The following is a 57,671-nucleotide window of genomic DNA, read 5'->3' on the forward strand; positions in this document are numbered from 1 at the left end:
GCAGCGCAAACAGCGCCCCGGAAAACAGAAGCACTATGCCGACGGTGACGAAAATGTCATTGCCGCCACCAACCAGCCGCATCTGCTCGTCAACCGAGAGATCGGCAGAGGGATCCGGCGAAGCTTCGGAAAGCTCCCGACCCGCCAGTGCCACGAGCGCTTCGCGTTGCCGGGCGTCGAGAATGCCTTCGGTCACCGCGCGATCAAGTGTCGCCTTGTTAATCATCAAGTGGTCTCTCTGTCGGTGCGCGCGCCGGGGGATGCCAGCTTCATGATGAGTGTCGCCGGGCTCTCGTCATCGGGTGATTCACGTGAAACAAGCAGCCGTTCGAAGCCTGCCTTCTCATAGGCCCGGATGGCCCTGTGGTTGGTGAGGGCCGGATCGATCAGGATTGTCTGGTGGCCTTCGGCCCGGAGCCGCTCGGCAAAAAGCCGCACCACTGTCGAGCCGAGACCCCGTGACAATTGCGTGGTCGCGCCGATGCTGATGTCGACGCCGACACTGTCGGCCGGAACCTCGGACATCCACGGGGCCTCGCTCAGCCACGGCTCCACGAGATGATCGGCGATGAACCAGACCTGGATATAGCCCGCGGGCAGGCCGTCGAGCGTGAACACGAATGGCCGGGTCGTGTCTCTGCCCACGACCATGTCGCGGATATAGCCGAGTTCCGTTGCGGGCTCGCCCCACCATTCTTGCCAATGCGGCGTATTCAGCCAGCGTTCCAGCAGCGGATAGTCATCGGCGCTGACCGGCCTGAAGCCGATGCGGCCGGCGTCAATCAAGCTCAAGGGTTTCGATCACGATGTTGCCATTGGTGTAGACGCAGATGTCGCCGGCGATTTCCATCGCCCGCCGGGCAACCTCTTCCGCCGTCTTGTCGGTGTCCATCAGCGCCCGGGCCGCCGCATAGGCATAATTGCCGCCCGAGCCGATCGCCATGGTGCCGTGTTCGGGTTCCAGCACATCGCCATTGCCGGTGATCGCCAGCGTCACGGTCTTGTCGGCCACCAGCATCATCGCTTCCAGCCGTCTGAGATAGCGGTCGGTGCGCCAGTCCTTGGCAAGCTCCACCGCGGCGCGGGTGAGCTGATCGGGATATTGCTCGAGCTTGGCTTCCAGCCGTTCGAGCAGCGTGAACGCATCGGCCGTGGCGCCGGCGAACCCGGCAATCACCGAATTGTCCTTGCCGATGCGGCGCACCTTGCGCGCATTGGCCTTCATCACCGTCTGCCCGAGGCTGACCTGACCGTCGCCGGCCATCACCACCTGGTTGCCCTTGCGCACCGTGATGATGGTGGTTGCATGCATTGCACCAAAGGGATTGTGCTCGCCCATGGGGCATCCTTTCCTTCAAGCGGCATCGGCCGCGTTGCGTCCTGTTCGCTCTATGTAAGCGCAGCGTCGGCGATTGCAAATCCGCAGGCACTCTCGCTCAACCGGGACTGGGCTCGCGCGGCCAGGCGGAAGCCACAACAACGCGGTCCGGGCAAAGCCGTTCTGGATATTTGCTTTGCGGCCTGATATTGAGCGCCAAAGCACAGTTCGGAGACCTCTGATGGCCACCCCTGAAAATGCGCGCGCAGCCTCTGTCGCCCGCAAGACCAATGAAACCGATATATCCGTGGCCCTGTCGGTCGACGGCACCGGCAGCGGATCGATCTCGACCGGCGTCGGCTTTTTCGACCACATGCTGGAACAGCTGGCGCGGCACTCGCTGATCGACATGGACATCAAGGCTAAGGGCGACCTGCATATCGACGACCACCATACGGTCGAAGACACCGGCATCGCCATCGGCCAGGCTCTGGCCAAGGCGCTGGGCGACCGCCGCGGCATTTGCCGCTATGCCTCGCTCGATCTCGCCATGGACGAGACCCTGACAAAGGCGGCCATCGACATTTCCGGACGCCCCTTCCTGGTCTGGAATGTGGATTTCACAGCGCCTAAGATCGGAACCTTCGACACCGAACTCGTGCGCGAGTTCTTTCAGGCTCTGGCACAGCATGCCGGCATCACCCTGCATGTGACCAATATCTATGGCGCCAACAACCACCATATCGCCGAGACCTGTTTCAAGGCGGTCGCGCGGGTGATGCGCGCGGCCTGCGAAGTCGATCCACGGCAAAAGGACCGGATTCCCTCCACCAAAGGATCGCTCGCCTGAGACTGTTCCCGGGCAAGGGTTGATCGGAGACCATCGTCATGACTGCCTATCTTGTTTTGGCCAGCCCCGGGGCGGAGGCACCTGATGAGCGTTCCGAGGTGATCGCCGACAGCTTTGCCCCCTGGGCTTTCCTGGCGCCGGTGATCTGGCTGCTGTTCAACCGGCTCTGGCTCGAAGCCGTCGCGGCTTTTCTCGTGGTGGCGCTGGCAACCGTGCTGGCTGTCGATTACGGCCAGGTCCTCGTTGCCATGGCGATCAGCCTCGCCCTGTCTCTGATCACCGCGCTGGAAGGCCGCAACTGGCGCGCCTCTGCCCTGCAACGCCGGGGCTGGCGGCTGGTGGACGTGATCGGAACCGATGATCCCGGCACCGCGTTTGAGATCCATGCGGCCCGTGCCCTGTCGCGCGGGAATCCACCCGCAGCCATGCAGGGCGCACAGGCCTTGCGTCCACTCAAGCCTGGCCGTCCGGGCAGCACCGAGGCGGGCTCCATCGGCATGGTGCCGGTTGAAAGGAACTAGATCGCATGCGGGTTGTCATTGTTGATTATGGATCGGGCAATCTTCGCTCGGCGTTGAAGGCCTTCGAACGCGCTGCGCGGGAATCGGGCGTGTCCGCCGACATCGCCCTGAGCGCTGACGCCGATCATGTCGCCAGCGCTGATCGCGTGGTGCTGCCCGGTGTCGGCGCCTATGCCGATTGCCGCGCCGGGCTGGACGCCATCGACGGCATGGACGCGGCATTGCGCCACGCGGTCGAGGACAAGGCGCGGCCCTTTCTCGGCATCTGCGTCGGCATGCAGCTGATGTCGACGCGCGGGCTGGAAAAGACGGTGACCGAAGGCTTTGGCTGGATCCCCGGCGACGTGGTCGAGATCAGGCCATCGAATCCGGCTTTGAAAATTCCCCAGATCGGCTGGAACACGCTCGATGATGTCGCCGACCACCCGCTGTTTGACGGCATTCCCACCGGTTCTGACGGGCTGCACGCCTATTTCGTCCATTCCTATCATTTGGCGGCAAACAATCCCGCTGATGTGATTGCACGGACCGATTATGGCGGGCCGGTCACCGCTGCCGTTGCCCATGGCAACAAGGCAGGCACCCAGTTTCACCCGGAAAAGAGCCAGACCCTGGGTCTGGCGCTGATCGCCAATTTCCTCAAATGGAAGCCCTGACATGATCCTGTTTCCCGCCATCGATCTCAAGGACGGCCAGTGCGTCCGGCTCAAGCTGGGCGAAATGGACTCCGCCACGGTCTACAATAAAGACCCGGCGGCCCAGGCCCGCGCCTTCGAGGAACAGGGCTTCGAGTGGTTGCATGTGGTTGATCTCAACGGAGCATTCGAGGGCCAGTCGGTCAATGGCGCCGCGGTCGAGAAGATCCTCAAGGCGACGAAGAACCCGGTGCAGCTCGGCGGTGGCATCCGCACGCTCGCCCATATCGAAGCCTGGCTCGACAAGGGGCTGGCCCGGGTGATTCTCGGCACCGTCGCCGTGCGCGATCCCGACCTGGTGCGCGAGGCCTGCAAGCTGTTTCCCGGCCGCGTCGCCGTCGGCATCGACGCCAAGGGCGGCAAGGTGGCGGTCGAGGGCTGGGCCGAGGCCTCCGAGCTCGGCGTTATCGAACTGGCGCAGCGTTTCGAAGGCGCCGGCGTTGCCGCCATCATCTACACCGACATCGACCGCGACGGCGTGCTGACCGGCATCAACTGGGACTCGACCATCGAACTGGCCGAAGCCGTTTCGATCCCGGTGATCGCCTCGGGCGGGCTTGCCTCGCTTGCCGATATCGTGCGGATGAAAATGCCGGATGCGGCCCGTCTCGAGGGCGCCATTTCCGGCCGGGCGCTTTATGACGGCCGCATCGATCCGGCCGAAGCGCTGGCCGTGCTGAACGATACGTTCACGATCGAGGCCGCCAAATTCGAAGAGGCGGATCGCTCGTGACCCTCAAATCCCGTGTCATTTCCTGTCTGGACGTCAAGGACTGCCCGCGCGCCCCGCAGCGGTTTCGCCGCGAGGACGTGCAAACCAAGAAAGCGGCCGGCCGATGCTGAAATCCCGCGTCATCCCATGTCTCGACGTCAAGGACGGCCGCGTCGTCAAGGGCGTCAATTTTGTCGATCTGATCGATGCCGGTGATCCGGTGGAGGCCGCCAAGGCCTATGATGCGGCAGGCGCCGACGAGCTCTGCTTTCTCGACATCACCGCATCTTCCGACAACCGCGACACCATTTTCGATGTCGTCGCCCAGACCGCCGAACATTGTTTCATGCCGCTGACGGTCGGCGGCGGCGTGCGTACGGTGGCGGACATTCGCAAGCTGCTGCTCTCGGGCGCAGACAAGGTGTCGATCAATTCCGCGGCGGTCAACAATCCCGACTTCGTCGCCGAAGCCGCGGACAAGTTCGGCAACCAGTGCATCGTCGTCTCGATCGATTCCAAGAAGGTCTCGGCACCGGGCGAAGCCGATCGCTGGGAAATCTTCACCCATGGCGGCCGCACCCCCACCGGCATTGATGCGGTGCCCTTTGCCGTCCAGATGGTGGAGCGCGGCGCCGGCGAATTGTTGCTGACCTCGATGGACAAGGATGGCACCAAATCCGGCTATGACATTGCGCTGACCCGGACCATCGCCGATGCGGTGCGGGTGCCGGTGATCGCCTCGGGCGGGGTCGGCACGCTCGACCATCTGGTCGAGGGGATCCGCGACGGGCATGCCACCGCCGTGCTCGCAGCCTCGATTTTCCATTTCGGAACCTATACGATCCATGAAGCCAAGCAGTATATGGCCAGCGCCGGGCTCGACATGCGCATGGTTTGAGCCACCTATCCGAGCAAATGTCCCGAAGGGAAACGCGCCTCATGACCAGCTTTGATCTTGCCGATCTTGAACGGATCGTCGCCGACCGCGCCCTGGCGGATCCGGGACAATCCTGGACGGCCAAGCTTGTTGCCGCCGGCATGCCCAAGGCAGCCAAGAAACTCGGCGAGGAGTCGGTCGAAACGGTGATCGCCGCGATCTCGCAAAGCCGCGGCGAGCTGGTCGGGGAATCGGCCGATCTGCTCTATCACCTGCTGGTGGTGCTCAGGATCGCGGATATTCCGTTGTCGGACGTGATGGCAGAACTGGAAGGCCGCACAATCCAATCGGGCCTTTCCGAAAAGGCCGGGCGCGCGGCGGAGTGACGATGGACCAGACGGATATCCAGCCCCGCGCCCTTGATCATTTCACCGGCGACGAGTTTTCTCCCTACCGGTTCTTCACGGCCGACAAATGGGCGGAGTTCCGCGCCGACACGCCGCTGACCCTGACCGAGGACGAGGTTCGCCGGCTGCGGTCGCTCAATGACCCGGTCAATCTCGACGAAGTGCGCCGGATCTACCTGTCGCTGTCGCGGCTGTTGTCGGCCCATGTCGAATCCTCGCAAATGCTGTTCGAACAGCGCAAGCGTTTCCTCAATCTGTCCAATGTCACCAAGACGCCGTTCATCATCGGCATTGCCGGATCGGTGGCGGTGGGCAAGTCGACCACGGCCCGCGTACTGGCCGAACTGCTTGCGCGCTGGCCCTCCAGCCCCAAGGTCGATCTGGTGACCACGGACGGATTTCTCTATCCGAACGAGGTTCTGCGGCGCAACAATCTGATGGACCGCAAGGGTTTTCCCGACAGCTATGATGTGGGGGCCGTGTTGCGGTTTCTGTCCGAAATCAAGGCCGGCCAGCACAATGTCCGGGCGCCATGCTATTCGCACCTGACCTATGACGTTCTGCCGGGCGAATACACCTATATCGACCGGCCCGACATCCTGATCTTCGAGGGCATCAATGTGCTGCAGGTCCGCGATCTGCCCGAGGACGGCAAGATCGTGCCCTTCGTCTCCGACTTCTTCGATTTCTCGATCTATATCGACGCCGAAGAGGTGGACATTCACCGCTGGTATGTCGACCGCTTCATGAACCTGAGGCAAACCGCCTTCCGCAATCCCGAATCCTTCTTTCACCGCTATGCCGCGATCAAGGAGGAGGCCGCCCGCGCCATTGCCGAGAATCTCTGGGAAAACATCAACCTGAAGAACCTGAAGGAAAATATCCTGCCGACCCGCCCGCGTGCCGACCTGATCCTGCGCAAGGCGCCCAACCACCTGATCGAACAGGTGGCGCTTCGGAAGCTGTAGGTTCTGCCGGCGTAATGGCGTCAGCTGGCCTTGCCGGACAGCGCCGGGGATGTAACCCGGCGGAGGGTGAGGTTGATGCGGCCGCCATCTTTGAGCAGTGTCGAGGTGGTCGGATAGATCCGGTCAACTCCGTGGAAGGCCAGGCGGCCTTCGCCTCCCAGAATCACGATATCACCGCTTTCCAGCCGGAATGACTTTGTCGGCTGGCCGCGTTCGGTGCCGCCGATGCGGAACAGGCAGGCGTCACCCAGCGACACCGACAGCACCGGCGCGCCAAGATCCTGCTCGTCACGGTCCTGGTGCAGGCCCATGCGCGCGTCGGGAGCATAGAAATTGATCAGGCAGGCCTGGGGCGGCGCGGTTTCGCCGGTGAGCTCCGCCCAGAGCCTGAGCAGGCGGTCGGGAATCGGCGGCCAGGGCGTGCCGCTGACCGGATGCTGCTCCTGGTAACGATAGCCCTGTCTGTCGGCGACCCATCCAAGCTCGCCGCAATTGGTCATCCGCACGCTGAACGGTTTGCCGGTTCGCGGCATCTCGGGGCGGTAAAGCGGTGCCTGGCGCACCACCTCGCGGATCTCTGCGAGCAGCGTTTCCTGCTCGGCGCGATCAAGATGGCCGGGGATGTGGCGCACCCCCTTGGGCATGACAAACATCGCCGGCCTTCTGGGTTTCTTGCCGTCTCAGGCGGTTTCGATATCGGGAATCCGCAGCACCTGGCCCGGATAGATCTTGTCGGGGTCCGACAGCATCGGTTTGTTGGCCTCGAAGATCACGGTGTATTTGGACCCCTTGCCCTTGCCATAGGCGGCTTCGGCGATCTTCCAGAGATTGTCGCCCTTTTCAACCGTGTGAAAACGCGGGGTCTTGGCCGGCGTCGAGGCCTTGACCAGGGCGGTCATGTCGGTGGATCCCAGCGACAGGCCGGAATCGCGCGCAATCACCTTGAGTTCGCCGGCTTCGACCTTGGAAATGCCCAGCGTGTTGCCCACCGCGACAATGGCTTTCTCGAAAATCGACTGATCCTCGACCACACCGGATAGGACGATCTTGTCGCCGTCGACCTTGACCTCGACCTTGTCGGTGCCCAGACCGTGCGAATCGAGTTCCTTCTTGACCGCATCGGCCTCCGGCGCGTCGTCATCTCCGCCGATGCCGAGCTTCTTTCCAGCCGACTTGATGAAATCAAAAATGCCCATAAGTACTCGTCTCCCTGACTTTATGTGGCTCCACATAAGCATGCAGTTGCGCTGGTGCCAACAAAAAGCTGACCCGATTAATCGTCGGTGACTTTGCCGCGGGCCTTCTTGATCACCCCGCGGCCGGTCTTGGCCGCCAGCCGGCGCTCCACCGAACCCCGTGTCGGGCGTGTCTTGCGCCGCGGCGGCGGCGGCGGTTCCGAGGCCTGGTCGATCAGCTCGACCAGCCGGGCGCGGGCATCGGCGCGGTTGCGCTCCTGGGTCCGGAACCGGTTGGCCTCGATGATGATGACCCCGTCCTTGGACACCCGGCTGCCGCCGAGCTTGATGGCATTTTTCTTGACCCGGTCGACCAGCGAGGGGGAATTGCGGATGTCGAAGCGCAGCTGCACCGCGGTGGCAACCTTGTTGACATTCTGTCCGCCGGGGCCGGAGGCGCGAATGAAGCTTTCGCTGAGCTCCCAGCCGGCAATGACGATGCCGCGCGCCGCATGCAGCGGAAGCCCGCTCATGGCGAAGTCTTCCAGTACAGCACGTCCTGCTCGGGTTTGCGGCTGATTGCCGGCACCCTTGCGCCTTCAGCCGGATGCCCGACGACCAGCAGCACCAGCGGCTTTTCATTCTCCGGCCGGCCGCAGATCTGGTTGAGAAATCCCATCGGTGACGGCGTGTGCGTCAGCGTTGCCAGCCCGGCGCTGTGCAGGCTGGTGATCAGGATTCCGATGGCGATCGAGACAGATTCGGTCACATAATAATGCTTGATCTTGCGGCCTTCGGCGTCCGTCCCCCAGCGTTGCGCGAAGATGGCGATCAGCCAGGGGGCCGTCTCCAGGAACGGTTTTTCCGAATCGGTGCCCAGATGGGACAAGGCGTCCAGCCATTGCGGGCCGGCGCGGCCGGCATAAAAGGCGCGCTCTTCTTCCTCCGCTGCCAGGCGGATGGCGCGTTTGGTGTCGGGATCGCCGATGGCGACGAAACTCCAGGGCTGCTGATTGGCGCCCGAGGGTGCGGTTGCCGCGGCGCGAACCGCAAGCCGGATGATCTCCGGGTCGACCGGCTCGGGCGAGAAATCCCGCACGGTCCGGCGCTTCTGCATCAGCTCGAGGAATTCTTCCGACCTTGCCTGCATCTCGGGCCCGGAAACCCGCAAGGGCGAAAGTTCGATTGTCTCGGCCGTTTTGGCCATGGCGCCTGTCTCCTGCAGCGGACCTGATCGGGCAGAAAATGCGCGACCGGCCCCGTCGGGTCAACGGGGCCGGTCAAAATCAGCGCTCGAAAGCGGCGGGACTACTCTGCCGCGGTCTTGAACCCGGGCGCGGCATCGAGCACCGAGCCGTCGACATGGGTTTCGAACTTGGCGAAGTTGTCGATGAACATGTTCACCAGACGGTCGGCCGAAGCGTCGTAGCCGGTCTTGTCGGCCCAGGTCGAGCGCGGGTCGAGGATCGCGGTATCGACACCGTCGACCGCAACCGGCACGGCGAAGCCGAAATTGGCGTCGGTGCGAAAATCGGCCTTTTCAAGCGAGCCGTCCAGCGCTGCCGACAGCAGCGCCCGGGTTGCCTTGATCGGCATGCGCTGGCCGGTGCCATAGGCGCCGCCGGTCCAGCCAGTGTTGACCAGCCAGCAGGTGACATTGTGGTCATGGATTAGCCGGCGCAGCAGATTTCCGTATTCGGACGGGTGGCGCGGCATGAACGGGGCGCCGAAACAGGTCGAAAACGTCGCTTCGGGTTCGGTCACGCCCTTTTCGGTGCCGGCCACCTTGGCGGTGTAGCCCGACAGGAAGTGATACATCGCCTGTTCCGGCGTCAGCCTGGCAATCGGCGGCATCACGCCGAAGGCATCCGCAGTCAGCATGATGATGTTGCGCGGATGGCCGGAACGGCCGCTCTCGCTGGCATTGGGGATGAAATGCAGCGGATAGGCACAGCGGGTGTTTTCGGTCAGCGAGCCGTCATGAAAATCCGGGACCCGGTTCTCGTCCAGAACCACATTTTCCAGAACCGTGCCGAAACGCTCGGTGGTGCCGAAGATTTCAGGCTCGGCCTCGCGCGACAACCGAATGGTTTTGGCGTAGCAGCCGCCTTCGAAATTGAACACGCCATGCTCGCCCCAGCCATGCTCGTCGTCGCCGATCAGGGTGCGCTTCGGGTCGGCCGACAGCGTCGTCTTGCCGGTGCCGGACAGGCCGAAAAACACCGCGGTGTCCTGCTCGGGGCCGACATTTGCCGAACAATGCATCGGCATCACATTTTGTGCCGGCAGCAGGTAGTTGAGCACGGTGAAGACCGATTTCTTCATCTCGCCGGCATAGGAGGTGCCGCCGATCAGAACGAGGCCCTTGTCGAGATTGACCGCAATCACCGTTTCGGAACGGCAGCCGTGGCGCGCCGGATCGGCCTGGAAGGACGGCAGGTTGATGATGGTCAGCTGTGGCGCGAAATTCTTGAGCTTCTCGCGATCCGGGCGGATCAGCAGATTGCGGATGAACAGGGCGTGCCAGGCATATTCGGTGATGATCCGGGAATTGAGCGCATAGTCCTCGTCCGCGCCGCCGACCAGATCCTGAACAAACAGTTCCTTGTCGGTGACATGGGCCAGCATGTCGGCATGCAGCCTGTCAAAGGCGTCAGGCGACATCGGCTTGTTGTTGTCCCACCAGATCTGGTTCTCGGTCGTCGCATCCCGGACCACGAACTTGTCCTTGGCCGACCGGCCGGTGTGCTGGCCGGTCAGTGCCCGCAGCGCGCCGTGTGCCGTCAGCGTGGCTTCGCCGCGCGCAACCGCGATCTCGACCAGCTCGGCTTCACCGGTATTGTACCGCACCAGTCCTGTCGTGGTCAGGCCGGAGAGGCCGTTTTCGGCCGACGGATCATGCACTCCCAAATCCACAGTCATCCCGGATTTCCTTTTTGCTCAAACGCGGGCCAAGTTCAAATTTGGCCGGACCATAGGGGCGAGGATTTCAAAAAACAACATGCGGATCAAAGAAACATTAATGAAAACAAAGTATTAATCGATTTAAAAAATCAAGTATTCGTTTAAATCGGTTCAATCCGGCTTTGCCGCGGGACAGGCCGGAATGAGAGAATGACACTGAAGGGGATCTGTGCCACATTTTGTTCTCACTTTATCCTCATGGACGTGGCGGCGGGATTTTGGCGATGACGCGACAACGCGGCTGACCCGGAGAAGCGGGGGCACTTCCTGGAGGCGTGCTTGACTATGATGGAGACGACAGACATGCAGACAATCGCGCTCGTCGACGATGATCGCAACATCTTGACCTCGGTTTCGATTGCACTCGAAACCGAAGGCTATCGTGTTGAAACCTACACCGATGGCGCCTCCGCACTGGATGGCCTGCTGGCGCGGCCTCCGCAACTGGCGATCTTCGACATCAAGATGCCGCGGATGGACGGCATGGAGCTTTTGCGCCGCCTGCGCCAGAAGTCCGATATTCCGGTGATCTTTCTCACTTCCAAGGATGAGGAGATCGATGAGCTGTTCGGCCTCAAGATGGGCGCCGATGATTTCATCACCAAGCCGTTCTCTCAGCGCCTGCTGGTCGAGCGGGTCAAGGCGGTTCTGCGCCGCGCCGCCAATCGCGAGGCTGCCGCAGCCACGCCGGGCCGCGCCGCTACCACGCCGACCAAGTCGCTGGAGCGTGGCAATCTGGTCATGGACCAGGAACGCCACACCTGCACCTGGAAGAATGAAGCCGTGACCCTGACCGTCACCGAATTCCTGATCCTGCAGTCGCTGGCCCAGCGGCCTGGCGTGGTCAAGAGCCGCGACGCGCTGATGGACGCCGCCTATGACGAACAGGTCTATGTTGACGACCGCACCATCGACAGCCATATCAAGCGGCTTCGCAAGAAGTTCAAAATGGTCGATGATGATTTCGACATGATCGAAACCCTCTACGGGGTTGGCTACCGGTTCAGGGAGGCCGCGTGACCGGCATTTTCCTGAAGGCCGGCTGCAGGATGTGGCACATGCGGCATGGCGACTGATACAGATGACAGGGCCGTTGGCGAGGACGAAGTCCCGCCCGGGCTTCGGCGTTCGAAAGGCCGGATCCATCCGGTGACGCTGGTGCGCCGGATGTTCGGCAATCTCATTTTTTCGAGCCTGACCCGCCGCATCCTGTTTCTCAACCTGGCGGCGCTGATCGTGCTGGTGTCGGGGATCCTATATCTCAACCAGTTTCGCGAGGGGCTGATCGATGCTCGCGTCGAGAGCCTGCTGACCCAGGGCGAGATCATCGCCGGCGCGGTTGCGGCCTCCGCCTCGGTCGACACCAATTCGATCACCATCGATCCCGAAAAGCTTTTGGAACTTCAGGCCGGGCAGAGCATCTCGCCGTCCAATTCCAACGAGAATCTCGATTTTCCCATCAATCCGGAGCGCGTCGCCCCGGTGCTGCGGCGCTTGATTTCGCCGACCCGCACCCGCGCCCGCATCTATGATGACGACGCCAGCCTGATCCTCGATTCGCGCTATCTCTACACCAGCGGCCAGGTGCTGCGCTACGATCTGCCGCCGGCCGAAACCCCGCCCTTCAGCCTGACCGAGACGGTCTCGAGCTGGTTCAACCGCTTCTTCCAGCGCCGCGACCTGCCGCTGTATCGCGAGCCGCCCGGCGCCGACGGATCGATCTATCCCGAGGTGATGAACGCACTGACCGGCGGCCGCGGCGCGGTGGTGCGGGTCACCGACAAGGGCGAGCTGATCGTTTCGGTGGCCGTGCCGGTGCAGCGCTTCCGTGCGGTTCTCGGTGTCCTGCTGCTGTCGACCCAGGCCGGAGACATCGACAAGATCGTCCATGCCGAACGCATGGCCATCTTCCGGGTGTTCGGCGTTGCGGCCATGGTCAATATCGTTCTGTCGCTGCTGCTGGCCAGCACCATCGCGACGCCGCTACGGCGGCTGTCGGCGGCGGCCGTAAGGGTGCGCCGCGGCGCCAAGGCACGCGAGGAAATCCCGGATTTCTCCGACCGCCAGGACGAGATCGGCAATCTGTCGGTGGCGCTGCGCGGCATGACCAATGCGCTGTATGACCGGATCGCGGCAATCGAGAGCTTTGCGGCCGATGTCAGCCACGAACTCAAGAACCCGCTGACCTCGCTGCGCAGTGCCGTCGAAACCCTGCCGCGGGTGCGCAATGAACAGTCCCGCAAGCGGCTGATGGATGTCATCCAGCATGATGTGCGGCGCATGGACCGGTTGATCAGCGATATTTCCGATGCCTCCCGGCTGGATGCCGAACTGGCGCGCCAGGATGGCGTCGGCGTCGACATGCGGGTTCTGCTGACCGATATGGTCAGCATCGCGAGGCAGGTGCGTGCCGGCAGCAAGGCGGTCGCCATCGATCTGAAGATCAGCAAGTCCAATGCCGGAAAATCCGCCTTCACCGTGCTTGGCCATGACCTCCGGCTGGGTCAGGTCATCACCAACCTGATCGAGAACGCCCGCTCCTTCGTGCCCGAAACCGGCGGACATATCGCCGTGACCCTGAGCCGGCGTCGCGGCATGGTCGAGGTGGTAATCGAGGACAACGGCCCCGGGATCCGCGCCGAAGTGATCGAGCGGGTCTTCGAGCGGTTCTACACCGACCGTCCCGACGGCGAGGATTTTGGCCAGAATTCCGGCCTCGGCCTGTCGATCAGCCGTCAGATCATCGAAGCCCATGGCGGCACGCTTATTGCCGAGAACATTCCTGGCGAAGCCGCGGGCACATGGGCCGGCGCGCGCTTCATCATCAAGCTTCCGGCGGAAACCCCATGAGCTCGGTGTCGGCCGTTTCGGGTGAAAGCTTTCACGCCACGGCGATCATCTCGGGCGCCACCGGCGTGCTGTTTCTTGGGCCGTCCGGGTCGGGCAAGAGTGCGGTGGCCTTTGCCTGCCTCAACGCCACCATTGCCCGCGGCTGGAATGCGGCGCTTGTCGCCGACGACCAGACCATCCTGACGGCCGGTGCGGGGCGCTGCATCGCCTCCTGCCCGCCGCCGATCCAGGGTCTTCTGGAATTGCGCGGCACCGGTATCGTCGCCATGCGCCGCTCGGAACGGGCGGTCATGCACCTTGCCGTGGCGCTCACCGAGCGCTCCTCCGAGACCCGTTCGCCGCCGGAATCTGAAACCTTTTCGTGTGGCGATGCATCGCTGCCACTCATGCGACTGTGGCACGATGGCACAAGCGATCCGCTGGACTACCTGATTGCCAGCCGCCCGGAGCTGTTTTTCAGCCGCTGAGACCGCCGCCGGAACAATTTGCTGCATTTGTGATGTTTTTTGGCTTGAACTTCGCCTGCATCTGTCCAAGATGATTTTTTCAAACAGTGCGTAACTGTCAAGCAATCAGCGTGCTCGACGATAAATCGGATTGACCGCATGCTGCTGGAGGCAAAATGATCGGATTGGTGCTTGTCACCCATGGCAAGCTCGCCGAGGAATTTCGGCATGCGCTTGAACACGTGGTTGGACCGCAAACCGCGCTTGAGACAGTCTGCATCGGGCCCGAGGATGACATGGACCAGCGCAGGCTGGACATTGTCGGAGCGGTGTCACGGGTCGAAAGCGGCGACGGCGTCATCATCCTTACCGACATGTTTGGCGGCACCCCCTCCAACCTGTCGATATCGGTGATGGATTCCGACCGCATCGATGTCATCGCCGGGGTCAATCTGCCGATGCTGATCAAGCTGGCAGGCGTGCGCGGATCGAACGACATGAAAAAGGCGCTTGCCGATGCGCAGGATGCCGGGCGCAAATACATCAATGTTGCAAGCCGTCTGTTGACCGGAAAATGACAGCAGTTTCTCTCCTCAAGTCGCGAACCCTGGAAATCGTCAACAAGCGCGGCCTGCATGCCCGGGCCTCGGCCAAGTTCGTCCAGACCGTCGAGCGCTACGACGCCACGGTAAGGGTGACCCGCGAAGGCTCCACCGTCGGCGGAACCTCGATCATGGGCCTGATGATGCTCGCCGCCAGTCCCGGCTGTTCGATCATGGTGGAGGCCGAGGGCCGCCAGGCCGACGAGGTGCTCGACGCGATCGAGACTCTGGTCGCCAACCGCTTCGGCGAAGAAGCCTGATCATTCTCACATAAAGACATCTTTATATCATATTGCCAGCATGGGCGTTTCCTGCTATGGCACCGCCCATGCAATCCAGTCTGTCCCGTCTGGATCTCAAAACCTTTGGAAAACTCTATGTCCGAAACCCAAGATTACATCGTCGCCAATATTGCCCTCGCCGATTTCGGCCGCAAGGAGCTTGATATTGCCGAAACGGAAATGCCCGGCCTGATGTCGCTGCGCGCGGAATATGGCGCACAGCAGCCCCTGAAGGGCGCGCGCATCGTCGGTTCGCTGCACATGACCATCCAGACCGCCGTGCTGATCGAAACCCTGGTCGCCCTGGGCGCCGATGTCCGCTGGGCCTCGTGCAACATCTATTCCACCCAGGACCATGCGGCGGCAGCCATTGCAGCCAGCGGCGTTCCGGTTTTCGCCATCAAGGGACAGAGCCTTGTCGAGCATTGGGATTACCTCGACCGGTCGTTCCAGTTCCCCGACGGCGCCAACATGATCCTCGACGATGGCGGCGACGCCACGCTCTACATCCTGCTGGGCGCACGCGTTGAAGCCGGTGAAACCAGCCTGCTCGACGTTGCCAGCTCGGAAGAGGAAGAGGCCATCTTCGCGCAGATCAAGAAGCGCATGAAGCAGAGCCCCGGCTGGTTCACCAAGACCCGCGATGCCATCAAGGGCGTGTCGGAAGAAACCACCACCGGCGTGCACCGCCTCTATGACCTGCAGAAAAAGGGCCTGCTGCCCTTCCCGGCCTTCAACGTCAATGATTCGGTCACCAAGTCGAAATTCGACAACAAGTATGGCTGCAAGGAAAGCCTGGTTGACGGCATCCGTCGCGCCACCGACACCATGATGGCCGGCAAGGTTGCCGTCGTCTGCGGTTACGGCGATGTCGGCAAGGGCTCTGCGGCTTCGCTGCGCGGCGCCGGCGCCCGCGTCAAGGTCACGGAAGTCGATCCGATCTGCGCCCTGCAGGCGGCCATGGACGGCTTCGAGGTCGTGCTGCTCGAGGATGTGGTCCAGTCGGCCGACATCTTCGTCACCACCACCGGCAACAAGGACGTGATCCGTCTCGAGCACATGCGCGAGATGAAGGACATGGCCATCGTCGGCAATATCGGCCATTTCGACAATGAAATTCAGGTCGCTGCGCTGAGAAACCACAAATGGACCAACATCAAGGATCAGGTCGACATGATCGAGATGCCGTCAGGCAATCGCATGATCCTGCTGAGTCAGGGCCGGCTTCTCAACCTGGGCAATGCCACCGGTCACCCGAGCTTCGTCATGTCGGCGTCCTTCACCAACCAGGTGCTGGCGCAGATCGAGCTCTGGACCAGGGGCGAGCAGTACCAGAACGAGGTCTATGTATTGCCCAAGCATCTCGATGAAAAAGTCGCGCGCCTGCATCTCGACAAGATCGGCGCCAAGTTGACCCAGTTGAAAACCGAACAGGCCGATTATATCGGCGTGTCGGTTGAAGGTCCGTTCAAGCCGGAACACTACCGGTACTAATATTTCCGGCAGTACCCACAAGATATTGAGAACGCATCCTTGACAACAGGGGTGCGTTTTCTTTTTCCGCTTCGTCCCCTTCACCGTGATTCGCGAAGCAGGTATGTTTTGGACATTGATTCGTTTTGCGTTGTGGCGGCGCGAAAACGGATCGGCGATGTCTTGTCAAACATGCGACGAGGGGACTGCGGCATGCCGGTCAAACCGGATTCACTCAAGCGCGACGGGTTTTCCAGCTTACGTAAGACTGTGACCGGCCTTCTGGGCAGCTTTCGCCGCCGGTTCCTGACCGGCACGGCGCTGCTGAGCGGCAGCGTGCTGGTCTCCGCGGGTTCGGCGCTGGCCCAGGTCGAGGAACAGACATCCGCAAAACTCTCGATCTCCTCTCTCGAAGTGGTCAATTTCGCCATGATGATCGGCGCCATCTCGGCGGCGATGATCTCGGCCATCTGGCTGATTCGCGAACGCGGCAAGATCGACCTCGAAAATGTCCGCCTGCGCGCTTCGCTGGCTGATGCCAATGCCAAGCTGTCGCGACATCAGGCGCTGATTGTCGACCGCGACCGCCAGATCGTGGTCTGGGACGGTGTCGGACTGCCGGCCGAAGTGCTCGGCAATCTGCCCGCAGAGACCGGCGCGCCGCAAAAATCCGGCGATTTTCTGGCCTTTGGCCGCTGGCTCGAGCCCCGCTCCGCCGCCAATATCGACGAGGCGCTCGACCGGCTGCGGGCCCAGGCTGAACGCTTCGACATCGTCGTCGAGACCATCCGCGGCCATGTCATCGAGGCGCAGGGACGGGTTTCGGGCGGTCGCGCCTTTGTCCGCTTCGTCACGCTGTCCAATGTTCGCGCCGAACTGGCCGAACTCAAGACCGAACGCGACCGGCTGCTCACCTCCGTCGACACTTTCGAGGCGCTTCTCGATGTCATCGACATGCCGGTGTGGCTGCGCGGCCCGGATTCGAAACTGCTCTGGGTCAACAATGCCTATGTGCGCTCGGTGGAAGGCGCCGACCGCGATGACGCGCTCAGCCGTGGCCTGGAACTGCTCGGAACCGCAGCGCGCGAACGCGTCCGCGCCACCGCCACCCTGGAGCGGCCCTTTCTCGACAAGGTCTCGACGGTCATTCAGGGCCATCGCCGCTTTCTCGAAGTTGCCGACGTCAAGACCGCCTCCGGCACGGCGGGCCTGGCGCTTGATATCTCCATCGAGGAGGATCTGCGCGAAGAGCTCCGTCGCACCATTCAGAGCCATTCCGAAACGCTGGACCATCTGGCCACACCGGTGGCGATCTTTGACCGCGACCAGCGGCTGCAATTCTACAATCAGGCCTTCCAGCGGCTGTGGGAACTCGACATTCCGTTCCTCGCCCGCCGGCCCGACAATGGCGAGTTTCTGGAGCGGCTGCGCGCCGAAGGCAAACTGCCCGAACCGCATGCCTGGCGCGACTGGAAGGAACAGATCCTGGCGGCCTACCGGTCCGTTGAGACGACGCCGCAGCTCTGGCATCTGCCCGATGGCCAGACCCTCAATGTCTTTGCCAATGCCCATCCGCAGGGCGGCGTCACCTGGGTGTTCGAGAATCTGACTGAAAAGGTCAGTCTGGAGACCCGTTACAACACGCTGCTGCGCGCCCAGGGCGAAACCATCGACCATCTCGCTGAAGGCGTCGGCGTTTTCGGTCCCGATGGCAAGATCCGCCTGTCCAATCCCTCGTTCCGGGCGCTCTGGGGTCTGACCGAGCAGCAGGTCAAGCCGGGAACCCATATCCGCCATATTGCTGCAGCCTGCGAGCCCTCCTATCGCGAAGCCGATGGCTGGAAGCTGTTTGCCGGCGAAATCACCGGTTTCGAGGAAGAGCGCCATACCCGCGAAGGCCGCATCGAGCTGACAACCGGTCTGATCCTCGATTACGCCATCGTGCCGCTGCCCAATGGCCAGACCATGATCGCCTTCGTCAATGTCACCGACAGCGTCGGCGCCGAGCGCATGCTGACGGAGAAGAACGAGGCGCTGCGCAAGGCCGACACGCTCAAGAACGAATTCGTCCAGCATGTCTCCTATGAATTGCGCTCGCCGCTGACCAACATCATCGGCTTCACCGAATTGCTGCGCACGCCCGATTTCGGCCCGCTCAACGAGCGGCAGTCCGAATATCTCGACCACATATCGACCTCGTCCTCGGTGCTGTTGACCATCGTCAACGACATTCTCGATCTTGCCACCGTGGATGCCGGCATCATGCGGCTCGACGCCGGCACCGTGAACATCGTCGATCTGTTTGCCGAGGCCGGCGTGCAGATTTCCGACCGGTTGAAGGAAAACGGCCTGTCGCTGGATGTGGACATCCAGCATGCGCCGGCTGAAATGATTGGCGACCATCAGCGCCTCAAGCAGATTCTGTTCAAGCTGCTGATGAATGCGGCCAATTTCGCTCCCGCCGGGTCCGCCATCCGCCTGAGCTGCACCCAGGACGACACGTCGACGATCTTCTCGGTCTCGGATTCCGGTCCGGGCATTCCCGAAGATGCCCGCAAGGATGTCTTTGCCCGGTTTGAAACCCACGGCCAGGGCGGCCGCCGCCGCGGCGCCGGGCTGGGGCTGTCGATCGTGCAGAGCTTTGTCGGGCTGCACAATGGAACCGTTTCCATCGAGAGCGGCGAAGCTGGCGGCGCAACGATCATTTGCCGGTTTCCCATCACCGGCGCCCGCGCCCGCGATGCAGCCGAGTGAGCCTTGATGACGGCTGATCCCTCGCGCGTCGAACTGCCGGACCCGTCCGCGACCACCCGTTTTGCCGAAGATGTGGCCATGGCGCTCAAGCCCGGCGATTGCCTGTGTCTGTCGGGTGACCTCGGCGCCGGCAAATCAACCTTCGCCCGTGCCCTGATCCGGGCGATCGCCGATGATCCGGAGCTCGAAGCTCCAAGCCCGACCTTCACCCTGGTCCAGACCTACCCCTTGCGGCTGCCGATCGCCCATCTCGACCTTTACCGCATCGGATCGCCGGACGAACTCGATGAGCTTGGCCTCGAGGACGCGCTGGCCGAGGGAGCGGCGCTGATCGAATGGCCGGAAAAGGCGCTGGCGCGTCTGCCCGACGACCGGGTGATGCTGCGCTTTGACGGACTGGGCGAAAGCCGCAGTGTGACCGTCGCAGCACCCGCCGGGTTCATGACACGGCTCGAAAGGTCCCGCGCCGTGCGCCGGTTTCTTGACCAGAGTGGATATGAGCGTGCTGAACGCCGCCATCTGCAGGGCGATGCATCGTCGCGCAGCTACGAAACCATCCGCACTGCAGACCATGAGCCGCTCATCCTGATGAATGCGCCGCGCCAGCCCGATGGTCCGCCGATTCGCGACGGCCTGCCCTATTCGCAGATCGCCCATCTGGCCGAGGATGTGGTTCCTTTCGTCGCCATTGCGCGCTGGCTTGGCGCGCAAGGCTTTGCGGCTCCTGAAATTCTTGCCGAGGATTTTGACCAGGGCTTTCTGCTGATCGAAAATCTCGGCACCGGCGGCATTCTCGATGCTGATGGCCGGCCAGACGCGGAGCGCTACGGGCTGGCGATCGACTGCCTGGCAGCGCTGCATGGAAAGCCGGTTCCCGGCCCACTGCCAGCCGGCGACCGGCTGCATCATGTGCCGGCTTATGATCCACGCGCCATGCAGATCGAAACCGAACTGCTGACCGACTGGTATCTGCCGTGGCGGCGCGGTGAAACGATCGATGCCGAAGAGCGTGAAGCCTATCTCGAGCTGTGGCGCAGCCTGTTTGCGCGGCTCGAACAGGCCGAATCGCATATCGTTCTGCGGGATTACCACTCGCCCAACCTGATCTGGCGCAGTGCCAAATCCGGCTTCGACCGGCTTGGTATTATCGACTTCCAGGACGCGATGATCGGCCCGACCGCCTATGATGTGGCGTCGCTGTGCCAGGATGCGCGGGTGACCGTCGAAGCGGATCTGGCAGACCAGCTTCTCGCCCGCTACATCGCGGCGCGCCGCAAGGCCGATTCGGACTTCGATGAGGCCGGGTTTCGCGAGGCCTATGCGATTATGGCGGCCCAACGCGCCGCCAAGATTCTCGGCATCTTCGTCCGGCTCAAGCAGCGCGACGGAAAATCCGGCTATATGCGCCACCTCCCGCGCATCGAGGCCTATATCGCGGCTTCTCTTGCCCATCCGGTGCTGCAACCCTTGCGCTTCTGGTTTGCAAAGGCTGGTATCAGCACCAGCGAATCATAAACCGGACCTGTCTGAGTGATGACCATCAAAACCGCCATGATCCTTGCCGCGGGGCTTGGCACCCGCATGCGCCCGATCACCGAGACAAGGCCCAAACCGCTGGTCGAGGTCGCCGGCAAGCCGCTGATCGCCTATTCGCTGGAGGCGCTGAACCGGCTTGGCATCGAGCGCGTGGTGGTCAATGTTCATTATCTCGCGCCAATGTTGGTCGACTGGCTTGCGGCATGGCCGGGCCCGGAGATCCGGGTGGTCGATGAAACCGCAGCGCTGCTCGATTCAGGCGGCGGCATTGTCAACGCCCTGCCGGATCTGGGGGCCGACCCGTTCCTGGTGCTCAATGCCGATACCTTCTGGCTTGAAGAACCCGGCGCACAGCGCGACAATCTCTCCATGATGGCAGATCGTTTCGATCCCGAATCAATGGACATGCAGCTGATGACCGCGCGGCTCGATCAGGCCACCGGCCACACCGGCGGAGGCGATTTCACCTATGAGGCGGACGGACGGCTGGCGCGCTACAAGGGCGCCGGTGACGCGGTGATCTATGCCGGCGCCATCATCCTGCATCCGCGGATTTTTGACGGGATCACCGAGAAGAAATTCAGCCTCAACCGCTGCTTTGACGCCGCGGCAGGCGCCGGACGGCTGTTTGGCACACCGATGCGCGGACACTGGCTCACCGTCGGCACTCCCGAAGCGATCGGCGAGGCCGAGGCTGCCCGGTCCGCCTATCTCGGCGAACCTCTTTCCGGCTCAAGCGGCGCGGGACGGTGACCCGGTCCACTCCCAGAATCCTGACGATTCCGCCCGGCGCGGCCTTTCTGACCACGCTGGCCGAGAAAATCCTTTCCGGCGGTCTGGTTCCCGAGCTTGCCTATGATCCGGACAACCCGTTGTCGCTGGCTGGCGCCACCGTGTTTGTGCCCACCCGCCGCGCCGCCCGGGTGCTGCGTTCCGAACTGACCGACCTGATCGGCAAGGGCTCGGCAATCCTGCCGTCGATACGGCCGCTGGGCGAGACCGATGACGATGCCGGCTTTCTCGAATCCGCTGATCCCGAGATCCTGGCGCTGGATCCGCCGATCCCGCAAACAGCGGCGATCCTGCGCCTGGCCGATCTGGTCCTGGCCTGGAAAATGGCCCTGCCGCAAACCATTCGCGACCACCTCGGCGGCATGCCGCTGGTGGCGCCGGCCAATCCGGCCGATGCGATCTGGCTGGGACGCGCTTTGTTTGACCTGATCCAGGCGGTGGAGACCGAGGAATGCGATTTTGCCGGTCTGGACACGGTGATCGATGCCGATCTGCAGCAATGGTGGCAGCTGACCAGTGAATTTCTCAAGATCGCCCGCAATTACTGGCCAGCCCTGCTCACGGAAATTTCCCGCTCCAGCCCAGCTCACCATCACAATGTGATGATCGATGTGTTCACGCGCGGACTGGCTGTCGCCGCCCAGGACCGCCCGGTCATAGTAGCGGGATCGACCGGCACACGGCCGTCGACCGCACGGCTGATCGCCACCGTGGCGCAGCTTGCGCAAGGCGCGGTGGTTCTGCCCGGTCTCGACCACGCCATGCGCGCTTCGCACTGGACTGCGCTGTCCCGGGCCGCAGCCACGCTGACATCCGATGATGGCCGTGCGGTGGTGGATGTGTCGATCCGCAGCCATCCGCAATATGGCCTGCTGCGGCTGCTCCAGGGCGCGGGGCTCGAGGCGGACCGGATCGGCGAGATCCCGGAAATCGGTCATATCGGTCCCGAAATGACCGCGCGGCGCGGCCTTGTGTCCGCAGCACTTCTGCCGGCGGCTTCCACCGAGGCCTGGGGCGAGGCAGGTTTTCTGCCTGATCCATCGGTGATCCAGTCCGGATTTGAACAGGTCAGCCTGATCGAGGCCGCCAATGAACGCGAGGAAGCCGCAGCCCTTGCCGCCGCCATGCGCCGCGCCCTTGAACCGCAACCAGGAAATCCCGAACCGACGGCGGCGCTGGTCACGTCGGATCGCAACCTGGCCCGCCGGGTCGTCACCGAGCTTGGCCACTATGGCATCGAAGCCAATGATTCGGGCGGTGTGCCCTTGGCTTCGAGCCCGCAGGGTGGTCTGGCGCGATTGGCCGTCCAGGTGGCCTTTGCGCCGGGCGATCCGGTGGCGATCGCAGCACTCATCAAGCACCCGCTGGCGCGCTTCGGTCTCAGCGCGCGTGACGCAAAGCGCCGTGCCGGCATTGTCGAGCGCATTGGCCTGCGCGGCGGCAGCGGCACGGCCGACATCGGCGCGCTCGCAGAACTGGTGCGCGGGCGCGAAGCCGGACGGCTTGATCGCCATGCACCGCACTGGCTCAGCCGGATCAGCGATGAGGACACTGATCTCGCCATCGAATTTGCCGGGCGCGTCACTGCGGCGCTGTCGCCGCTGACCTCGGTTCTGGCGGAAACAGGTGAAATCGCCATCGGCCGGTTTGCCGGACTCACCGCAGCGGTGCTGGAGCGAATCTGCGCCGATGACACCGATGCGCTCGAACCACTCTGGGGCGATGAAGCAGGTGCGGACCTCGCAGGACTTCTGCTCGAGATCCGCGACAGCGGCTCGGAACTCAAGCTGACCGGGCATGATTGGATCGACACGCTGGATGCGCTGATGGCCGGCAGAATGGTCAAGCCGCGCGCCGGCGGCCATCCGCGGGCCTTCATCTGGGGTGCGCTGGAGGCACGTCTGCAGCATGTCGACACGCTGCTGCTCGGCGGTCTCAACGAGGGTGTCTGGCCGCAGGCCGGCCAGGAAGATCCGTTTCTGTCGCGCTCGATGAAGGCCGCGATCGGGCTGGAGCCACCGGAACGGCGGATTGGCCAGGCAGCACATGATTTCCAGATGGCCATGGGCGCGCCCGAGGTGGTGCTGTCGCGGTCGTTGCGTTCGGGCAAGGCCCCGACGGTGGCCTCGCGCTGGCTGCAGCGGCTTCTCGCCGTGGTCGGACCGGAACCGGCCCGGGCGCTCAGGGACCGCGGCGATGCGCTGCTTGCCCATGCGCGGGCGCTCGATCAAGGCCCCTCCACACCGCCCGCCTCGCGCCCGGAGCCACGGCCGGCCGCAGCCCTTCAGCCCAAAAGCTATTCCTTCTCCGAGGTCGGCAAGCTGCGCCGCGATCCCTATGCGATCTATGCGCGCCGCGTGCTCAAGCTTGATCCGCTCGAACCCTTCCTCTCCGATCCCGGCCCGCGCGAACGCGGAACGCTCTATCATGCAATCCTCGAGGAGTTCGTTTCGTCCACGGAACAAAGTGACCGGACAGAGCAGACCTTGCAAAGAATCGCAGCGGATCATTTCGCCCGCGCAGATCTGCCAGACGCCACCGCCCTGGTCTGGCGGCTGCGCTTCGACAAGGCTTCGCGCTTCATTGCCGGATGGGAGGCCGAGGCCGGCAATGGCCTGGTCCGCTCGCTGGTCGAAACCCGCGCCGGCCTGGAGCTGCCCGGAGCCGGGGTGAAGATCACCGGCATGGCTGACCGCATCGATTTGCGCAGCGACGGCACCGCATGGATCATCGACTACAAGACCGGCGGCACGCCCTCGCGCAAGGAGGCCCGCATCCTGCTCGATCCGCAGCTGGCGCTGGAGGCCCATGCGCTGATCCATGGCGGCTTTGCCGATGCCGGGCCGGTCCCGGTGTCGGGGCTTTTCTATCTCCGCCTGACCGGCAAGGACAAATTCGCCGACCGGATCGATACCGATCCGGAAAAGCCCGGCAAGGACGAGTTTGTTGGTCCGGCGGATCTTGCCGCCAAGGCGGTAGACGAGCTTGGCAGGCTGGTTGCCCTGCTCGCTTCCGGCAAGCGCGGCTTCCTGTCGCGCGCCATTCCGCAAAGCGCCCGCGATTTCGGAGGCGAATATGATCACCTCGCCCGGGTCGCCGAATGGCAGACCGCGGTCGATGCAGATACAGGAGACGGCGATGACGGCTGAAGCCACATCCAACCCGGTCTCCGACACCACGCTGCGGCAGAACCTGGCGGCCACGCCGAATCTGTCGGCCTGGGTTTCGGCCAATGCCGGCTCCGGCAAGACCCACGTTCTGGCCCGCCGGGTGATCCGGCTGTTGTTGCGCGGCGCCCCGCCCTCGGCGATCTTGTGCCTGACCTACACCAAAGCCGCCTCGGCCGAAATGTCGATCCGCGTGTTCCGAACGCTGGGGGAATGGGTCCGGCTTGATGATGCCGAGCTTGCCGACAGGCTGACGGAACTGGAAGGCCGCAGGGTCGAGCCGGATCTGCTGGTCCGCGCCCGGCGCCTGTTTGCCACCGCGCTTGAGACCCCGGGCGGTCTCAAGATCCAGACCATCCACGCCTTTTGCGAAGCCGTGCTGCACCGCTTTCCGCTGGAAGCCAATATTCCCGGCCATTTCAATGTTCTCGATGACCAGAAGGCCGCGGAACTCCTGGCCGAAGCGCGACGGCAGCTGATGTCGCGCAAGATTTTCGACGAGGATCCGGATCTGGCGCTGGCCGTGACCACGGCGCTCGATACCGGAGGCGAAGCCGGTTTCGACAAGCTTCTCTCCGGGCTCTATGCGCGGCGCCGCGATTACCTCGCCTTTGATGCGGCTGCCCGCGCCTCCGGCGGCGCCGAGCCGATGTTCCGGACAGCACTCGGTCTGGAAGCCGGGGAAACCGCCGCCACCGTCACGCAGCGGGCCTGGCCGCTGGACGCGCTGCCGGTCGATTACATCCGCGGCCTCTACGCCTTTGCCGAAACCGCGAAATCGGCAACGCGCGCCCATAATGTGTCCTACGGCCTGCTGACCTGCGGTTCCGAACCCGATCCGGACAGGCGGCTCGAGCTTTTGAGGCAGGTGTTCTTCACCCAGGCAGGTGCGCCCGCCAAGCTTGGCGGTGCCGCATCCAAGACGGTGGCTGCGCAATTCCCGGATCTCGCCGAGCGGCTGGAACAGGCCCAGGCGCAGATCATGGAAGTCTGCGACCGGCTGGCACGGCTCAACGCGCTGTCGGTCTCGCTGACCGCGTTCCGGCTGGCGCGCCGCTATCTGGGGTCCTTCGAGGCGCTCAAGACCCGCCAGGCGCTGCTTGATTATGATGATCTGATTGCCGCGACCGAGGCGCTGCTGTCCAAAAGCGGCGCCAGTGCCTGGGTACATTACAAGCTTGATCAGGGCATCGACCATGTGCTCGTCGACGAGGCCCAGGATACAGCACCCTTGCAATGGAACGTCATCGGCTCGCTCTCGGACGAGTTCTTTGCCGGCGAAGGAGCACGCGCGGCGCTGCGCACCGTTTTTGCCGTGGGCGACGAGAAACAGTCGATCTATTCGTTCCAGGGTGCCCGCCCGGAACGCTTTGCCGAGGAGCGCAGCCGTGTGTACGGCCGGGCGCGCGCAGCGGATGTGGATTTCAGGCAGGTTCAGCTCCGGGTCTCGTTCCGGTCGTCAAGGGAAGTGCTCAAGCTGGTCGATCACGTCTTTGCCAGCGCCGACGCGCTGCGCGGCATGGGGTCGGCGCTGGAACCGGTGATCCATGAAACCGCCCGGCAGCAGGCGCCCGGGCTGGTCGAGCTCTGGCCGATGATCGCGCGCGAGAAAACCGACAGCGACGAGGACTGGACCGCCGCCTTTGACGATGTGCCGGAATCAGCACCGGCCGCGCAACTGGCGCGGCGAATTGCCAGGGTTTTGAAGCAGTGGGTCGGTATCGAGACCATAGAGGACCAGAAAACCCGGGAATTGCGGCTGGTGGCGCCCGGTGACATTCTGGTGCTGGTGCGCAAGCGCGACGGCTTCGTGCCCACGCTTCTGCGCACACTCAAGGCCACCACCAACATTCCGGTGGCCGGCGCCGACCGCTTGCGCCTCACCGACCACATCGCCGTGCAGGATCTGATCGCGTTGGGCCGTTTCGCGGTGCTGGCCGATGATGATTTGTCGCTGGCAGCGCTGGTCAAGAGCCCGCTGCTCGGTCTGGATGAGGATGATCTGTTCCGCCTCACCGCCCTGCGTCCCAAGGGTCAGTCGGTGTGGCGTCACATGCGGGCGCTTTCCGAATCCGACGAAGCATTTGCCGTGGCGGTGAAACAGCTCGACCACTGGATCGCCTGCGCCACCCGGCTGCCGCCGCATGATTTCTATGCGACGCTGCTCGGTCCCGATGGCGGGCGCCGCGCCTATCTCTCCCGGCTCGGCCATGAGGTCGGCGATGTGCTGGACGAGTTTCTGGGCCTGGCGCTCGATCACGAGCAGGCGGGGCTGCCGGGCCTTGAAAGTTTTCTCGCGATGCTCGAGACCGAATCGCCCGAGATCAAGCGCGAGATGGAGGGACAGAGCGGTGCGGTGCGGATCATGACCGTGCATGCCGCCAAGGGTCTGGAAGCCCCGATCGTGTTTCTGGTCGATTCGGGCGGCGAGGCCTATCAGCACAGTCATCAGCCGCGGCTCTGGCTGCTGCCGCCTGCCCCTGACAGCAAGGAGCCGCCCTCGATTCCGGTCTGGCTGCCGGACAAAACCTACGAGAATGAAGCAACGGCCGCCATGCGCGACAGGATGCGCGAGCAGGCCGAGGAGGAATATCGCCGGCTGCTTTATGTCGGGCTCACCCGTGCCGCCGACCGGCTGATCGTTTGCGGCTATCGCGGTGTCCGTGAGGTGAAAACCCCGACCTGGCATTCGCTGGCGGCGGCTGGATTTGACAGTGCCGCCGAGGAAAGCGGCTATCTGGTCTCCGATATCGTCCACGATCCCGACGGAGAACCATTCGAAGCGCGCCGCCTCTGCCGTGTTCGTGGCGATGATACGGTCGCGCCTGCAGCGGAACCACCAGCGACACCAGCCGCGCCTCTCGCACCAGTGCTGAGCATTCCCGACGGGCCGCTGCCGCCGCCGCGCCGGCTGCCCCGGCCCTCGGCGCCCTCCGGCGTCGGTGCCGTGCTTGAGGAAAGTGCCGGCATCGCCACCCGCTCGCCCTTCGCCGACACGTCGTCCGGTTCGGCTGCCGCGCTGGAACGCGGCAGTATGGTTCACCGTCTGCTGCAGGTCCTGCCTGCGGTCGCCCCGGAGGAGCGGCAGATCGTGCTGGCCCGCTATCTTGCCCGCGCCATGCCTGCCGACCAGGCGGAGGCCTCGCAGGCGCTGGAAAGCCAGATTCTTGCGGTGCTTGCCGATCCCCGTTTTGCGCCGATTTTTCAGTCCCCTGGCGAGGCCGAGGTCTCGGTGATGGGAACGCTGCGGATCGGCGGCGAGGACCGGGCGGTATCGGGCCGGATCGACCGTATCGCGCTCGATGGAGACAGGGTGCTGGTGGTGGATTACAAGACCGGCCTTGCACCGAATCCCGGCGAGGCGCCGCCTGCCAGCCATGTCTCCCAGCTCGCGATCTACCGCGCATTGCTGGCGCCGCTCTATCCCGGGCGACAAATTGACGCTGCGCTGGTCTATGTGTCCGGCCCGCTGTTGATTGAAATGTCCGCGCCTGTATTGGATGAGGCAATGGCCCGCCTGCAAGCCTGATCTGGCAGCACAAATCACGACCCGGTGATGCTGGCCGGAAAAGCCTTGAATAAAGCTGGCCGAATCATCACATTGACTGCATCAAACAGACTCACCAAAGGAGTGCCCATTCATGGCAACCGTTAAAGTAGACAACGCCAATTTTCAGAGCGAAGTGCTCGAGTCGACCGTGCCGGTGGTTGTCGATTTCTGGGCCGAATGGTGCGGTCCGTGCAAGATGATTGCCCCCAGTCTCGAGGAAATCTCCGACGAGATGGATGGCAGGATCAAGGTCGTCAAGCTCAACATCGACGAGAATCCCGAACTCGCCTCGCAGTTCGGCGTGCGCTCGATTCCGACCCTGGCAATGTTCAAGGACGGCGCCGTGGCCGACATCAAGGTTGGCGCTTCGCCCAAGAGCGCGCTGGCAAGCTGGATTTCCGGCGCCGCCTGATCCGGGCAAGCCGGAACTGAAGATCGAACCCGTCCGGGCAACCGGGCGGGTTTTTGCTGCGCGGGCTGCAGCCGATGCGGTTCAGACCGGCGGCGTGCCGTTGAGCTTGAGCACGTCGCCCAGGAGATAGAGCGATCCGCCGATCAGGATGCGCGGCGGCCGTTCGTCGGGATTCCAGTTCTTGCACACCGAGGCGATCGCGGTTTCGACATTTACAGCAGATTCAGCCGTGAGACCGGCCTCGACGGCCGACTGCGCCAGCAGATCCGGGTCGATGCCGGCCTCCGAAGCCGGCACAGGAACGGTGTAGACATGCCTGGCCATGCCGGCAAAGGCTTCGAAATAACCCACCGGATCCTTGGTGTTGATCATGCCGGTGATCAGGAACAGCGGCCGCGATTCGCGGTCGTTGAGATTGGCCATGGCTTCGGCGATCACCAGGCCAGCGCCGGGATTGTGGCCGCCGTCGATCCACAATTCCGCGTCCTGCATGGCGAAGTCCGCAAGCCGCCCCTCGGCGAGCCGCTCCAGCCGTCCGGGCCAGTAGACATGGGTCAGGCCGCTGGCGATCGCCGCTTCATCAAGCTCGAACCCTGCGGCTTTCAGCGCCCTGATGGCGGCCGCCGCATTGGCCTGCTGGTGCCGGCCGGCAAGTCTGGGCAAGGGCAGATCCATCAGCTCGTCTTCATCCTGATAGGCCAGCCGACCGTGCTCCTGGACCGTGAAGAAGTCCTGGCCATAAACGCTGACGGGACATCTGAGCCGTTCGGCGATGTTGAGAATGACCTCGCGGGCGGCGTCTTCAGTCTGGGCGCCGATCACCACCGGTGATCCCTGCTTGATGATGCCGGCCTTTTCCATGGCGATCAGCTCGACCCGGTCGCCGAGATAGGCCTGATGGTCGAGCGAAATCGACATGATTACCGCGACCGCAGGATGCGCGATCACATTGGTCGCATCGAAGCGGCCGCCAAGTCCGACCTCGATCAGCGCGGCATCGGCCGGGTGCTCGGCAAACAGCACGAACATCACCGCGGTGAGGATCTCGAACACGGTGATCGTCTCGCCCTGATTGGCAGCAGCGACCCGCCGCACCGCATCGGCCAGCACCTCGTCATCGACCAGATGGCCGCTGCCATCCGCGCCGATGCGGAAACGTTCGTGCCAGTTGACCAGATGCGGGGAGGTGTGGACATGGACCTTCAGGCCCTGCGCTTCCAGGATCGCCCGGCAGAATGCGCTGGTTGAACCCTTGCCATTGGTGCCGGCGATGTGGATCACCGGCGGCAGTCTCTCATGCGGATTGCCCAGACGCTCCAAGAGCCGGGTGATCCGCCCGAGCGAAAGGTCAAACCCCTTCGGATGCAGCGCCATCAGCGCATCGATTTCCCGTTCGGCAGCCGACACGAGCGCTCCTCCCGCCGAAGTCATCGGCCTTTGTGCCATGGTCGAATGCTCTATTCGGCGGCTTCGGCAGGAACGGGTTCGGCAGCCGGGGCGGGAAGCGCCATCGGTTCCGGGGCATCGAGCTTGAGGAAGATCCGCAGCAGGCGGGCAACCGTCGCCGGAATGTCGTGGCGGTGCACCACCATGTCGATCATGCCGTGATCGAGCAGATATTCCGACGTCTGAAAGCCTTCGGGCAGTTTTTCCCGGATGGTCTGTTCGATCACGCGTTTGCCGGCAAAGCAGATTTCTGCACCGGGCTCGGCCAGGTGCACGTCGCCGAGCATGGCATAGGAGGCGGAGACGCCGCCGGTGGTCGGATTGGTCAGCACCACGATATAGGGCAGGCCCGCTTCCTTGAGCATTTCGACCGCCACAGTCGTCCGCGGCAGCTGCATCAGCGACAGGATGCCTTCCTGCATGCGGGCGCCGCCCGATGCCGGGAACATGACCAGCGGGCAATGGCGCGCGATCGCGGCTTCGAAGGCCTGGATGATGGCTTCGCCGGCTGCGATGCCGAGCGAACCGCCCATGAAGGAGAAGTCATGCACGCAGGCGACGATCTCGACGCCCTGCATCGTGCCATGCGCCGCAACGATGGAATCCTCCAGCCCGGTCTTGGTCCGGTTTTCACGGAGCCGGTCGACATATTTCTTCGAATCCCGGAACTTGAGCGGATCCTGAGGCACCTTCGGCGCCGGCAGAAGTTCGTATTTTCCCTCGTCAAAGACATGTTTGAGCCGCGCTTCGGCCGACATCTTCATGTGGTAGCCGGAAGCCGGAATGACGAAATGGTTTTCCTCAAGATCGTTGTGGAACACCATTTCCCCGGTTTCGGGGCATTTGATCCACAGATTCTCCGGCACCTCGCGGCGGCCGAGCATCGAATTGATCTTTGGCCTGACGTAGTTGGTAATCCAGTTCAAGGCGTTTTCTCCGGTTCGTCACCCAATGTGGGGGTGTTACTGCGTCGACGCAAGCCGCGAGGCGCGAACGCCGGTGGCGAGGCCGCGCACCATGGTGGCGACGCTTTCGACCGTGTCGGTCGTGGCCGCGCCCTTGGCGTCAAGCGTATTGGCGATCTGGTTGACAATGGCCGTGCCGACCACCACGCCGTCGGCGGACTGGCCGATGGCGCGGGCCTGTTCGGCGGTCTTAACACCAAAGCCGACACAGACCGGCAGGCTGGTGTGGCTCTTGATCCGGTCGACGGCGGTGTTGACCTTCGACGTGTCGGCGATGGCTGAACCGGTGATGCCGGTCATCGAGACGTAATAGACAAAGCCCGACGTGTTGCTCAGCACCCGCGGCAGGCGCTTGTCATCGGTTGTCGGTGTTGCCAGCCGGATGAAATTGATTCCGGCTTTCAGCGCCGGCAGGCACAATTCCTCGTCCATCTCCGGCGGCAGATCGACCACGATCAGCCCGTCGATCCCGGCCTCGATGGCATCCGCCAGAAACCGGTCGACGCCATAGATGTAGATCGGGTTGTAATAGCCCATCAGCACGATCGGCGTCTCATTGTCGCTTCTGCGGAAGTCCCGCGCCAGATCGAGTGTCCTGACCAGTGTCTGACCGCCCTTGAGCGCCCGCTGTCCGGCCATCTGGATCGCCGGGCCGTCGGCCATCGGATCTGAAAACGGCATGCCGAGCTCAATGACGTCGGAACCGGCGCCCGGAAGCGCCTGCATGATCTTCAGCGAGGTGTCGTAATCCGGATCGCCGCCCATGAAATAGGTCACCAGCGCCGGCCGTCCCTCGGCCTTGAGTTTCTCAAAACGGGTGTCGATGCGAGTGGTCATTCAGGATTTTCCGATCTCGGGGTGGTCAAATCGCGCGCCGTCGTTCCAGGCCCCAACATCATTGCCATGATTGGGAATGCCGCCGGCATCCTTGAGCATCCGCGCCAGATGCATCAGGTTCCAGGTCATGAAGGTGGTGTTGCGCTTGGTGAAATCATTGTCGTAGCCGGCGCCGTCGTCGCCATAGGACTTGCCCGGACCGACTTCGCCGATCCAGCCGCTGTCGGCCTGCGGCGGAATCGTGTAGCCGACATGCTGCATGGCATAGAGGCAGGTCATCGAGGCATGCTTGACGCCATCCTCGTTGCCGGTGATGACGCAGCCGCCGACCTTGCCGTAGAAAATATACTGGCCGCGGTCGTTGCGCTGGCCGGAATGGGCGTAAAGCCGTTCGATGATCACCCGGCACAGCGAGGACTCCTCGCCCAGCCACAAGGGCGTTCCGATCACCAGAATGTCGGCGTCGCGGATTTTGGGCCAGAAGATTTCCGGCCAGTCGTCCCTGTCCGCGCCATGCTCGCGCATGTCAGGCTGGACGCCAAAGGCGATGTGATGATCGGCGGCGCGCAAATAATCGACCTGCACGCCATTGGTCTCCATGATCGCCATGCCATTGCGCATCAGCCGCTCGGTGTGGCTTTCGCCTTGTGCCGTGCTTTTGAGCGTGGTGTTGATGAACACCGCCTTGAGATCGGAAAAGCCGGACATGATCAGAGCTCCACGCCGAGGATCTTGCCGACAGTGAAGATGTCCTTGTCGCCGCGGCCGCACAGATTCATCACGATGATCTGGTCCTTGCCCATTTTCGGCGCCCGCTTGATCACTTCGGCCAGCGCATGGCTTGGTTCCAGCGCTGGAATGATGCCCTCGAGCTTGGTCAGCAGCTGGAAGGCTTCCAGAGCTTCCGTGTCCATGATCGGCACATATTCCACCCGGCTCGATTCCTTCAGCCAGGAATGCTCAGGCCCGATGCCGGGATAGTCGAGGCCGGCCGAGATCGAATGGCCTTCCTTGATCTGCCCGTCGCCATCCTGCAGCAGATAGGTGCGGTTGCCATGCAGCACGCCGGGCGAACCGGCGGTCAGCGAGGCGCAATGCTCTTCGCCTTCCAGGCCCTTGCCGCCGGCCTCGACGCCGACAATCTGCACGTCCTTGTCATCAAGGAACGGGTGGAACAGGCCGATGGCATTGGAACCGCCGCCGACCGCGGCAACCAGCATGTCGGGCAGGCGGCCTTCGGCAGCCATCATCTGCTCGCGGGTTTCCTCGCCGATCACCGCCTGGAAGGTGCGGACCATTTCCGGATAGGGATGCGGTCCGGCCGCAGTCCCGATCAGGTAATAGGTGTCGTCGACATTGGTGACCCAGTCGCGCAGCGCCTCGTTCATCGCGTCCTTCAGCGTGCCGTGGCCGGAAGAGACCGGATGCACCTGGGCGCCGAGCAATTTCATCCGGAACACGTTTGGCGCCTGACGCTGCACGTCGGTGGCGCCCATATAGACTTCGCAGGGATAGCCGAAACGCGCCGCAACGGTGGCCGAGGCGACACCGTGCTGGCCGGCGCCGGTTTCGGCGATGATCCGGGTCTTGCCCATGCGCTTGGCCAGCAGGATCTGGCCGAGGCAATTGTTGATCTTGTGCGAACCGGTGTGGTTGAGCTCGTCGCGCTTGAAATAGATTTTCGCGCCGCCGAGATGCTCGGTCAGCCGCTCGGCGAAATAGAGCGGCGACGGCCGGCCGGTGTAATGCGCATTGAGATGATCAAGCTCGGCGCGGAAGGCAGGATCGGCTTTCGCCTTGGTCCATTCCTCTTCCAGCTCCAGGATCAGCGGCATCAGCGTTTCGGCGACGAAACGGCCGCCAAAAATGCCGAACATGCCCTGTTCATCGGGTCCGGTGCGGAATGAATTCGGAGGGGTTGTCTGGTTCAAATCATCTACTCCTGGGGCCGTCCCTTGTCTGCGTCGCGAACCGCGCGGACGAAGCTGTCCATCATCTCGAGGCTTTTCACACCGGGCGCGCTTTCCACGCCGGATGATACATCGACACCGGTTGCGTGGCTGATGCCGAGCGCCTCGCCGATATTGTCTTTCGTCAATCCACCGGAAAGCATGTAATTGGCGGCCCCGTCAAGCGTGGCAAGGAGTCGCCAGTCGAAGCTGACGCCATTGCCGCCCGGCAGATCCGAGCCTTTCGGCGCCTTGGCATCAAACAGAAACCGGTCGGCAATGCCCTTGTAGGGCTCAATCTTGTCAAAATCAGCGGCGTCGCGAATGGCAAAGGCCTTCATCACCGGCAATCCGTAGCGGCTCTTGAGTTCCGCTGCGCGGTGCGGGCTTTCGCCGCCATGCAGTTGCAGCCAGTCGGGCCTGACCTTTGCCACGATCTCGTCGAGACCGGCATTGTCCATGTCCACCGTCACGGCCACGGTTTTGAGACCCCGCGACCGGGCCTGCCCGGCCAGCGCGCTGGCCGTCTCCACGCTGACGTGACGCGGGCTCTTTGGGAAAAAGATGAACCCGGCCATATCGGCCCCGAGATCGGCAGCGCGATCCATGGCCTCCGGCGTGCTCAACCCGCAAATCTTGATGGTCGCTGTCATGGCGCCTGACGTCGCATAAAACCGTGGCGGAGTCGAGATATGGATGCGCGATCAATCGGCAGGGCTGCCCCAGCTCCGCAGGTGCCGGGCAACCGGTGCTTGACCCCTAGAACGTCACTGCGAACAGCCGCGAGCCGTTCTGCTTGAGCCAGCGCTTGGCTTCCTTGGTGCGCGGGCACAATTGCTCGCAGGTGGCCCAGAAACCGGGGCCGTGGTTCATTTCCTTCAGATGCGCCACCTCATGGGCGGCGAGATAGTCGATGACGAAATCCGGCGCCATGGCGATGCGCCAGGAAAATGCCAGATTGCCCTCGGAGGTGCAGGATCCCCAGCGGCTCTTGGTGTCCTTGTAGGCGATCGCCCGCACCGGTTTGCCCAGCGTTGCCGCATGCATCCGCACGGCCGCCTCGAGCTCGCGCTTGGCCACCCGCTTGAGGTGATCGCTCACGCGCCGTCCGACATGTTCTTCCGCGCCCGACACCATCAGCGTCGGCACGCCGTCGATTTCGGTTTCTTCGGCCAGGCCGCGCAGCTTGCCGGTCAGTTCGATGCGGTGATCGACGCCGCGAATGGCGATGGTCTTGTCCTGGGCCAGCGGTCCGGCTTCGGTGACGCGGGCCAGCCGGGTCATCAGCCAGCCATGATGGCGAGTGAGAAATTCATCGATCTCACGCTCGGGAAGGCCGCGCGGCACGGTCAGTTTCAGCGCCTGGCCGCCGGGCTCGATCCGCAGCGTCATCCGCGTCGCCCGCGCGTTCTCCCGCACAGTCAGCGGCAGCTCGCGGCCATTGACGGTGATCGCCGCCGGCCGTGCCGTGGTTTTCCTGGGAGCCGTGCGGCCAAATCCGAACATGGGGGCGTTTTATCCGATTCGCTGCGGGGGCATGTGCGAAAAAGCGCGCTGGCGTGCACGAAAAAGCGGCGCCCTGGACAGGACGCCGCCTTTATTTGCGGGGATTGGCATTCAGCCGTCGATTTCAGGCGCCGGGCCGGTCTTGGCGGCCTTGTTCTGGCGGGCGGCCATGAACTGCTCGAACTCGGTGCGGTCACGCGCCATGCGCAGGTCGCGCATATGCTGGTCGAATTCGCGGCGCATCTCGTCGAGCTTCTTGCGTTCCTCGTCCAGCCGGGCCATTTCGGCATCGCGCCAGTCGTCAAAGGCTGCATTGCCGCTGCTGGAGCGCATGCCATTGCCGCTTTTCTTGCGGAACGCGCCGGCGAAATCATCGGTTGCGCGGTTCACGTCTGCCTTGAAGGCGTCAAGCCGGTCACCCCAGATGATATAGGCGAGCATGGCCAGGCCCAGCGGCCAGAAAACCATGAAACCCAAAACCATCAAGGCGATGGTCGCCGGTGTCCATGCGGGACGAGATCAATGCGGTCTGTGTCATCAGGTAAAACCTCATCAGGTGAAGGGAAGCGGGGATCGTTCCCTAGTGTATTTGATGTGGTATGAATCGCAGGCCTATTCAAGAAAATGGCCACGGAAATCCGATATTTCCCTGTTTTCACTGAGAAATTTCGAACCTCTAAAACGCCGTTGAATTTCCGCGTCAGCCGCTGCGGCCACCCTTGATGACCTTCGGCGCGGGTTTCTTGCCGCGATTTTCCTGGGCATGGGTGCGGGCGAAATCCAGAATCCGCGGCGCGATTTCGGCGCGGAAACGCGAGCCGTTGAAGACGCCGTAATGGCCGACATCGGGCTGCACATAATGGTGACGCATGTCGTCGGGAATGTTGGGGCAGATGGTCTGTGCCGCTTCGGTCTGGCCGAGACCCGAAATGTCGTCATTCTCGCCTTCGATGGTCAGCAGCGCGACATTGCGGATGGCCTTGGTGTCGATCCGGTGTCCGCGATGCATCATCTCGCCCTTGGGCAGCGAATGCTTGATGAACACAGTGTCGACTGTCTGCAGGTAGAATTCGGCCGTCATGTCCATGACCGCCAGATATTCGTCGTAAAAATCCCGGTGACGTTCGGCGGAATCGCCATCATTCTTGACCAGATGATGGTAGAAATCCTTCTGCGCGATCATGTGGCGGTCAAGATTCATGGTCATGAAGCCCGACAGCTGCAGGAAGCCCGGATAGACGTCACGGGAGAAGCCCGGAAGCGGGAACGGCACCTGCATGATCACATTGTCTTCGAACCATTCGATCGGCTTGGCCTGGGCCAGTTCGTTGACGCCGGTCGGGTTGATGCGGGTGTCGATCGGTCCGCCCATCAGCGTCATGGTCGATGGCGCGAAGCTGTCGCCGTTTTCTTCCATCAGCGCGACGGCGGCGAGCACCGGAACGGCAGGCTGGCACACAGCCATCACATGGGTGTCCGGGCCGAGCGCGTGCAGCATCGAGATCACGTAGTCGATATAGTCATCGAGGTCGAATTTGCCGTCGCTGACAGGCACCATGCGGGCGTCCGTCCAGTCGGTGATATAGACTTCGGCATTGGGCAGCAGGGTCTCGACCGTGCCGCGCAGCAGCGTGGCGTAATGGCCTGACATCGGCGCCACCACCAGGATCTTCGGATCGGAGCGGTGTTTTGACGGCAGGCTGCGTTCGAAATGGATCAGATTGCAGAATGGCCGCGACCAGACGATCTTTTCATGCACCGAGACCTTTCCCGAATCCAGCGTCGTCTCGTCCAGCCCGAAAGCCGGCTTGCCGTAGCGCCGCGTGGTGCGCTCGAACAGCTCGAATCCGGCACCCATGGCGCGGCCGAACGGCGTGTGGGACAAAGGATTGATCGGATTGCGGAATGACAGCCGCATTGCATCGGCATAGGCCCGCATTGGCGCGATGGCCGCATGGTTGAGTTCGTACATCTGGTAGAACATGGAAAATTACCCTTTTTCCGGCAGCTCGACTGCCCCGTTCCCGCCATCATGCACGTCATATCCTTGCCGGAGTCTGACTTGTCGCAGCGCGCAAACAGTCCCGAAACCTATCACGGATTTGTTGCATTGCAACAACAAGACCGCGCAAAACCGCCTTTTTGCGACCTTTGGCCTAGCCGGAGCGGCTGTTTGGCCGGACAAATTCTGTCGCTGCGGTCAAGTCTGAGTGGTTACTTTTAGCGCCACGCGAGCCGGATGCCGGAAACGGGCGCCGGCATCCGCTGATTCTTGCCGCCTGAATGACGTTCAGGCAGCCTTGCTGTGCTGTGAAACCTGATGGTCCAGTTCGGCCAGGGCCTCGGCCACCGCCTTTTCGGGCGCGGTTTCGGCGATCGGTCCGATGGCGGCGGCGAGCTTGTCTCCGGACAAACGGTGCGGGGTGAACCAGAGATAGGACATCTCGGAGATTTCGCGCCACATCGGCACAACCAGGCCGCCGGTACGCAACAGCAGCCACGGTATGCCGGCGCGCTTGAGGGATTTGCCGCCGAGAGCTTTTTCAATGTGCCGTTTCATTTGAGTGCCGCTCAGGCTGTGGCCCGCGAATGTATAGCTTTCGAAGCCGGTCTCATCGCATCCCTTTTCGGCAAGCTTGACAAAGGCCTGTGCCAGATCCGGCAGATAGGCCCAGGCATGATCGATATCCATCGCACCCGGCCAGGTGAACACACCTTTGTCGAGCCTGGCGGTGATTGACAGGTCGAACCAGGATCCGCGTCCGTCGCCGCCGTAGAAATCGCCGGCCCGCAGGATGCTTGTCTTGACCCCGTCCTTGGCCGCATCCTTGAAGCTTTGCTCCATTGCATTGCGGATTTTACCCTTGGCTGTTTCACCCGGCATCGGGGTGGTCTCGTCAGCGATTTCGGGAATGCTCCTGCCGTAATTATAGACATTGCCCGGCAGCAGATGCAGCGCGCCGGAGGCCCTGGCGGCGGCAATGACATTGGCGGTGAACACCGGAACCCTGTCCGCCCATTCGGTGTAGATCGGGTTGAGTCCGTTGAAAATCACATCGGCGCCACGACAGGCTGCGATCAGCGCCGCCTGGTCCATGGCGTCGGCGGCGCGGCCTTCTGCCTGGCTCAGTCCCTCCGGCAATGCGCCGTTACGGGTAATAGCGATGACCCGCCAGTTTTGCGCCAGAAAGGCGCGAGCCACCATGCGGCTCAATCTGCCGCGTGCTCCGAGAATTGCGATGGTTTTCATGATCGTCTCCTGTTCTGGTTGGTAAGACGATATTCGTTCATTCATATTCATTTGAAAATCGCCCAATTATGTTGGATGTTCATGCATGAATGAATGGTGCCGGAGAAGACGCCGATGGACTGGAACTTGCTGCGCAGCTTTCTCGCGGTGGCCGAAACCGGAAGCCTGACGGCGGCGGCGGCTCGGCTTGGCATGAGCCAGCCCTCGATCGGCCGCCATATCAGCGAGCTGGAGCGGCAGCTCGACACGCCGCTGTTCCGTCGCGGCCCGCGCGGCCAGCAGCTCAGCGAGCGCGGGCTCGACCTGATGGCCCAGGTGAGCCGGATGGGCGAAGCGGCCGACGCGGTCTCCCGCATTGCCTTCGGACGCTCCGAAAACCTGGCCGGCACGGTGCGGGTCACCGCCAGCGAGGTCATCGGCGCGCTTGTGCTGCCTGCCATGATCACCGAACTGAGACGGCAGGAGCCCTCCATCGAAGTCGAGATCGTGGCCTCAAACAGCGTCGGGAACCTGTTGCGGCGCGATGCCGACATCGCCATCCGCATGGTCAGGCCGCACCAGCTCGACCTCTTGGTCCGCCACATTGCCGACATTCCGTTGATACCCTGCGCCAGTGCGGCCTATTTCGCCCGCGCCGGCAAACCGCAGCGGCTCGAGGATCTGCTCACCCATGATCTGATTGGCTATGATCGCTCGGACGAGATCATCGAAGGCTTTGCCAAGGCCGGCGTCACGCTGAACCGGTCGGCCTTCAAGCTGCGGTCGGACAGCCAACTGGTGTTGTGGCAGGCAATACGCGCCGGCGCCGGCATTCATTTCGGACAGGTGCCGCTGGTGGCGTCGTCCCCCGATCTCGAAACCTGTCTCGAAGACATGCCGCTGCCCCGGCTCGAGACCTATCTGACCCTGCACAGCGATGTGCGCAACAGCCCGCGCATCCGCTTTGTTGCCGACTATCTTTATCAGGCCATGCGCGATTATGCTTCGCTGGGCCGGCCCGGCTGACCGGTGGCCGCTGCCTGCATGGCGGCCTGTGTCCCTATAGATCAGGCGGAACTGGCGGTAACGGACAGGCCGGGTTGTGGTGTAGAGCGGATGAACCGTGACGCAGCCCGGGTGAGGAGCAATGATGACAAAACCGTTTGCCGGAGATTTCACCCTGCAGGAAGGTCTCGACGACAGCGCCATTGCTGCTGCGACAAGGGTTCTCAAATCGGGCCGCCTGCACCGCTACAACACCGCACCCGGTGAACTCTCGGAAGCCGCACAACTTGAGCAGGCCTATGCCCAGTATCAGGGCGCGCACTATTGCCTGGCCTGCGCCTCGGGCGGTTACGCCATGACAATCGCGCTGCGCGCCTCGGGGCTAGAACCCGGCGAGGTGGTGCTGACCAACGGCTTCACGCTGGCCCCGGTGCCCGGCGCCATCGCCGCGGCAGGCGGAAAACCGCTGCTGGTTGAAATCACAGACAATCTGGTGATCGATCTCGACGACCTTGAACGCAAGGCAAAGCAGTCCGGCGCCCGCTACTTGCTGTTGTCGAACATGCGCGGCCATCTGGTCGACATGGAGCGTCTGTCCGGCATCGTGCAACGCCACGGCCTGATCCTGATCGAGGATTGCGCCCACACCATGGGGGCCGCCTGGAACGGTCGCAAAAGCGGCAATTTCGGCCTGGCGGGCTGCTTTTCCACCCAGACCTACAAGCACCTCAATTCCGGCGAGGGCGGATTGCTGACCTCCGACGATGCGGAATTCATGGCCCGCGCCATCATCCTGTCGGGCTCCTACATGCTATATCAGCGCCATGGTGCGACGCCCTCGGCAGACGTGTTTGAGCGAGATCCGGCTCGAGACCCCCAACATGTCCGGACGCATGGACAATCTGCGCGCCGCGATCCTGCTGCCGCAGCTGTCGCGGCTGGAAGACAATATCGAACGCTGGAACGCCCGCTACCGGGCGGTTGAACAGGGTCTCGAAACTGTCGCCGGCGTGGTCCTGCCACAGCGCCCCGCAAGCGAGCGCTATGTCGGCAGCTCGATCCAGTTCCGGCTTCCGGGCATTTCCGCACCGGCCGCTGAGGCCTTTGTGGCCGCGGCAAAGGATCTCGGTGTCGAGCTGAAATGGTTCGGCGCCCATGAGCCGGCGGCCTTCACCTCCAACCATCACAGCTGGCATTATGTCGAGCCGCAGACGCTGGAAAAGACCGATCAGATTCTCTCAAGCCTGTTCGACATGCGCCTGCCGCTGACATTTTCGATCGAGGACTGCCGCCAGATTGCATCGATCATTGCCGATTGCGTCCGCCGCGCCGGAACCGCCGGCGTTTAACCTGGGTGGGCTGCTTATGCCGCAACCAGGATCATGAAGCTGGAGAGCCCCTCCCCGGCGAGCTCCTGATCCCGCGGCGTGCGCGGATGGTCGCAACTGATCTGGCGTCGTCAAACAGAAAAACTGGCACTAGAGCTGATCTAGCCAGTTGTGGTTTCTAGCCTGTAACAAAGAGGAGTGTCCCATGCCAAAAATGACCACCGAGGAAGCTTTCGTCAAAGTGCTTCAGATGCACGGCATCGAACATGCGTTCGGCATCATCGGATCGGCCATGATGCCGGTGTCGGACCTGTTCCCCAAGGCCGGGATCAATTTCTGGGATTGCGCCCATGAAACCAATGCCGGTCTGATGTGCGACGGCTATATCCGCACCACCGGCAAGATGGCGATGGCCATTGCCCAGAACGGCCCCGGCGTCACCGGTTTCGTCACCCCGGTCAAGACCGCCTACTGGAACCACACGCCGATGCTGCTGATCACCCCGCAGGCGGCCAACAAGACCATCGGCCAGGGCGGCTTTCAGGAAATGGAGCAGATGCGGCTGTTCGCCGATTGCGTCTGCTACCAGGAAGAAGTGCGCGACCCGTCCCGCATTCCCGAAGTGCTCAACCGGGTGATCATGAAGGCCTGGCGCGGCTCGGCCCCGGCGCAGATGAACATTCCGCGCGATATGTGGACGCAAGTCATTGATGTCGAGCTGCCGCAGATGGTTCGTTTCGAGCGTCCCGCCGGCGGTGAGCAGGCGATCAGCGAAGCAGCCGCGCTGCTCTCGAAAGCAAAATTTCCGGTCATTCTTTCGGGCGCCGGCGTGGTGCTTTCCGGCGCCATCCCCGACGTTGTCGAACTTGCCGACCGCCTCGATGCACCGGTCTGTTCCAATTACCAGCACAATGACAGTTTCCCCGGCTCGCATCCGCTGGCCGTCGGTCCGCTGGGTTACAATGGCTCCAAGGCCGCGATGGAACTGATCGCCAAGGCCGATGTGGTGCTGGCGCTCGGCACCGGGCTAAACCCGTTCTCGACTCTGCCGGGCTACGGCATCGACTACTGGCCGAAAGACGCCGAGGTCATCCAGGTCGACATCAATGCCGACCGCATCGGCCTGACCAAGAAGGTCACTGTCGGCATCGAGGGAGACGCAACCAAGGTGGCGCGCTCGATTCTGGCCCAGCTCTCCGATGATGCCGGCAATGCCGGCCGCGAAGACCGCCGCAATCTGGTCTCGCTGACCAAGTCGCGCTGGGCGCAGGAGCTTTCCTCGCTCGATCATGAAGAGGATGATCCCGGCACAGAGTGGAATGCGCAGTCGCGCCAGCGTGATGCTGATCTGATGTCGCCGCGCCAGGCCTGGCGCGCCATCCGGGCAGCTTTGCCCAAGAATGCCATCATCTCGTCCGACATCGGCAACAATTGCGCCATCGGCAATGCCTATCCGAGCTTCGAAGAGGGCCGCAAATATCTCGCCCCCGGCCTGTTCGGCCCCTGCGGCTACGGTTTTCCCTCGATTCTCGGCGCCAAGATCGGCCAGCCTGATGTCCCGGTTGTCGGCTTTTCCGGCGATGGCGCTTTCGGCATTTCGATGAACGAGATGACCGCTTGTGGTCGCGATGAATGGCCGCCGATCACCATGGTCATCTTCCGCAACTACCAGTGGGGTGCGGAAAAGCGCAACACCACGCTCTGGTACGACAACAATTTCGTCGGCACCGAACTCGACCGGGATACGTCCTATGCCAAGATCGCCCAGGCCTGCGGCGCCCATGGCGTTGTGGTCAAGGATCAGCACAGTCTCACCGAAGAACTGGCCAAGGCGGTCGAGCGGCAGATGAAGAAGGGCGAGACAACCTTCATCGAGATCGTGCTCAATCAGGAACTCGGCGAGCCGTTCCGCCGTGACGCGATGAAGAAGCCGGTGGTCGTGGCCGGCATCAGCCGCGACGACATGCGCCCGCAAAAGGGCGCTGTCTGACTGGACCGGCGAATAACCCGATCTCCGCCCCGCTCCGGCGGGGTGGCCTCAGCGTTTGCCGAAGCTGTGCAGGGTTTCGGCAATCAGCGTGATGCCGGCGGAGATGCGGGCGCTCTCGATCGATGAATAGGCGATGCGGAAAAAGCGCGCGCCGTCCTCAGGCCGTTCGAAGAAGACATGCCCCGGCTCGATCAGCACGCCGCGATCCTTGAGCGCCAGCGCCAGGTCGCGCGCGTCCACGCCCTCGGGCGTCTTGATCCAGAAACTGGATCCGCCGGCGACATTGATGCCGACCGATTCGAGCCCGCACCGGGCGATCGCCTCCTGCATGATCTCGCGGCGCTTGCGGTAGATCTGGCCCATCCGCGCCACCAGCGCATCATAATGACCCAGCGACAGGAAATTGGCGGCGGTGCGTTGCAGATGACCCGGCGGATGGCGCAAAATTGCGGCGCGCAGGGCCCGGGCTTCACGGATGAAGACTTCCGAGCCGACGACATAGCCAAGCCGCAAACCGGGAAACAGCGATTTGGAGAATGAGCCGACATAGATCACCCGGCCTTCCTCATCGAGCGATTTCAGCGCCGGTTCCGGCGGATTGAGAAACGACATCTCGAACTCGTAATCATCCTCGACAATGATGAAATCATTGCGGCTGGCGAGCTCCAGCAGCGCCCGTCGCCGCTCGAGCGGCATGGTCACATTGGTCGGGCAGTGATGGCTCGGCGTGGTGAAGACCACATCGGTTTCCGCAGGCAGCGCATCAAGCACCATGCCGCAATCATCCACCGGCACCGAGGCAACCGTGCAGCGCGCCAGGTTGAGCGCCACCCGCAGGCCCGGATAGCCCGGATTTTCCATGGCCGCCATGCGGCGTTGATTGAGCAGCACATGGGCGCACAGCCACAGCGCGTTCTGGGCGCCCATGGTGATCAGGATCTGCTCCGGCTTGGCGTGAATGCCGCGCCGTGGCAGGGTGTTGAGCGCGATATATTTGACCAGTTCCGGATCATCGCGTTCAAAGCTGTCGGCCGTGACGGTTGAAAACTCGCGCTTGCCCAGCGCCTGCAAGGCGCATTGCCGCCAGTTGCTGTGATCGAAAATCCGGTCATCGGCCTGGCCGTAGATGAAGGGATAGGGATAGCTCCGCCAGTCCATCGGCTTTTCCGGCATCACCTGGTCGGAGAATCGCTGCCCGATGGCCTTGTTCCAGTCGACACAATCGGTGACCACGCCCTTGGGCGTCTCGAAGCGGCTGCGCTGCGGCGCCGTCGGCGAGACATAATAGCCCGAGCGCCCCTTGGCGATCAGGTAATCGTCGGAAACCAGCTCGCTATAGGCCAGTGTCACGGTGATCCGGGAAATGCCGAGATGAACCGCCAGTTTGCGGCTAGATGGCAGCTTGGCGCCCGGGATGAAGCGCCCTGACAGCACGCCCTCACTGATCATCCTCTGGATTTTTTGCTGCAGCGTCCCCTCGAATTTCGGATCGAGGAAAAATGTGTCTATCGGTATCGGCATTCACGTGCCCCGCGCGCCAGTCCTGACGCGCAAACGTCGCTCTGTCCTAATGGATCCGTGGATCGGATTGAGCGCGACCTCGGTCACAGCCCGGGACGATGCCACAGTCGGTTCGTCCCAGCATATCGGCTGACCCGGTCCAGCGAAAGGGGCAGGATCGTGATTGTCCTGCCCCTTTGGCCTTGCGCGAAAATGCGGCGTGGCCGGTTCAGCCAAACACCTTGGTCAGCGCCCGGTCGACACTGTCGGTGATCTGGTCGATGTCCTGTGCGGTGGCGATCAGCGCCGGGCTGAAACACAGGGTGTTGTTGTAACCGTGAAGCGAGCGGTTGGTCGCGCCGATGATGACGCCCTGGGCCATGCAGTCGGCAACCACCGCGTGGACCCGCTTTTCCTCCATCGGATCCTTTGTCTTGCGGTCGCTGACCAGCTCGGCACCGACAAACAGCCCCTTGCCGCGCACATCGCCGATCACCGCATGCTTGTCCTGCAGCGCGCGCAGATTGTCCATCATCCGCTCGCCCATCACCTGGGTGTTCTCGATCAGATTTTCATCCTCGACAATGCGCATGTTTTCAAGTGCTGCCGCAGGACCGGCGGCACAGCCGCCAAAGGTCGAGATGTCGCGGAAATAGGACATCGGGTCGGAGGCATCATCCTTGAATTGCTCGAACACCGCTTCCGTCGTCACCGTACAGGAGATTGCTGCGTAACCAGAGGCAACGCCCTTGGCCATGGTGACGAAATCCGGCTTGATGCCGTAATGCTGGTAGCCGAACCAGGCCCCGGTGCGGCCGACGCCGCAGACCACTTCGTCGATATGCAGCAGGATGTTGTACTTGGCGCAGATCTCCTGAACCCGTTCCCAGTAGCCCGGCGGTGGGGTAATCACGCCACCACCTGCCGTGATCGGCTCGAGGCAGAGACCGCCGACGGTGTCGGGGCCTTCGCGCAGGATCACCTCTTCAATGGCATTGGCCGCCGCCAGGCCATAGCTTTCCGCGTCCGGATACTGGTTGCGGTACTCAAGGCAATGCGGAACACTGACAAAGCCCGGAACCAGCGGTCCATATTGTTCCACCCGCTGCGGCTGTCCGCCGGCCGACAGCGCTCCGATGGTGGTGCCGTGATAGTCGCGGTCGCGGTAGAGGATCTTGTATTTCCTGCCGCCATGATGCCGGTGCGAAATCTGCCGGATCATCTTGAACGCCTTCTCATTGGCCTCCGATCCGGAATTCGAATAATAGACCCGGCTCAGTCCCGGCATCTTGTCGATCAGCTGCTTGGCGAACATGGCGCCCGGGATCGAGCCGGCGCTGTTGGCGAAATAGTTCATCTTGACCAGCTGGTCGCGCACCGCATCGGCGATGCTTTCGCGACCATAGCCGACATTGACCGTCCAGACACCACCCGACACGCCGTCGAGATGCTCCCTGCCAGTTGCATCCCACACCCGCATGCCGCGGCCTTCGACCATGATCCGCGGATCGATGGTCTCGAACGGCTTGTGTTGGATCAGATGGTGCCAGACATGGGCGCGATCAGCTTCGATAACCGCCTGGATATCATTGGATTGAATGGGCAAATTCATGAGCGGTCGCTCCCGTCAATGGGGTGAGTGCCGGTCCTTCGGCATCAAAACCATCGCCGAAACCCCGGGCAAGAGAATAGGGCCAGTGGCTATTCAATCATATGGCCAGAAAAACGCCAATAAAACCAGTGGCCTGAGCGGCTTTGCCAAAACTGGACCAGTGTTGCCGCACAAATTGGCGCTATGGCTTTGACTGTCGACTTGATCGACTTGGCCTTATTGGCGCAAGATACACCACAAAAGAACGCCAAGAGACGGGAACAGCGCCACAGGCCCTATCGGGTTTGTCCGGCAAGAAATTGCAATCGAAAGGCCGGCATCATGCTGGCTCTGACAGGGAGCATCATATGAAAGCTGCATCACGAATTTCCGCATTGCTGGCCGGCATTGCCATGGTTGCCACCGCATCGGTGGCCAAGGCCGATGAAATCACGGTCGGCTACTTCCTCGAATGGCCGATGCCGTTCCAGTACGCCAAGGTCAAGGGCCTCTATGAAGAAGCACTGGGCATGAAGGTCAACTGGAAGTCCTTCGACGCCGGAACCGCCATGTCGGCCGCAATGGCTTCGGGCGATGTTCATATTTCGGTGAGCCAGGGGGTTCCGCCCTTCGTCGTCGCCACCTCCGCCGGTCAGGATTTGCAGATCGCCGATATCGCCGTGGTCTACAACGAGAATGACAACTGCGTGGTCAAGGCAGAGCTCGAGATCGACAAGGACAGCGCCAAGGAACTCGAAGGCAAAAAGGCCGGCGTACCGATCGGCACTGCCGCCCATTACGGTTTCCTCAAGCAGATGGAACATTTCGGCATCGATGTCTCGACTATGGAAGTGGTCGACATGGCTCCGCCGGATGGCGCGGCGGCATTCGCCCAGGGCAGCCTCGACATGGTCTGCGGCTGGGGTGGCTCGCTTCAGCGCATGAAGGAGCATGGCAACGTGCTGCTGACCGGCGCGGAAAAGGAAGCCATCGGCATCTCCGTCTATGACGTCACCTCGGTTCCGGCATCCTTTGCTGCCGAACAGTCCGATGTTCTGGCCAAGTTCCTCAAGGTCACTGCCGACATGAATGCCATGTGGCTCACTGACTCGGCGGAAATGCTGCCGGTCATCGCCAAGGATTCCGGCATGAGCGAAGAGGATGCTGCCGCACAGCTCAAGGGCTTCCAGTTCCCGACTGTTGAAGAGCAGCTGTCGGACAAGTGGCTCGGCAAGGCGACGCCGGAATTCCTCAAGGGTGTGGGCGACTTCTTCAAGGAACAGGGCAACATCCCGGCCTCGCGCGACACCTATGACGGCGCCGTCAACGCAGGTCCGCTTGCGGCCGCCGCGAAAATGTAACCAAATCAGATCAACGAGGGGCCGGGTGGATATCCGTCCGGCCCTTCTACCACGGCAGACCTATTTCCACTGATTGGAGCAGCCATGGGTGACCTGGTCATCGACAAGCTTTCGATGCGGTTCGACCTGCCCAAGGGCGGTTCGGTGCAAGCACTTGAAAATGTTTCGCTGGAACTTGCCAAGGGCGAGCTTCTGGCCGTGCTGGGGCCTTCGGGCTGCGGCAAGACCACACTTCTCAACATTGTTGCGGGATTCCTGGCGCCGACCGGCGGCACGGTCACGCTCAACGACAAGAAGGTGACCGGCCCCGGGGCCGAACGCGGCATGGTGTTTCAGCAGGGCGCCCTGTTTGAATGGATGAATGTCCGCAAAAACATTTCCTTCGGTCCCGACATGGCGGGCAAGCCGGAATCGGAAACCAGACCGGTGGTCGAAAACCTGTTGCGCACGGTCGGGCTGCAGGATTTCGGCGACAAGATGATCTATGAATTGTCCGGCGGCATGCAGCAGCGCGTGGCGCTGGCCCGCTGCCTTGCCAACGATCCCGATGTCATCCTGATGGATGAGCCGCTGGGTGCGCTGGACGCGCTGACGCGCGAGAAGATGCAGGGCCTGGTGCTCAAGCTCTGGAAGGAAACCGGCAAGACCATCATCCTGATCACGCATTCGGTCGAGGAAGCATTGCTGCTGGGCGAGCGGCTCTTGGTGATGGCGCCGCGGCCGGGCCGGATCCACAAGGAATACCGGCTGCCCTTCGCCGAAATGGGCGTCGGTCAGGATCTGCGCATGGTCAAGAAACAACCCGAATTCGCCGAACGCCGGGAGGAGATTCTCGGCATGATCTGGGACATGGAAGAGGAAATCATGGGCCGGCAGGAGGAGTCGGCATGATCGTCTTTCTTCTCTATGTAGCGATTTTCGCGGCGGCCTATATCGCCTACCGCTACTGGGAGCGCTCGCGCCAGCACCGGCACGACTTTGCCAGCCTGAAGACCGTGACCTTCGGCGACGAGAGCACGGTTGTCCCCAACCGTTTTGCCTCGGTGGTCTCCATTGTCGCCCTGTTTGCGATATGGGGCGCCTTCACCGGCTCGGTGATCACGCCGCTGCATGTGCCCGGCCCCTTTGTCGGCGACGCCAGTTTCACCTACACGGCGCGCAACACCGCCGGAGAAACCGATGACGCGGTGGTCCACATGCGGGTCTACAGGGTCGGCGACGAGGTGGCGCTTCCCGAAGTTTCCGGCTCCGAGGACGGCTTCGCCATCGATGACGCGGTCAAGATCGGGGCCTGGAGATCGGTTCTGAGCCGGCCCAATGAAAACGACATCGGCGGCAAGGAAGACGGCTACAGCCTGATTGCCATCGACGGACAGCCGATCGCGCCGGGCGAAACGGTGCGGTTTTCCGACGGCGAAGTGACCATGTCGTCCAAGGGCAGCCTGTCGATCAAGCCCGACAAGGGCTGGCAGATGGAGCCCATCTGGCTGCCCGCGCCCGAAGCGGTGGTGGCGCGGCTGGGCGAGATCGCCAGCGAGGGCTACAAGAATGTTTCGCTCTGGGGCCATCTCGGCGCGTCGCTGGGGCGGGTGATTGCCGGCTTCGTCATCGGCAGCATCATCGGCATTCCGCTGGGCTATGCCATGGGACTGTCCAACTGGTTCCGCGGCTGGTTCGATCCGATCGTCGAATTCATGCGGCCGGTGCCGCCGCTGGCGCTGATCCCGCTGATCATCATCTGGTTCGGCATCGGCGAGCAGGGCAAGGTCATCTTGCTGTTCCTCGCCGCCCTGTGGATCATGACCATTGCGGCGCGCGCCGGCGTGTCCGGGGTCGGCATCACCAAGGTGCACGCGGCCTATTCGCTGGGCGCGTCGAAATGGCAGATTCTCAGACATGTCATCGTGCCCAACTCGCTGCCGGAGATCTTCACCGGCGCCCGCGTGGCCATGGGTGTCTGCTGGGGCACGGTGGTTGCCGCCGAACTGGTTGCCGCCGACCGCGGCGCCGGCATGATGATCGTCAATGCCTCCAAGTTCCAGCTCACCGACATCGTCATTCTGGGCATCATCCTGATCGGCATCATCGGCTATGGCATCGATATCCTGATGCGCATGGCCGAGAAATGGCTGGTGCCCTGGAAGGGCCGCGCCTGATCGGAGATCAGCAACCGGCGATACAAAAAACCCGCCGCTCCTGACCGGGGCGGCGGGTTTGTCTTGAGATGGTGGCAGTTCCCGATCAGATATCGAGATTGGCAACCGACAGCGCGTTGTCCTGGATGAATTCGCGCCGTGGCTCGACCTCGTCGCCCATCAGGCGCGAGAACAGGCTGTCGGCGTCGACAGCGTCATTGACCCGAACCTGAAGCAGCGAGCGCGCATTCGGATCAAGCGTGGTTTCCCAGAGCTGCTCGGCATTCATCTCGCCAAGACCCTTGTAGCGCTGGAACGACAGGCCCTTGCGGCCCACGGCAAACACTGCCTGGAGCAGTTCGCGCGGTCCTGAAACCAGGGTGCCGCCTTCCTTGCGCCGCAGCGTCGGCGGCTTGGTGTAGACATCGCGCAGCTTGGCGTTCATCTGGTCGATCATCCGCGCGTCCTGGCTGCCGACCAGCCCGGCGTCGAGATGCACCGCTTCCTTGACGCTGCGCACCACCCGTTCAAACCGCAATCCGCCATTTTCCGTGGTGACGCCGGTCCAGCCGCGTTCCGATTCCTCGGATATCATGTCGAGCCGCCGTGCAACCTCGGCAACCATCTCTTCGGCAGAAGCCGCATCGGTGGTCCGCTCCGGGTTGAAGGCGCCGGCAATCGCCGCCTGCTCGACAACCGAATGGTCGTAGCGTGAATGCAGCCCGTCAAGCAGCGCCCGCATTCTCAGCGCATCGGTGATGGTGTCCTTGAGGTCGGCGCCGGTGCGCACTTCCCCTGTCGACAGTTCCAGCGAGGCTTCGTCGAGACCGGTCGTGACCAGGTATTCCTCCATGGCCTTTTCGTCCTTGAGATACTGGCCGGACTTGCCGCGCGTCACCTTGTAGAGCGGCGGCTGGGCAATATAGAGATGGCCGCGCTCGATCAGTTCCGGCATCTGCCGGAAGAAGAAGGTCAGCAGCAGGGTCCGGATATGGGCGCCGTCGACATCAGCATCGGTCATGATGATGATCTTGTGATAGCGCAGCTTGTCGGCGTTGAACTCGTCCTTGCCGATGCCCGTGCCCAGCGCCATGATCAGCGTGCCGATTTCCTGGCTCGACAGCATCTTGTCGAAGCGGGCCCGCTCGACATTGAGGATCTTGCCTCGCAGCGGCAGAATCGCCTGGTTCTCGCGCGAACGGCCCTGCTTGGCCGAGCCGCCGGCGGAATCGCCCTCCACCAGGAACAGTTCCGACTTGGCCGGGTCCTTCTCCGAGCAGTCGGCCAGCTTGCCGGGCAGCGAAGAAATGTCGAGCACGCCCTTGCGCCGGGTCAGTTCGCGCGCCTTGCGCGCCGCTTCGCGCGCCGCGGCGGCCTCGATCACCTTGCCGACGAGAACCTTGGATTCGGTCGGGTGTTCCTCGAGCCAGGCGCTCAGCGTCAGGTTGACCAGGTTTTCGACCGCCGGCCGGACTTCGGACGAGACCAGCTTGTCCTTGGTCTGCGACGAGAATTTCGGATCCGGAACCTTCACCGACAGCACCGCGGTCAGGCCCTCGCGGCAATCATCGCCGGTGAGCGAGACCTTTTCCTTCTTGGTCATGCCGGAACTGTCGGCATAGGAGACCATCTGTCGTGTCAGTGCGGCGCGGAAGCCGGCCATGTGGGTGCCGCCGTCGCGCTGCGGAATGTTGTTGGTGAAGCACAGCACGTTCTCGTGGTAGCTGTCGTTCCACCACATGGCGAGCTCGACGACGATGCCGTCCTTTTCGCCCAGCAGCGTCACCGGATCGACGACCAGCGGCTTCTTGGCGCGGTCGAGATAGCGCACATAGGCTTCCAGCCCGCCCTCATAGAACAGTTCCAGCTCCTTGACGTCGGAATGGCGCCGGTCGGCGAGCAGGATGCGCACGCCGGAATTGAGGAATGCCAGTTCGCGCAGGCGATGCTCCAGCGTGCCGAAGTCGAAATCGATCATCGTGAAGGTTTCGCTGCTCGGCATGAAGGTCACTTCGGTGCCGGTCTCGTCGCCGCAATCTCCGGTCACCACCAGCGGTGAATCGGCGACGCCGTGCGAGAAACGGATCTCGTGGATCTTGCCCTTGCGCCGCACCACCAGTTTCAACCAGACCGAAAGCGCGTTGACAACGGAGACGCCGACGCCGTGCAGACCGCCCGAGACCTTGTAGGAGTTCTGGTCGAACTTGCCGCCCGCATGCAGCTGCGTCATGATCACTTCAGCCGCCGAAATGCCTTCGCCGCTGTGGATATCTGTCGGAATGCCGCGGCCATTGTCGGTGACCGTCACCGATCCGTCCGGATTGAGCGTCACGGTGACGCGGTCGGCATGGCCTGCAAGCGCTTCGTCGATGGCGTTGTCGACGACTTCATAGACCATGTGATGCAGGCCGGATCCGTCATCGGTGTCACCGATATACATGCCCGGCCGTTTGCGTACAGCGTCCAGGCCCTTGAGAACCTTGATCGATTCGGCGCCGTATTCGGCCGCCACGGTCGGGCTTGTCTCAGGCGTATCGTTCATTATGCAAGTCTTTCAGTCCAGAGCGGCGGTGCCGGGCGGAAAAGGTGGAAGCTGCGGCAACGAATCACCGCGGATAGGAGCTTTCAGTATAGGCGGGCGGGTGATGAAAACCAAATCCGCGGCACCATGGAATTGTGGGTTTTGGAATGCATATATGGGGATGAACCTGCCGGATAGCAAAGTCGGCAGCCCTGCAGCCGCAATCGCGCCGCCGATGGCCGGGCCGCCTGACGGTTCGAAGCAGGCAATCGACCCCGGGCAGGACCCGCAAAGGAAGCCGAATGACCCAGACCGATACCCCTTTCGTCCCGCCGGCGCCGGTTCCCAGAACAACCCCGCCCTCCCGGTTCGAGATCATCCGCACGGTGATGCGCAATCCGCTCGAGCTGTGGGGCGAGCCGTCCTTCCGGCGCGAGTGGATGCAGGTCAAGTTCTTCAACGAGCGGACGCTGATCGTCAATCATCCGGGTCTGGTGCGGCATGTGCTGGTCGACAATGCCCAGAATTACAAGATGGCCACCATCCGCCAGCTGATCCTGCGTCCGATCCTGCGCGATGGCCTGCTGACCGCCGAAGGCGAGACCTGGCGGCGCTCGCGCAAGGCCATGGCACCGGTATTCACGCCGCGCCATGCCCGCGGCTTTGCCGAAAAGATGCTGGCGCAATCGCGCCTGTTCACCGATCGCTACGAAACGGCCGCCGCCCGCGGCGAAATCCGCGACATCGCCGTCGACATGACCGAGCTCACCTACGAGATCCTGTCGGCGACGCTGTTTTCGGGACAGGTGACAGGCACCGAGGCCGAATTCTCCGGCGACATCGAGCGGCTTTTGTCCTCCATGGGCAGGGTCGATCCGATGGACCTGCTCAAGGCGCCGTCCTGGGTGCCGCGCTTGAGGCGCCTGTTCGGCTATCGCATCCTCGCCAAGTTCCGCGGGATCGTGGAACAGACCATGGCGGCCCGGCAGCAGCTGATGCGCACGGACCCGGATTCCGTGCCGGAGGATTTCCTCACCCTGCTGATCCGGCTTCACGGCCCCGACGGCCTGACCATCGACGAGATCGAGGACAACATCATCACCTTCATCGGCGCCGGTCACGAGACCACGGCGCGGGCGCTGGGATGGACGCTCTATTGTCTGGCCAATTCGCCCGCCGATCGCGAGAAGGTTGAGGCCGAAATCGACGAGGTGCTGGCGCGCGAACCCGATCCGGTCAAATGGCTCGACGCGATGCCGTGGACGCGCGCCGCCTTCGAGGAGGCGATGCGGCTCTATCCGCCCGCACCCTCGATCAACCGCGCCGCGATCGAAGATGACCAGTGGGACAATGGCAAGGGCGAGACCGTGACCATCGAAGCCGGCACCACCGTGCTGGTGATGCCCTGGACCCTGCATCGCCACACCCTGCTGTGGGATCAGCCCGGCGCCTTCATTCCGTCGCGGTTCCTGCCCGAGAACCGCGGCAAGATTGACCGCTTCCAGTATCTGCCCTTCGGTGTCGGTCCGCGCATCTGCATCGGCGCCACCTTCGCGCTGCAGGAGGCGGTGATCGCGCTGGGCGTGCTGATGTCGGAATATCGCTTTGACTGCGTTGCCGAGACCAGGCCCTGGCCGGTGCAGAAACTCACCACCCAGCCCGAGGGCGGATTGCCGATGCGGGTGAGCCGCAGATAGGGCGGTGGCCGTGCTTCGGACCGCGTCATTGGCGCGATCGCGGCACCCGGTGACGTCGGAAGTGGTGGCGTCTCCGTGCAAACCGTCTTATGTGGTTGCAAGCTCTCATCAGGCGCGGAGTGATTGAACGGACTGCAGACAATGACCTCTCCCCTTTTCCTCGGCATCGACACCGGCGGCACCTACACCGACGCGGTGCTCTACAGCGAAACCGAAGGCGTGCTGGCTTCGGCCAAGGCGCTGACCACGCGTCACGATCTGGCCATCGGCGTGTCCGGCGCGGTGGAAACCGCGCTGTCGGAAATCGGCGGCGCCACGGCGCGGATCCGGCTGGTGTCGCTGTCGACAACGCTCGCCACCAATGCGCTGGTTGAAGGCCGGGGCGGCCGTGCCGGTCTGGTGATGATCGGGTTCGCCCCCGAAGACCTGCAGCGCGACGGTCTGGCCGAGGCGCTGGGCAGCGATCCGGTGATCCATCTGCCGGGCGGACACAATGTCCACGGCACCGAAACGCCACTCGATCTGGCGCCGCTGGAAGCCCGGATCGAAGAGCTGGGCCGGGAAGTCTCGGCTGTGGCCATCGCCGGCTATTTTGCCGTGCGCAATCCTGCCCATGAAATCGCCGTGCGCGACCTGGTGCGCCAGCGCACCTCGCTGCCGGTCACCTGCAGCCATGATCTGTCATCGCGGCTGGGCGGGCCGCGGAGGGCCTTGACCACATTGCTCAATGCGCGGCTGATCTCGATGGTGGCGCGCCTGATCGAGGCCACGAGCGGCTATCTGGCCACACGCGGCATTGCCGCACCCCTGATGGTGGTGCGCGGCGACGGCGCCCTGATTTCCGCCAGTGAGGCGCTGATGCGTCCGATCGAGACGATTCTGTCCGGTCCGGCGGCCAGCCTTGTCGGTGCCCGCCATCTCACCGGTCTCGACAATGCCGTCGTGTCCGATATTGGCGGTACCACCACCGATATCGCCGTGCTCGATGGCGGCTTGCCGCGGCTCGATACCGAGGGCGCCACGGTCGGACGCTACCGCACCATGGTCGAGGCGGTGGCGATGCACACATTCGGGCTTGGCGGCGATTCCGAGCTGCGGCTTGACGAGGGCAGCTATGCCGCGGGCCTGACCCTGGGGCCGCGCCGGCTGATGCCGTTGAGCCTGGCCGCGCATCTCTGGCCCAAACCGGTTCTCGCCGGTCTCGAACGCCAGGTGCAGGCGAGCTATTCCGGCCGCCATGACGGCCGCTTTGCGCTGCGCACCGGCCTGCCGGATGCGCTGGCTTCCGGTCTCACCGCGCAGGAGGCGGCGCTCTATTCCCGGATCACCATCGAGCCGCAACTGCTCGATGTGGTGCTGACCGGAACCTCGCAACGCGCCACGCTCGACCGGCTTGTCGGCCGCGGTCTGGTGCTGATCGCCGGCTTCACGCCGTCGGACGCCATGCATGTGCTGGGCCGCCAGAACCAGTGGAATGCCGAAGCCGCAAAGCTTGGCGCCGAAATCTTTGTCCGCCGCAAGGCAGGATCTGGGAAAAATGTGGCGGGAACGCCCTCTGAACTTGCCGAGATGGTCTCGGCGCGGCTGACCCGGCAGAGCGCGGAGGCGGTGCTGACCGCGCTGATGGCCGAGGATGGCGTTACCGGGCTTGAGTCCGCCAGATCCACCTTCATCGATCGCGCCCTGAGCCACACGCCGGGCTTTGTCCGCTTCGGCGTCACGCTGGACCGGCCGCTGGTGGCGCTCGGCGCATCGGCTCCGGTACATTACCCGGCCATCGCCGATATGCTCGGTGCCGAAAGCTTCGTGCCGGTCCATGCCGGCGTTGCCAATGCGGTGGGCGCCGTTGTCGGACAGGTGCGCGAAACCGTCACTGTCTTCGTCACCGAACCCGACGAGGGGCGCTACGCGGTCAATGGCGCCGGCCAGCATCAGCTGTTCAGGGACCGGGACGAAGCCTTTGCCCGGGCGCGGGAACTGGCGGCGACAGAGGCCCGTCTCGCCGCCATCCGCAGCGGCGCCGATCATCCGGTGGTCGAGCACAGCGAGGAGATCGACATGCCGCTTATCGAGGGACTGGAGAAGCTGATCGAGGCCCGCTTCATTGCCGCGGCTTCGGGGCGCCCGCGCATTACCGTGAGGTAAATCGCACCCATCGCCAGAATGTGTTTCGGCCTTTGGGACAATTGACAGGCAATCCCGTGTTCGGCAGGGTCCCGCCATATTTTGGCGAAACCGGTTCGCCTCGTCCCAATTTCGGGAGTTGAGCGGACAGGACATGATTGCGAGATTGGTGTTGGCGGCAGACCGGACCGGTTTGCAGCGCGGCATTGCGCAGCGACGAAAACAGAGTGTCCAGGTGATTCGAGGAGAAGCCGGGGCACACCACAAGCGGAGATCCAGTGTGAAGAGAATCGACAAGAATGGCCTGAAGATCAGTGCCGACCTGCATGAGTTCATCGTCAATGAGGCCTTGCCGGGAACCGGTGTCGACGCCGACGGCTTTTTCGAGGCCTTCGCTGCAACGATCAGGGATCTGGCGCTGAAAAACCGGGCGCTGCTCGCCACACGCGACGCCATGCAGGACAAGATCGATGCCTGGCACCGCGCCAATGGCGCGCCGGTGGACATGGACGCCTACCGGGACTTCCTGACATCGATCGGCTATCTGCTGCCTGAAGGCGGCCCGGTCCAGGTCTCGACCGACAATGTCGATCCCGAGATCGCCCTGATCGCCGGCCCGCAGCTGGTGGTTCCGGTGATGAATGCGCGGTTTGCGCTCAATGCCGCCAATGCCCGCTGGGGGTCGCTCTATGATGCGCTCTACGGCACCGACGCGCTGGGCGATCTTCCCCAGCCCGGCGGCTATGACGAAGCGCGGGGCGCCCGGGTGATCGCCTGGGCAAAGGCGTTCATGGATGACAGCGTTCCGCTGGCAGGCGCCAAATGGGCCGATGTCACCGGGTTCGATTTCGAGAATGGCGAACTGAAAATCAGCACCGGCGGCGGCGAGACCACGCTGGCCGATCCGGCGCAATATACCGGCTTTCAACGCGAAAACGATCATGCCTACCGGCTCTATTTCGCGAAGAACGGTCTGCACGCGGTTGTCTCCGTCGATTCCGGCAGCATCATCGGCAAGACCGACAAGGCCAATATTTCCGACGTGATCCTCGAATCCGCCGTCACCGCCATCATGGACTGCGAGGATTCCATCGCTGCCGTCGACGCCGAGGACAAGACGCTGGTCTACCGCAACTGGCTTGGCCTGATGCGTGGTGATCTGGCCGAGGAAGTGCACAAGGGCGGCAAGAGCTTCACCCGCAGGCTCAATGACGACATCAGCTTCTCCGCACCTGACGGCAAGCCGGCCACGCTCAAGGGCCGCTCGCTGATGCTGGTCCGCAATGTCGGTCACCTGATGACCAATCCGGCGATTCTCGATCATGACGGCAACGAGATCCCGGAAGGCATCATGGATGCGTTCGTCACCGGTCTCATCGCGCTGCATGATATCGGCCCCGATGGCCGCCGCGCCAATTCGGCCACCGGCTCGATGTATGTGGTCAAGCCGAAGATGCACGGCCCCGAGGAAGTGGCCTTCGCGGTCGAGATCTTCTCCCGTGTCGAAGCCGCCATCGGCATGGCGCCCAACACCATCAAGATGGGCATTATGGACGAGGAGCGCCGCACCACCATCAATCTCAAGGAATGCATTCGCGCTGCCGGGGAACGCGTCGTCTTCATCAACACCGGTTTCCTCGACCGCACCGGCGACGAGATTCACACCTCGATGGAAGCCGGACCGATGATCCGCAAGGGCGACATGAAGCAGGCGGCCTGGATTGCGGCCTATGAAAACTGGAATGTCGACATCGGGCTTGAATGCGGTCTCGCCGGCCATGCCCAGATCGGCAAGGGCATGTGGGCCATGCCCGACCTGATGGCGGCGATGCTGGAGCAGAAGATCGGCCACCCCAAATCGGGCGCCAATTGTGCCTGGGTGCCGTCGCCCACCGCCGCGACGCTGCACGCCACCCATTATCACAAGGTCAATGTCGCCGAGGTCCAGGCCAGTCTGCGCAATCGCGAGCGCGCCAGCCTCAACGATATCCTCTCCGTTCCGGTGGCGCGCAATCCCAACTGGACGCCGGAAGAGATCCAGCGCGAGATCGACAACAATGCCCAGGGCATATTGGGATATGTCGTGCGCTGGGTCGACCAGGGCGTCGGCTGCTCCAAGGTTCCCGACATCAACAAT

Annotated in this window: 49 protein-coding genes and 1 pseudogene (2 of these 50 cut by a window edge); 29 read left to right on the top strand and 21 right to left on the bottom strand. The window is 62.9% G+C overall.

The annotated features are described in order from the left end of the window. The 3 genes in view from OEG82_RS02065 to hslV are tightly spaced (each overlapping or abutting the next) and all read right to left on the bottom strand, a layout consistent with a single transcriptional unit that may run on beyond the window. A protein-coding gene (locus OEG82_RS02065; RefSeq protein ID WP_267614825.1) for a hypothetical protein crosses the window boundary here: on the bottom strand, positions 1 to 226 show its start. The gene continues 926 nt to the left of window position 1, outside the view; 226 of the gene's 1,152 nt are visible here — the first part of the coding sequence; it begins with the start codon at positions 224 to 226; the stop codon falls past the left edge of the window. Further along, positions 226 to 792: a GNAT family N-acetyltransferase gene (locus OEG82_RS02070; RefSeq protein WP_267610800.1), complete on the bottom strand. Its 567-nt coding sequence runs from the start codon at positions 790 to 792 to the stop codon at positions 226 to 228. Before OEG82_RS02070 ends, OEG82_RS02065 begins: the two co-directional genes overlap by 1 nt. Next, a complete protein-coding gene (gene hslV, locus OEG82_RS02075; protein ID WP_267610802.1) occupies positions 779 to 1,339 on the bottom strand; it encodes an ATP-dependent protease subunit HslV in 561 nt (186 codons plus the stop codon). Before hslV ends, OEG82_RS02070 begins: the two co-directional genes overlap by 14 nt. 220 nt (positions 1,340 to 1,559) lie before the next feature. Here hslV and hisB point away from each other — a divergent pair, with 220 nt between their 5' ends. The 7 genes from hisB (at position 1,560) to coaA (ending at position 6,348) form a co-directional block, all read left to right on the top strand. Beyond that, positions 1,560 to 2,168, top strand: coding sequence for an imidazoleglycerol-phosphate dehydratase HisB (hisB, locus tag OEG82_RS02080; RefSeq protein ID WP_267610804.1), 609 nt, complete (start codon positions 1,560 to 1,562; stop codon positions 2,166 to 2,168). A gap of 38 nt (positions 2,169 to 2,206) precedes the next feature. Further along, the gene (locus OEG82_RS02085; RefSeq protein WP_267610806.1) at positions 2,207 to 2,689 is read left to right on the top strand and encodes a DUF2628 domain-containing protein; all 483 of its coding nucleotides are present in this window, start codon (positions 2,207 to 2,209) and stop codon (positions 2,687 to 2,689) included. A 5-nt stretch (positions 2,690 to 2,694) separates the two neighbouring features. Beyond that, the gene (hisH, locus tag OEG82_RS02090; protein WP_267610807.1) at positions 2,695 to 3,345 is read left to right on the top strand and encodes an imidazole glycerol phosphate synthase subunit HisH; all 651 of its coding nucleotides are present in this window, start codon (positions 2,695 to 2,697) and stop codon (positions 3,343 to 3,345) included. Between the two features lies 1 nt (position 3,346). Next, entirely contained in the window at positions 3,347 to 4,117 is a 771-nt protein-coding gene (hisA, locus tag OEG82_RS02095) for a 1-(5-phosphoribosyl)-5-[(5-phosphoribosylamino)methylideneamino]imidazole-4-carboxamide isomerase (protein WP_267610808.1), read from the top strand. Between the two features lie 103 nt (positions 4,118 to 4,220). Beyond that, entirely contained in the window at positions 4,221 to 4,994 is a 774-nt protein-coding gene (gene hisF / locus OEG82_RS02100) for an imidazole glycerol phosphate synthase subunit HisF (RefSeq protein WP_267610809.1), read from the top strand. A gap of 41 nt (positions 4,995 to 5,035) precedes the next feature. Next, positions 5,036 to 5,359 (top strand): phosphoribosyl-ATP diphosphatase, encoded by a 324-nt coding sequence (locus OEG82_RS02105; protein ID WP_267610810.1) that lies wholly within the window; start codon positions 5,036 to 5,038, stop codon positions 5,357 to 5,359. Between the two features lie 2 nt (positions 5,360 to 5,361). Then, positions 5,362 to 6,348: a type I pantothenate kinase gene (coaA, locus tag OEG82_RS02110; protein ID WP_425497513.1), complete on the top strand. Its 987-nt coding sequence runs from the start codon at positions 5,362 to 5,364 to the stop codon at positions 6,346 to 6,348. Positions 6,349 to 6,368: 20 nt separating this feature from the next. Here the strand turns inward: coaA and OEG82_RS02115 are convergent, their stop codons facing one another. The 5 genes from OEG82_RS02115 to OEG82_RS02135 form a co-directional block, all read right to left on the bottom strand. Continuing rightward, positions 6,369 to 7,001 carry an alpha-ketoglutarate-dependent dioxygenase AlkB family protein gene (locus OEG82_RS02115; RefSeq protein ID WP_267610813.1) on the bottom strand — a complete coding sequence of 211 codons (633 nt, stop codon included), beginning with the start codon at positions 6,999 to 7,001 and terminating at the stop codon, positions 6,369 to 6,371. Positions 7,002 to 7,028: 27 nt separating this feature from the next. After that, positions 7,029 to 7,544 carry a peptidoglycan-binding protein LysM gene (lysM, locus tag OEG82_RS02120; protein ID WP_267610814.1) on the bottom strand — a complete coding sequence of 172 codons (516 nt, stop codon included), beginning with the start codon at positions 7,542 to 7,544 and terminating at the stop codon, positions 7,029 to 7,031. Positions 7,545 to 7,621: 77 nt separating this feature from the next. Next, positions 7,622 to 8,056 (bottom strand): alternative ribosome rescue aminoacyl-tRNA hydrolase ArfB, encoded by a 435-nt coding sequence (gene arfB / locus OEG82_RS02125; protein WP_267610815.1) that lies wholly within the window; start codon positions 8,054 to 8,056, stop codon positions 7,622 to 7,624. Next, positions 8,053 to 8,730, bottom strand: a complete 678-nt coding sequence (locus tag OEG82_RS02130) for a nitroreductase family protein (protein ID WP_267610816.1) — start codon at positions 8,728 to 8,730, stop codon at positions 8,053 to 8,055. Before OEG82_RS02130 ends, arfB begins: the two co-directional genes overlap by 4 nt. 101 nt (positions 8,731 to 8,831) lie before the next feature. Further along, positions 8,832 to 10,445 (bottom strand): phosphoenolpyruvate carboxykinase, encoded by a 1,614-nt coding sequence (locus tag OEG82_RS02135; protein ID WP_267610817.1) that lies wholly within the window; start codon positions 10,443 to 10,445, stop codon positions 8,832 to 8,834. Between the two features lie 345 nt (positions 10,446 to 10,790). Here OEG82_RS02135 and OEG82_RS02140 point away from each other — a divergent pair, with 345 nt between their 5' ends. The 12 genes from OEG82_RS02140 to trxA all read left to right on the top strand — a co-directional run bounded on the left by OEG82_RS02140 (position 10,791) and on the right by trxA (position 28,350). Then, complete coding sequence (locus tag OEG82_RS02140; protein ID WP_267614826.1) at positions 10,791 to 11,507, top strand: response regulator transcription factor; 717 nt, start codon at positions 10,791 to 10,793, stop codon at positions 11,505 to 11,507. Positions 11,508 to 11,654: 147 nt separating this feature from the next. Continuing rightward, positions 11,655 to 13,337, top strand: a complete 1,683-nt coding sequence (locus OEG82_RS02145; protein WP_267614827.1) for a sensor histidine kinase — start codon at positions 11,655 to 11,657, stop codon at positions 13,335 to 13,337. Further along, on the top strand, positions 13,334 to 13,804 hold the full coding sequence (locus OEG82_RS02150) for an HPr kinase/phosphorylase (RefSeq protein WP_267610819.1): 471 nt from the start codon (positions 13,334 to 13,336) through the stop codon (positions 13,802 to 13,804). Before OEG82_RS02145 ends, OEG82_RS02150 begins: the two co-directional genes overlap by 4 nt. A 155-nt stretch (positions 13,805 to 13,959) precedes the next feature. Beyond that, positions 13,960 to 14,361, top strand: coding sequence for a PTS sugar transporter subunit IIA (locus tag OEG82_RS02155; RefSeq protein ID WP_267610820.1), 402 nt, complete (start codon positions 13,960 to 13,962; stop codon positions 14,359 to 14,361). Then, positions 14,358 to 14,645: an HPr family phosphocarrier protein gene (locus tag OEG82_RS02160; protein ID WP_267610821.1), complete on the top strand. Its 288-nt coding sequence runs from the start codon at positions 14,358 to 14,360 to the stop codon at positions 14,643 to 14,645. Before OEG82_RS02155 ends, OEG82_RS02160 begins: the two co-directional genes overlap by 4 nt. Before the next feature lie 117 nt (positions 14,646 to 14,762). After that, on the top strand, positions 14,763 to 16,160 hold the full coding sequence (ahcY, locus tag OEG82_RS02165) for an adenosylhomocysteinase (protein ID WP_267610822.1): 1,398 nt from the start codon (positions 14,763 to 14,765) through the stop codon (positions 16,158 to 16,160). 192 nt (positions 16,161 to 16,352) lie between these two features. Then, positions 16,353 to 18,893 (top strand): sensor histidine kinase, encoded by a 2,541-nt coding sequence (locus OEG82_RS02170; RefSeq protein ID WP_267610823.1) that lies wholly within the window; start codon positions 16,353 to 16,355, stop codon positions 18,891 to 18,893. Between the two features lie 6 nt (positions 18,894 to 18,899). Beyond that, positions 18,900 to 20,408 carry a tRNA (adenosine(37)-N6)-threonylcarbamoyltransferase complex ATPase subunit type 1 TsaE gene (gene tsaE, locus OEG82_RS02175; RefSeq protein ID WP_267610824.1) on the top strand — a complete coding sequence of 503 codons (1,509 nt, stop codon included), beginning with the start codon at positions 18,900 to 18,902 and terminating at the stop codon, positions 20,406 to 20,408. An 18-nt stretch (positions 20,409 to 20,426) separates the two neighbouring features. Continuing rightward, positions 20,427 to 21,182, top strand: coding sequence for a nucleotidyltransferase family protein (locus OEG82_RS02180; RefSeq protein WP_425497515.1), 756 nt, complete (start codon positions 20,427 to 20,429; stop codon positions 21,180 to 21,182). Next, positions 21,179 to 24,370 (top strand): double-strand break repair protein AddB, encoded by a 3,192-nt coding sequence (gene addB, locus OEG82_RS02185; RefSeq protein WP_267610826.1) that lies wholly within the window; start codon positions 21,179 to 21,181, stop codon positions 24,368 to 24,370. Before OEG82_RS02180 ends, addB begins: the two co-directional genes overlap by 4 nt. Beyond that, complete coding sequence (gene addA / locus OEG82_RS02190; RefSeq protein ID WP_267610827.1) at positions 24,360 to 27,917, top strand: double-strand break repair helicase AddA; 3,558 nt, start codon at positions 24,360 to 24,362, stop codon at positions 27,915 to 27,917. Before addB ends, addA begins: the two co-directional genes overlap by 11 nt. Positions 27,918 to 28,029: 112 nt before the next feature. Continuing rightward, positions 28,030 to 28,350, top strand: coding sequence for a thioredoxin (gene trxA / locus OEG82_RS02195; RefSeq protein ID WP_267610828.1), 321 nt, complete (start codon positions 28,030 to 28,032; stop codon positions 28,348 to 28,350). An 81-nt stretch (positions 28,351 to 28,431) separates the two neighbouring features. On the opposite strand, the gene OEG82_RS02200 is transcribed toward trxA, so the two are convergent. The 10 genes and pseudogenes from OEG82_RS02200 to OEG82_RS02245 all read right to left on the bottom strand — a co-directional run bounded on the left by OEG82_RS02200 (position 28,432) and on the right by OEG82_RS02245 (position 38,303). Continuing rightward, positions 28,432 to 29,781 (bottom strand): bifunctional folylpolyglutamate synthase/dihydrofolate synthase, encoded by a 1,350-nt coding sequence (locus OEG82_RS02200; RefSeq protein WP_267614828.1) that lies wholly within the window; start codon positions 29,779 to 29,781, stop codon positions 28,432 to 28,434. Between the two features lie 26 nt (positions 29,782 to 29,807). Next, a complete protein-coding gene (accD, locus tag OEG82_RS02205) occupies positions 29,808 to 30,722 on the bottom strand; it encodes an acetyl-CoA carboxylase, carboxyltransferase subunit beta (protein ID WP_267610829.1) in 915 nt (304 codons plus the stop codon). 36 nt (positions 30,723 to 30,758) lie between these two features. Further along, on the bottom strand, positions 30,759 to 31,598 hold the full coding sequence (trpA, locus tag OEG82_RS02210) for a tryptophan synthase subunit alpha (protein WP_267610830.1): 840 nt from the start codon (positions 31,596 to 31,598) through the stop codon (positions 30,759 to 30,761). Then, complete coding sequence (locus OEG82_RS02215) at positions 31,599 to 32,306, bottom strand: flavodoxin family protein (protein WP_267610831.1); 708 nt, start codon at positions 32,304 to 32,306, stop codon at positions 31,599 to 31,601. A 2-nt stretch (positions 32,307 to 32,308) separates the two neighbouring features. After that, positions 32,309 to 33,529 (bottom strand): tryptophan synthase subunit beta, encoded by a 1,221-nt coding sequence (gene trpB, locus OEG82_RS02220; protein ID WP_267610832.1) that lies wholly within the window; start codon positions 33,527 to 33,529, stop codon positions 32,309 to 32,311. 5 nt (positions 33,530 to 33,534) lie between these two features. After that, the gene (locus OEG82_RS02225; RefSeq protein ID WP_267610833.1) at positions 33,535 to 34,200 is read right to left on the bottom strand and encodes a phosphoribosylanthranilate isomerase; all 666 of its coding nucleotides are present in this window, start codon (positions 34,198 to 34,200) and stop codon (positions 33,535 to 33,537) included. A gap of 106 nt (positions 34,201 to 34,306) precedes the next feature. Then, entirely contained in the window at positions 34,307 to 35,053 is a 747-nt protein-coding gene (locus OEG82_RS02230) for a M48 family metallopeptidase (protein WP_267610834.1), read from the bottom strand. A gap of 111 nt (positions 35,054 to 35,164) precedes the next feature. Next, positions 35,165 to 35,591: pseudogene (locus tag OEG82_RS02235) on the bottom strand (DUF2852 domain-containing protein). Between the two features lie 162 nt (positions 35,592 to 35,753). Next, on the bottom strand, positions 35,754 to 37,037 hold the full coding sequence (locus tag OEG82_RS02240) for a polyhydroxyalkanoate depolymerase (RefSeq protein WP_267610835.1): 1,284 nt from the start codon (positions 37,035 to 37,037) through the stop codon (positions 35,754 to 35,756). Between the two features lie 306 nt (positions 37,038 to 37,343). Further along, entirely contained in the window at positions 37,344 to 38,303 is a 960-nt protein-coding gene (locus tag OEG82_RS02245; RefSeq protein WP_267610836.1) for an NAD(P)H-binding protein, read from the bottom strand. A 114-nt stretch (positions 38,304 to 38,417) separates the two neighbouring features. On the opposite strand from OEG82_RS02245, the gene OEG82_RS02250 reads away from it, so the two are divergent. The 4 genes from OEG82_RS02250 to xsc all read left to right on the top strand — a co-directional run bounded on the left by OEG82_RS02250 (position 38,418) and on the right by xsc (position 42,605). Further along, positions 38,418 to 39,308 carry a LysR family transcriptional regulator gene (locus OEG82_RS02250; RefSeq protein ID WP_267610837.1) on the top strand — a complete coding sequence of 297 codons (891 nt, stop codon included), beginning with the start codon at positions 38,418 to 38,420 and terminating at the stop codon, positions 39,306 to 39,308. A gap of 124 nt (positions 39,309 to 39,432) precedes the next feature. Then, positions 39,433 to 40,272 carry a DegT/DnrJ/EryC1/StrS family aminotransferase gene (locus tag OEG82_RS02255; RefSeq protein WP_267610839.1) on the top strand — a complete coding sequence of 280 codons (840 nt, stop codon included), beginning with the start codon at positions 39,433 to 39,435 and terminating at the stop codon, positions 40,270 to 40,272. Next, positions 40,181 to 40,636: a DegT/DnrJ/EryC1/StrS family aminotransferase gene (locus tag OEG82_RS02260; protein ID WP_267610841.1), complete on the top strand. Its 456-nt coding sequence runs from the start codon at positions 40,181 to 40,183 to the stop codon at positions 40,634 to 40,636. Before OEG82_RS02255 ends, OEG82_RS02260 begins: the two co-directional genes overlap by 92 nt. A gap of 184 nt (positions 40,637 to 40,820) precedes the next feature. Then, positions 40,821 to 42,605 carry a sulfoacetaldehyde acetyltransferase gene (gene xsc / locus OEG82_RS02265; RefSeq protein ID WP_267610842.1) on the top strand — a complete coding sequence of 595 codons (1,785 nt, stop codon included), beginning with the start codon at positions 40,821 to 40,823 and terminating at the stop codon, positions 42,603 to 42,605. 48 nt (positions 42,606 to 42,653) lie between these two features. Here the strand turns inward: xsc and pdxR are convergent, their stop codons facing one another. After that, positions 42,654 to 44,126, bottom strand: coding sequence for a MocR-like pyridoxine biosynthesis transcription factor PdxR (gene pdxR / locus OEG82_RS02270; RefSeq protein ID WP_267610844.1), 1,473 nt, complete (start codon positions 44,124 to 44,126; stop codon positions 42,654 to 42,656). 208 nt (positions 44,127 to 44,334) lie between these two features. Then, positions 44,335 to 45,717 (bottom strand): aminotransferase family protein, encoded by a 1,383-nt coding sequence (locus tag OEG82_RS02275; protein ID WP_267610845.1) that lies wholly within the window; start codon positions 45,715 to 45,717, stop codon positions 44,335 to 44,337. A gap of 347 nt (positions 45,718 to 46,064) precedes the next feature. Here OEG82_RS02275 and OEG82_RS02280 point away from each other — a divergent pair, with 347 nt between their 5' ends. The 3 genes from OEG82_RS02280 to OEG82_RS02290 all read left to right on the top strand — a co-directional run bounded on the left by OEG82_RS02280 (position 46,065) and on the right by OEG82_RS02290 (position 49,213). After that, positions 46,065 to 47,057, top strand: coding sequence for a taurine ABC transporter substrate-binding protein (locus OEG82_RS02280; protein WP_267610846.1), 993 nt, complete (start codon positions 46,065 to 46,067; stop codon positions 47,055 to 47,057). 84 nt (positions 47,058 to 47,141) lie between these two features. Next, positions 47,142 to 47,948 (top strand): taurine ABC transporter ATP-binding protein, encoded by an 807-nt coding sequence (locus OEG82_RS02285; protein WP_267610847.1) that lies wholly within the window; start codon positions 47,142 to 47,144, stop codon positions 47,946 to 47,948. Next, complete coding sequence (locus tag OEG82_RS02290) at positions 47,945 to 49,213, top strand: ABC transporter permease (protein ID WP_267610849.1); 1,269 nt, start codon at positions 47,945 to 47,947, stop codon at positions 49,211 to 49,213. Before OEG82_RS02285 ends, OEG82_RS02290 begins: the two co-directional genes overlap by 4 nt. 85 nt (positions 49,214 to 49,298) lie before the next feature. Here OEG82_RS02290 and gyrB read toward each other — a convergent pair whose 3' ends face one another. Further along, positions 49,299 to 51,734 carry a DNA topoisomerase (ATP-hydrolyzing) subunit B gene (gene gyrB, locus OEG82_RS02295; protein WP_267610850.1) on the bottom strand — a complete coding sequence of 812 codons (2,436 nt, stop codon included), beginning with the start codon at positions 51,732 to 51,734 and terminating at the stop codon, positions 49,299 to 49,301. Positions 51,735 to 52,015: 281 nt separating this feature from the next. On the opposite strand from gyrB, the gene OEG82_RS02300 reads away from it, so the two are divergent. The 3 genes from OEG82_RS02300 to OEG82_RS02310 form a co-directional block, all read left to right on the top strand. Next, positions 52,016 to 53,410 carry a cytochrome P450 gene (locus OEG82_RS02300; protein WP_267610851.1) on the top strand — a complete coding sequence of 465 codons (1,395 nt, stop codon included), beginning with the start codon at positions 52,016 to 52,018 and terminating at the stop codon, positions 53,408 to 53,410. 141 nt (positions 53,411 to 53,551) lie between these two features. Then, entirely contained in the window at positions 53,552 to 55,555 is a 2,004-nt protein-coding gene (locus tag OEG82_RS02305) for a hydantoinase/oxoprolinase family protein (RefSeq protein ID WP_267610853.1), read from the top strand. 259 nt (positions 55,556 to 55,814) lie between these two features. Further along, positions 55,815 to 57,671, top strand: the 5' portion of a protein-coding gene (locus OEG82_RS02310; protein ID WP_267610854.1) for a malate synthase G. It continues 300 nt past the right edge of the window; the window shows 1,857 of its 2,157 coding nt (coding positions 1-1,857); its start codon is at positions 55,815 to 55,817; the stop codon falls past the right edge of the window.

Source organism: Hoeflea ulvae (genome assembly GCF_026619435.1).
GTDB classification, from domain to species: Bacteria; Pseudomonadota; Alphaproteobacteria; order Rhizobiales; family Rhizobiaceae; genus Hoeflea; species Hoeflea ulvae.

Bases quoted from the DNA above. Each gene is read 5' to 3' on its own strand.
- OEG82_RS02250 (WP_267610837.1), top strand. From the start codon at position 38,418: ATGGACTGGAACTTGCTGCGCAGCTTTCTCGCGGTGGCCGAAACCGGA.
- OEG82_RS02280 (WP_267610846.1), top strand. From the start codon at position 46,065: ATGAAAGCTGCATCACGAATTTCCGCATTGCTGGCCGGCATTGCCATG.
- OEG82_RS02140 (WP_267614826.1), top strand. From the start codon at position 10,791: ATGCAGACAATCGCGCTCGTCGACGATGATCGCAACATCTTGACCTCG.
- arfB (WP_267610815.1), bottom strand. From the start codon at position 8,056: ATGAGCGGGCTTCCGCTGCATGCGGCGCGCGGCATCGTCATTGCCGGC.
- OEG82_RS02145 (WP_267614827.1), top strand. From the start codon at position 11,655: ATGTTCGGCAATCTCATTTTTTCGAGCCTGACCCGCCGCATCCTGTTT.
- OEG82_RS02290 (WP_267610849.1), top strand. From the start codon at position 47,945: ATGATCGTCTTTCTTCTCTATGTAGCGATTTTCGCGGCGGCCTATATC.
- OEG82_RS02240 (WP_267610835.1), bottom strand. From the start codon at position 37,037: ATGTTCTACCAGATGTACGAACTCAACCATGCGGCCATCGCGCCAATG.
- trxA (WP_267610828.1), top strand. From the start codon at position 28,030: ATGGCAACCGTTAAAGTAGACAACGCCAATTTTCAGAGCGAAGTGCTC.
- OEG82_RS02150 (WP_267610819.1), top strand. From the start codon at position 13,334: ATGAGCTCGGTGTCGGCCGTTTCGGGTGAAAGCTTTCACGCCACGGCG.
- OEG82_RS02225 (WP_267610833.1), bottom strand. From the start codon at position 34,200: ATGACAGCGACCATCAAGATTTGCGGGTTGAGCACGCCGGAGGCCATG.
- OEG82_RS02245 (WP_267610836.1), bottom strand. From the start codon at position 38,303: ATGAAAACCATCGCAATTCTCGGAGCACGCGGCAGATTGAGCCGCATG.
- hisA (WP_267610808.1), top strand. From the start codon at position 3,347: ATGATCCTGTTTCCCGCCATCGATCTCAAGGACGGCCAGTGCGTCCGG.
- addA (WP_267610827.1), top strand. From the start codon at position 24,360: ATGACGGCTGAAGCCACATCCAACCCGGTCTCCGACACCACGCTGCGG.
- lysM (WP_267610814.1), bottom strand. From the start codon at position 7,544: ATGGGCATTTTTGATTTCATCAAGTCGGCTGGAAAGAAGCTCGGCATC.
- OEG82_RS02230 (WP_267610834.1), bottom strand. From the start codon at position 35,053: ATGTTCGGATTTGGCCGCACGGCTCCCAGGAAAACCACGGCACGGCCG.
- OEG82_RS02275 (WP_267610845.1), bottom strand. From the start codon at position 45,717: ATGAATTTGCCCATTCAATCCAATGATATCCAGGCGGTTATCGAAGCT.
- OEG82_RS02155 (WP_267610820.1), top strand. From the start codon at position 13,960: ATGATCGGATTGGTGCTTGTCACCCATGGCAAGCTCGCCGAGGAATTT.
- OEG82_RS02130 (WP_267610816.1), bottom strand. From the start codon at position 8,730: ATGGCCAAAACGGCCGAGACAATCGAACTTTCGCCCTTGCGGGTTTCC.
- OEG82_RS02200 (WP_267614828.1), bottom strand. From the start codon at position 29,781: ATGACTTCGGCGGGAGGAGCGCTCGTGTCGGCTGCCGAACGGGAAATC.
- hslV (WP_267610802.1), bottom strand. From the start codon at position 1,339: ATGGGCGAGCACAATCCCTTTGGTGCAATGCATGCAACCACCATCATC.
- hisF (WP_267610809.1), top strand. From the start codon at position 4,221: ATGCTGAAATCCCGCGTCATCCCATGTCTCGACGTCAAGGACGGCCGC.
- OEG82_RS02105 (WP_267610810.1), top strand. From the start codon at position 5,036: ATGACCAGCTTTGATCTTGCCGATCTTGAACGGATCGTCGCCGACCGC.
- pdxR (WP_267610844.1), bottom strand. From the start codon at position 44,126: ATGCCGATACCGATAGACACATTTTTCCTCGATCCGAAATTCGAGGGG.
- OEG82_RS02300 (WP_267610851.1), top strand. From the start codon at position 52,016: ATGACCCAGACCGATACCCCTTTCGTCCCGCCGGCGCCGGTTCCCAGA.
- xsc (WP_267610842.1), top strand. From the start codon at position 40,821: ATGCCAAAAATGACCACCGAGGAAGCTTTCGTCAAAGTGCTTCAGATG.
- OEG82_RS02135 (WP_267610817.1), bottom strand. From the start codon at position 10,445: ATGACTGTGGATTTGGGAGTGCATGATCCGTCGGCCGAAAACGGCCTC.
- OEG82_RS02305 (WP_267610853.1), top strand. From the start codon at position 53,552: ATGACCTCTCCCCTTTTCCTCGGCATCGACACCGGCGGCACCTACACC.
- OEG82_RS02285 (WP_267610847.1), top strand. From the start codon at position 47,142: ATGGGTGACCTGGTCATCGACAAGCTTTCGATGCGGTTCGACCTGCCC.
- hisB (WP_267610804.1), top strand. From the start codon at position 1,560: ATGGCCACCCCTGAAAATGCGCGCGCAGCCTCTGTCGCCCGCAAGACC.
- OEG82_RS02260 (WP_267610841.1), top strand. From the start codon at position 40,181: ATGGACAATCTGCGCGCCGCGATCCTGCTGCCGCAGCTGTCGCGGCTG.
- ahcY (WP_267610822.1), top strand. From the start codon at position 14,763: ATGTCCGAAACCCAAGATTACATCGTCGCCAATATTGCCCTCGCCGAT.
- OEG82_RS02215 (WP_267610831.1), bottom strand. From the start codon at position 32,306: ATGTCCGGCTTTTCCGATCTCAAGGCGGTGTTCATCAACACCACGCTC.
- gyrB (WP_267610850.1), bottom strand. From the start codon at position 51,734: ATGAACGATACGCCTGAGACAAGCCCGACCGTGGCGGCCGAATACGGC.
- OEG82_RS02255 (WP_267610839.1), top strand. From the start codon at position 39,433: ATGACAAAACCGTTTGCCGGAGATTTCACCCTGCAGGAAGGTCTCGAC.
- OEG82_RS02180 (WP_425497515.1), top strand. From the start codon at position 20,427: ATGACCATCAAAACCGCCATGATCCTTGCCGCGGGGCTTGGCACCCGC.
- OEG82_RS02115 (WP_267610813.1), bottom strand. From the start codon at position 7,001: ATGTTTGTCATGCCCAAGGGGGTGCGCCACATCCCCGGCCATCTTGAT.
- hisH (WP_267610807.1), top strand. From the start codon at position 2,695: ATGCGGGTTGTCATTGTTGATTATGGATCGGGCAATCTTCGCTCGGCG.
- OEG82_RS02160 (WP_267610821.1), top strand. From the start codon at position 14,358: ATGACAGCAGTTTCTCTCCTCAAGTCGCGAACCCTGGAAATCGTCAAC.
- tsaE (WP_267610824.1), top strand. From the start codon at position 18,900: ATGACGGCTGATCCCTCGCGCGTCGAACTGCCGGACCCGTCCGCGACC.
- trpA (WP_267610830.1), bottom strand. From the start codon at position 31,598: ATGACCACTCGCATCGACACCCGTTTTGAGAAACTCAAGGCCGAGGGA.
- coaA (WP_425497513.1), top strand. From the start codon at position 5,362: ATGGACCAGACGGATATCCAGCCCCGCGCCCTTGATCATTTCACCGGC.
- OEG82_RS02085 (WP_267610806.1), top strand. From the start codon at position 2,207: ATGACTGCCTATCTTGTTTTGGCCAGCCCCGGGGCGGAGGCACCTGAT.
- OEG82_RS02170 (WP_267610823.1), top strand. From the start codon at position 16,353: ATGCCGGTCAAACCGGATTCACTCAAGCGCGACGGGTTTTCCAGCTTA.